This is a genomic window from Yoonia vestfoldensis SKA53 (assembly GCF_000152785.1).
In the GTDB taxonomy this organism is placed as follows: Bacteria; Pseudomonadota; Alphaproteobacteria; order Rhodobacterales; family Rhodobacteraceae; genus Yoonia; species Yoonia vestfoldensis_A.
Window position 1 is genome coordinate 105,432 of the sequence record NZ_CH672414.1, and the last position, 57,065, is coordinate 162,496.

Consider the following 57,065-nt stretch of genomic DNA (forward strand, 5'->3'; position numbering starts at 1 on the left):
TGTATTTGCTGGCAATCCCGCTGGGGCTGTTTATCGCGCTATTCCTGAACCAGAATGTGCGCGGTATGAAGGCTGTATAAATCCCTGTTCTTTTTCCCTTTTGTCATCAGTCAGGTTGTCGTCGGTCTGGTGTTTTCGTGGTTCTATCTGCCCAATAACGGGCTGTTCACGATCGTGACCGGCTGGTTCGGGTTTGAAATCAGCGGCGGCGTGCTGGGCACCAACACGGGCGGGATGCGCATCACAGCGCACCCCTTGGGGGAGGATCAATAGACGTCCTGACGCGTGGCTTCCAGCCGTTCCAGGATGTCATCCAGATTGTCTGGAAACACCATGAATTCCTGGAACCCTTCCATGCCCGCAGCGGCCATTTCGGCAGGTGCATCGCGGTCAAAGAATTGGGCGATCCCGCCGGGCGCGCCGCTTGACAGCATCTGGAACCCTTGCTGCAGAAACTTGTCTTCATCAACCGAGGACAGCGCGTTCACCGGCAGCTGGCCAAGGTTTGCGCCGTTGTTGATCAGCGTCTGGTTTTCAGCCGAGACCACGAAGCGCAGGAATTCACGCGCGGCTTCTTTGTTCTGGGCAGCTGAGGGGATGTGGAACGTGTCGGTCGGTGCGTCTTCACCCTTTGGAATACCGGGGGTGATTTCGACGAATTGATAAAAATCCAGCTGGTTATCGGTCAGACCGGCCTCGCGCAATGGTGCAACGGCGAAGTTGCCCATCAGATAGCTGGCAGCTTCGCCATTGACCATGAAGGGCAGGGCTTCTTGCCAGCTGTAGTTCTGGTGGTCGTCGATAAAGGCACCCATGTCGATCAGCGTGCGCCAGTTTTCAAAGGTCGCGCGCACCTCGTCACTGGTCCAGCTTTCTTCGCCATTGGTCAGGCGCGCGTGAAAGTCATAGCCGTTGGTGCGCATGTTCAGATAATCGAACCAGCCGCCAGCGGTCCACAGGAACTTGGTCCCGATGGTGTAGCATTTGATGCCGTTGTCGATCAGTGTCTGGCAATTGGCCAGCTCTTCTTGCCATGTTGTAGGCTCGGTCAGGCCGAACTGGTCAAAGATGTCTTTGCGGTAATAGACGCCCCATTGGTAATAGGTGTAAGGCACGCCATATTGCGCATCGCCCACGGTCAGCGCACCTTTGGTGGAGCCAAGCTCTTCGCTCATCGATCCGTCCCAGATGTCGGACACGTCTTCGAACAGACCGGCCTCGACATAGGGCAGCATGCGGTTGGCGGCGTACCAGTTGGCAACGTCCGGCGCATTGGCGGTCAGGAAGTTGCGGATCTGGGTTTTATAGGCTTCACGGTCGATCACCGTCAGTTCGATGTTCAGGTCGGGGTGCATCTCGCCGAAACGCGCGACCATGCCTTCCATCACTGCGCGGGGCGCAGGGTTGGACATGTCCGAGAAAATGACCAGATCGCCCGACAGCGATTGTGCATTGGCCGGCATGGCAGATGCCGCGATGCCCGCTGCAACGAACGCCGCGAACGACGTTTTCAGAATGGAACGCATTATATCCTCCCTAGGTGCTTCCATGGTCCACCTTGGTTTCATTATATGAAACTAGGTTTTGCATATTGATACTTAATCGCAAAGCCGCTAGGCTTGTCAACAACCATGACGGGTCTGCAATAATATGTGTGGGCGACAGGCAGGGATCGGGGGGCGAATGACAAGTGACGGGACAGTCGGCAAAGCTTTGGAAGTGCTGGATCAGGTCGCCGCCTATGGTCGGCCCGTGCGGTTCAGCGAATTGCTGGCGGCATCACCTTTTCCCAAACCGACGCTGTATCGTTTCCTGCAAACGCTGACGAACCAGCGGATGCTGGCCTATGATCCCGACCGGCAGACCTATTCGCCGGGCGTGCGTCTGGTGCGGCTGGCCCATGCGGCATGGGAACAATCCACGCTGGCACCGATCGCGCGGCCCCATATTGACGCGCTGTCTGCGGCGGTTGGCGAAACAGTGCATCTGGCGCAGTTGGACCATGCGCAGGTGCTGTATATCGACAAGCGCAACGCCAACAAACCGGTGCAGATGTTCAGCCAGGCGGGCAAGGTCGGGCCTGCTTATTGCACCGGTGTGGGCAAGGTGATGCTGGCCTTTTGCGACCCTGCGGTGATCGCCGCTGTGATCGAACAGCAAAGTTTTCACCGCTTTACCGCCGCCACGCTGACCACGCCTGCCGCATTGCGCACCGAACTGTCCGCGATCCGGGCCAACGGCTATGGTTTCGACCGCGAGGAACATGAACCCGGCATCATCTGCATCGCCATGCCGATCCTGTCGGATGGCGGGCGCGTGCTGGGGGCTTTGTCGGTGACCAGCACGACCAGCCGGACCAATCTGGCCGGTCTGGAATCCTATGTGCCGATCCTGCAGGACACGGCGAGCAAGATTGCAAGGGACGCCCAAAGCTGGAGCTTTCCCGACCACGACGCAAAAGAACCAACGGGGAGATAGGCGATGTCCGGTGTCACGCTGAAGAATGTGGTCAAACGCTACGGCGACGTGCAGGTCATCCACGGCATCGACCTGGCCATCGGTGACGGGGAATTCTGCGTCTTCGTCGGCCCTTCGGGCTGTGGCAAATCCACCTTGCTGCGGATGGTTGCCGGGCTGGAGGAAACGACCGAAGGCAGCATGTCTATTGGCGAGCGTGACGTGACACGGCTTGACCCGTCGCAGCGCGGCGTGGCGATGGTGTTCCAGACCTACGCGCTTTATCCGCATATGACCGTGCGCGAAAACATGGGCTTTGGCCTGAAAATGAACGGCCATCCCAAAAAGGTCATCGCCGAAAAGGTGGCCGAGGCGACGCGGATTCTGAAACTCGAACCCTATCTTGATCGCAAACCCGCTGCCCTGTCCGGCGGTCAGCGCCAGCGCGTGTCCATCGGGCGCGCCATCGTGCGCGGGCCAGAGGTGTTCTTGTTTGACGAACCCCTGTCCAACCTTGACGCTGAATTGCGGGTGGAAATGCGGGTCGAAATCGCGCGGCTTCACCGCGAGATCGGTGCGACGATGATTTATGTCACCCATGATCAGGTCGAGGCGATGACCCTGGCCGACAAGATCGTGGTGCTGCGCGCGGGCCGGATCGAACAGGTCGGCGCCCCGATGGAATTGTACCGCGATCCTGACAACAAATTCGTGGCGGGGTTCATCGGATCGCCCGCAATGAATTTTCTGGGTGGTACCGCCAAGGATGGCACAGTCACCGTTCCGGGGATGAAAGCCGATTTCGCAGGTGTGATCCCCGCCTCCTATAGCGGGGCCGTCACTTTGGGGATGCGCGCCGAACATCTGGCCGTCGATCCCGCAGGCGACACCCATACCGTCGATCTGACCGAAAGCCTTGGCGGGGTGTCCTTTGTCTATCTGACCTCCGACACCGGCGAACGCATCGTGATCGAGGAACGCGGCGATGACCGGTCGGTCGAGGGCGCGCGCGTCGGCGTGACCATCGACAAATCCCGCCTTTACCTGTTTGATGCCCAGACCGAGGTCCGCATCCGCAACGGGTGATCCAAGGGTCTGGCTTGCAGGAGAAGAGATTTGACACTGACCGCTGCCCTGATCGCGCAGACCTATGCGGCCATCGCCCCCGCGACGATCCGCACCCCGCTGATCCGCGCGACGCGGTTGTCGCACCTGCTCGGGATCGATCTTTATCTGAAACTGGAAAACCTGCAGCACACCAATGCGTTCAAAGCGCGCGGCGCGCTGGCAAAATTGCTGACGCTGGATGCGGCCGCGCGCAAGGCAGGCGTGATCGCTTGCAGTGCTGGCAACCATGCGCAAGGCGTGGCCTATCACGCGACACGGTTGGGCATCCCCTCGACCATCGTGATGCCGGAAGGGACGCCCTTCAACAAGGTCCAGCGCACCGCCGATCTGGGGGCCGAGGTGGTGATCCACGGCGCAGGCTTTGACGACAGCGTGCAATTCACGCTGGATCTGGCGGCGCAAAAGGGGATGACCTTTATCCATCCTTTCGATGATCCGGTGGTCGCAGCAGGCCAGGGCACGGTGGCGCTGGAAATGCTTGAACAGATGCCGGATCTGGATTGCATCGTGGTACCGGTGGGCGGCGGCGGGCTGATCGCGGGGATGGCGGTGGCGGCCAAATCGGTGAAATCCGCCATCACGATCATCGGCGCGCAGGCGCATTTGTTCGATGCCGCGAAAGCCCAGATCGAAGGGGTCGCGCCGCATTTTGCCGGTGCCACGCTCGCCGAAGGCATCGCCGTGCGCCAACCTGCCCCCGCCAATATCGCCGTGATCCGCACCCATGTCGCCAGCATCGACAGCGCCAGCGAAAGCGAGATCGAAAGCGCGGTTTTCGACCTTTTGTCGCACGAAAAACTCGTCGCCGAAGGGGCAGCAGGCGCTGGTCTGGCGGTGATCAAAGCCAACCTTGCCCGTTTTGCCGGTCAAAAGGTCGGCCTTGTGATTTGCGGCGGAAACATCGATTCGCGCCTGCTCTCGACGCTGATCCTGCGCGGGCTGATGCGCGACGGGCGGATCACACGACTGGTGTTCGAAATCGACGACCGCCCCGGCCAGCTTGCCATGATCTCGCGCATCATCGGGGATGCGGGCGCGAATGTGATCGAGGTCATCCACCAGCGGATGATGCAAAGCGTGTCATTGAAAAAAGCCGAACTTGAAATCGTGATCGAGGCCCGCGACCAGCGCCATGTCGATGACATCACCGGCCTCTTGCGTGATGCGGGCCTGTCTGTGCGCACGGCCCAAGACCTTTAACCTCATCGTTCGAGCCTAAATATCCCGGGGGGCCCCGGACCCTTGTCCGGGGCGGGGGCAGCGCCCCCTCAGCGCTTGCCGTAATAGAGCCCCACCACATGTTCGGCCTGTGCAAAGAACAGCCAGCGCAGCACCAGCACGCCTGCGATATGGCTGACCAGCGCCAGCGCGCCCCAGATATGGCTGAACGGCACCAGCAGGAATATGATCGGCAGCACGAAGGCCAGCGCCACCGCGATGATCCGTAAACGCTGCGCATGTTTGCGGCCCACCACATGGATGAATTCGCGCATCAGGTAATTGGTGCCGGTATGGGGCGGCTCAAACGCGCGGACGGTACCGATATGGCCAAGGCCCGTGGCGCTGGCCATATCGGTGCCCGAGCGTGCCAGCCGCGTGTCACCCGTGACCCAAGTATAGACCTGCAAAGCGGCGGCAAGGCCCAGCAGAACCAGCGCCTCGGTCACTTGGCCACCGAGCAGCGCCCCGCCGCCAACCGACAGCGCCAAAAACAGCGCAGGCGTGGACCAATGCCGCCAGCGCGGCACGGTTTTCAACTGCGCATAGATCATGGCCGTGGTGAACACGGTCGCCAGCGCGCCAGCCGCCCCGAGCCATCCCAAAGGCGCCAGCACGGTGTCAAAAAACACCAGCCCCGCACCATAGGCGGCCATGATCAGCAGGGTTGCCACCGCGCAAATACCCTCTCGGCTCAACCAGCTGGTCTGCCACTGGCTGAACGCCTTGATCGCGCGTTCCGGCCGCCCAAGGTGAAAGGTCGAGGCAAGCAATCCACCCACGGCCGCCAGATAGGCGATTGCGAACCAGATCAAGGCCATCAGCCCCGTGGGCGTGATCGCTCCGATCCCCAGCCAGAATAACAGCCCAAACCCAAGCCCCGAAAAAGTCGTGAAAATGATGACAGAACTGGCAGGATGCATTATTTCGCCCCTCCGGGCAGAGCCGATAACGCCTTGTCCAGCCAATGAGCAAAGCCTTTGCCATCCGTGGCGACCGGTTCCAGAAACGGGGCCAGCACGTCATATTCGGGCATCACGTCCTTGGGGCGTGGCGGCAGGTATTTGTTGACCGGCTTGGTGCCTTGTTCCGGCATCAGGTCGAACCCGCCACGGGCGGCCACCAGTTGTGATACATCCGAATCCACATCGCCCAGATCGCCGAAATGGCGCGCACCAGACGGACAGGTGCGCACGCAGGCGGGCACGCGGTCTTCTTCGGGGAGGTTTTCGTTATAGATGCGGTCCACGCAAAGCGTGCATTTTTTCATCACGCCTGCCTTGGCATCGAGTTCGCGTGCGCCATAAGGACAGGCCCAGGCGCATAGGCTGCAGCCGATACAATCGGCCTCGTTGACCAGCACGATGCCATCCTCGACGCGCTTATAGCTGGCCCCTGTAGGACAGACGGTAACACAGGGCGCGTCTTCGCAATGCAAGCAGGATTTGGGGAAATGGATCAGTTGGGCAGTGCCGACCTCTGGCTGCACCTCATAGGAATGGACGCGGTTGAGGAAGGTGCCCGACGGGTCGGCGCCATAGGCGTTCTGGTCGGACAAGGGCGCGCCGTAGTTTTCGGTATTCCAGCCTTTGCAGGAAATCACGCAGGCATGGCAGCCGACGCAGGTATCAAGGTCGATCACGAGCCCCAGTTTCTTGGCGGTGCTGGCAGGCAGTTGGGTCATGTCATTGGCCTATGCTGGGGGTCGCGCCTTTCTGGCGAAAGACCTGGCCTCCGGCGGGGATATTTGGGCTTGGAAGATGATCGGGCATGGCAAGCAGGTCAGACGGGGACGCGCATGGCGGGGTCCCATGTGGCGATAAACCAGATGAAACTGCCAAGGGTGATTGTGACGAAAGCGATGATGAGAAGGATGATCTGGCCTTTGGTCATTTGCGCGACATCCATGCAAGGTTTTTGGGTGCGGGCGGCACCGGGGATTTCAGTGCAGGCATGACGGGCTGGGCCTCGTTCGGCAGGCCTGATTTTTCGATCTTCACGCGCAGATCGAACCATGCGGCCTGTCCGGTGACCGGATCGGAATTGGCCCAGCGCAGCCCGTCGCCGCGCGGCGGCAAGAGTTCGTGGATCAGGTGGTTCAGCAAGAAACCCTTGGTCGCCTCGGGCGCTGTTTCGTCCAGCGCCCAAGCGCCTTTGCGTTTGCCGATGGCGTTCCATGTCCAGATCGTGTTTTCGTTCAAGCCTGCCTGATGGGCCACCGGTACGGTGATCGCGCCATGCGCCGAGCTGACGCGCGCCCAATCGCCGTCCTGGAACCCGTGCTGGTCCCAGATTTTTGTCGGCAGATAGAGCGGGTTGTGTCCGTGGATCTGGCGCAGCCAGGCGTTCTGGCTGCCCCAGCTGTGATACATCGCCATTGGCCGTTGGGTCAGCGCGTGGATCGGGTATTCTGCCGGGTCGACATGCCCATCCTCGAACGGCGGATACCAGATCGGCAGCGGGTCCATCGTCGCCTTGATCTGGCCACGCAGATGATCGGGCGGCTGGCGGTGGCCGCGCCCTTCGGCGGCGGCCTGGAATTTGCGCAAAGGTTCGACGTAAAGCTGGAAGATATAAGGCTGGACGACGTCGTAAAAGCCCATCTTGACTGCCCAGTCCTGGTATTCGGTGCTGAAGGGTTTGTAATAGGCGCAGTTTTCGGGGACATGGCTGATCCAGAAACCACCATTGTCGATATAGCTCTGCAGCTGGTCGGGGTTGGCGGTGCCGCGCCCCTCATCCTGGCCATCCGCACCGCGGAAACCGGCGAGCGGACCGATGCCGGGGCGACGGATGTGGGTGGTGATGTAATCGGCGTAGTCTTTGTATTTCGCACTGCCATCGTCATTCACGAACCCCGGCAGCCCCAGCCGCGCGCCCAGATCGCACAGCACCGACTGGAACCCGCGCACATCGCGGTCGGGTTCCACCACGGGCCAGCGGATCGCGTCGGCGACCCCGTCCGCCTCGCAGATCGGGCGGTCGAGCAGGCTGATGCAATCATGCCGTTCCAGATAGGTCGTGTCGGGCAGGATCAGGTCGGCATAGGCCACCATTTCCGAGGAATAGGCATCGGAATAGATGATGCGCGGGATGACGTAATCGCCGTTTTCATCCTTGTCGGTCAGCATCTTGTGGACGCCGCCCACATTCATCGAGGAATTCCACGACATGTTCGCCATATACATGAACAGCGTGTCGATCTTGTAGGGGTCGCCCGCATGGGCGTTGCTGATCACCATATGCATCAGCCCGTGGGCTGACATCGGGTTGTCCCATGAAAAGGCCTTGTCGATGCGGATTGGTGTGCCGTCATCATGCAGCAGCAGGTCTTCGGGGCCTTGCACATAGCCCAGATGCGGGCCGTCCAATGCCGCCCCTGCTGTCACTTTGCCATGTGGTTTGGGATGGGCTGTGGCGGGTTTGGGGTAGGGCGGTTTGAACCGCATCCCGCCCGGCGTTTCCACGGCGCCAAGGATGATCTGCAGCATATGCAATGCGCGACAGGTCTGGAAACCGTTGGAATGCGCCGAAATCCCCCGCATCGCGTGGAAACTGACGGGGCGGCCGACCATCTGGGCGTGTTTCTTGCCGCGAAAATCGGTCCATGCGCGGTCAAGGATCACAGGTTCGTCAAACGCTACCCGGGCCAGATCGGCGGCCAGCGCGCGGATGCGCTGGGCCGAGATGCCGCAGCGGTCGGCCACAGCCTCGGGCGCATAGGCCGGGTCCAGATAACGGTCAGCCATCTGGTGGAACACGGGCCGATGCGTGATGCCGGCCGCACGGTGGGTCGCGGCCAGATCGGGTTCTACGCCCTGGCCGTTCCACGGCGCAAGTTGGCCAGTGCGCCGATCGATGACCTGTGGCTGGCCCGCCGCATCGCGCAGGAACAGGCCGAACTGGTCGGATTTGGGGTCTTCGTTCACAAGGACCGAGGCATTGGTGAACTGCGCCAGATAGTCGAGATCGACCTTGCCCGCGCTCATCAGGCAATGCACCAGTGCAAGGATGAACAGCCCGTCTGTGCCGGGCGTGATGCCGACCCAATCATCGGCCACCGCATTATATCCGGTGCGGATCGGGTTCACGCCGATGATCCGCGCGCCGCGGGCCTTGATCTTGCCAATGCCCATCTTGATCGGGTTGCTGTCGTGGTCCTCTGCCACCCCGAACAGCATGAACAGCTTGGTATGGTCCCAGTCGGGCTGGCCGAATTCCCAAAACGCGCCGCCCATCGTATAGATGCCCGCAGCGGCCATATTGACCGAACAAAACCCGCCATGGGCCGCGTAATTGGGTGTGCCGAACCCTTGCGCCCAAAAGCTGGTGAAGGATTGCGACTGGTCGCGGCCGGTGAAGAACGCCAGTTTCTCGGGGTGGTTTGCGCGGATCGGCGCCAGCCAGTCTGTCGCAGTTTGCAGCGCCTCTTCCCAGCTGATTTCCTCAAACTCGCCCGACCCGCGTTCGCCAACCCGCCGCAGGGGCGCGCGCAGGCGGGACGGCGCATTGTGCTGCATGATGCCCGCGGACCCCTTGGCGCAGAGCACGCCTTTGTTCACCGGATGGTCACGGTTGCCTTCGATATAGGCGACCTTGCCATCCTTCATATGGACGTTGATCCCACAGCGGCACGCGCACATGTAACATGTCGTCTTGCGCAGCTCGTCGGACACATGGGGGGATGTGTCAAGCTGGGGCTGGTCAAGGGACATCGTCGTTTCCTTTCAATGGCTTAGTATTGCGCCAACAGGGTCAGCGCGTCGCGGGCGATCTGCTTTTCCTCGTCGGCGGGGATCACATGCAAAGGCACCTTATCAAGAAACGCCAGATGGTCCATGATCCGGCTGCGGATTTCGCCTGCATTTTCATCGATCCCGCCGGTGGTGGCCATGGCACTGCCGGTTTGCACGGCGCCTTTCATGTGACCATCGCTCGGATCAGGCCGAGCGCGGACAACATCAGCAAGAGCAAAACCGCCGATTGCCGGAAGGCCGCGGGCGAGGCTGCCAGAAACCGCCGTCCGCCCAACCAGACGCCCAAACCCAGTATCGGGAACGCCATGAGCGCGGCAATGACGGTGTCCCATGTCACCAACCCGCCGAGCCACAACAGCGGCAGGGTTATCAGATCTAACGCTGTCAGATAGACGATCATCGTCGCGCGGAACCCTGCCGCCTGCACCGGTTGCGCCGACAAAAACGCCGCGACCGGCAGCCCGCCTATCCCTGCGCTGTTGCACATCCCCGACAAGACCCCGACGCTGCCATGCCCCAGCGCGCCGATCCGCCGCTGCAAGGTCCAACCCGACAGCAGCAAGAGCGCCATCAGCACGATTACACCGGAAATGGCGATGCGCGCCGTATCCTCGCCCACCGACAGCATCACCGATACCGAAAACGGCAGCGCGATGGCCGCCCCGACGATCAGCCATCCGACACGGTGCCAGTCGACATGCGCCCGAATGCCGCGCGCCTGAAAGGCTGTCATCATGATTTCGCAGGCGAAAACGACGGGGATGAACGGCAACGGGTTAGTCAGCAATGCGGCAAAGGCGATAAAGATAGCGGAAAACCCGAACCCCGAATAGCCCCGCACAAAGGCCGCCCCAAGCAGGGCAAAGCCCAGCAAGATGGCGGTGCCGGGGCCAAGGTCGAATGGCATGATCACGCCGCATTCTTTGTCAAGGCCGCGGCGATCAGGCGCACGCCTTCGGTGATCCGGCTGGCAGGGATCGAGGAATAGGCAAGGCGCATGTATTCCGTTGGCGGCGCATCCCCTGCAAAGAACCGCGCGCCCGGTTCGACCAGCACGCCCTTGGCGCGCAACGATTGTGCCAGCGGCGTTGTATCGGTGCCGTCGGGTGTTCTGACCCAGACAGATGACCCGCCCGACTGCCCTTGACCCGCGACCACCAGCCCGCTGTCCTGCAAAGCCGCGTCCAGCACCTGCCTGCGGTCGTGATAGGCGCGGCTCATCCGGCGGATCAGCGCATCGTAATGGCCCAGCGACAGGTAATAGCTGACCGTGCGCTGGATATGCCCCGGCGGATGGCGCAAGACGGTGGCGCGCAGGGCGCGTGCCTCTTTGATGAACGGCGCAGGCCCGACAAGATAGCCAAGGCGCAGCCCTGGAAACAGGGATTTCGAAAACGACCCGACATAGATCACCCGCCCATGCGGGTCGAGCGATTTGAGCGAGGGCGAGGGCGGTTTCAGGAACGACATTTCGAATTCGTAATCATCTTCGACGATAATGAAATCCTGCGCTTCGCCCTTTGCGATCAATGCCTTGCGCCGGTCCAGCGGCATGGTTGCTGCCGTCGGGCATTGGTGGCTGGGGGTAGAGAACAGCACGTCGATATCATCGGACAAAGCATCGGGCGGCAACCCGTCCTGATCGACCGGCACGATGCTGAGCTGGCAGCGCGATTGCATCAGGATATTGCGCATTGCAGGATAGCAGGGATCCTCGATCGCGGCCCGCCTGCGGCTGTTGAGCAGCACCTGCGCCGATAGCCACAAAGCGTTTTGCGCGCCCATGGTGATCAGGATTTCATCGGGATTGGCCAGAATACCCCGTCTTGGCAGGGTTTGGCGGCTGATGAAATCCACCAGTTCTGGGTCGTCGCCGTCGTAATAATCCGCCGTCAGCGCGCCGAAATCCCGCATCCCCAGCGCGCGCAGGGCGCACAGCCGCCAATTGGCGGTATCGAACAAGGTCCGGTCCGCCTGCCCATAGATAAATGGGTAACGGTAATTTGCCCAATCGGTGGGTTTTTCGATGCTCAGCGCCGGGGTGAACCGCTGGCCGATGGCGCGGGTCCAGTCCACTGTGCCGGTCTGGGTCTGCTGCATGGCAAAGGCAGGCGGTTCGGGCGCATTGTCGGACACGTAATACCCTGACCGTCCACGCGCGGTCAGGTAATCATCGGCCACCAGTTCGGTATAGGCCAGTGTCACAGTAATCCGGCTGACACCCAGATGCTGCGCCATCATCCGCGATGACGGCAGGCGTTCACCGGGGCGGAACCGGCCTGCAAGAATGCCCTGCGCCACCATCTGCTGGATGCGCGCCTGCAACGTGCCAACTGCACTTGGGTCGAGGAAAAAGGTTTCAATGGAAATCGACATGCTCTGGCCCTAAGTTTCGTCCAGACTGGACTTATCCTGGGGCCAAGGCAAGCGGGTGGTTTAGCCCAGAACGCGGGTGATGGCCTGATCGACAGCCTCGGTGATCTGGTTCAGATCGTCCTTGGTCGCAATCAGCGACGGCGCGAACAACAGCGTGTTGTTGAACCCCGGCAGCGACCGGTTGGTGGCCCCGATGATCACGCCCTGCGCCATGCAATCGGCGACGATAGCCTGCACCTTCTTTTCGTCCATCGGTTCCTTGGTCGTGCGGTCCGCGACCAGTTCGGCCCCTTGGAACAGGCCCATGCCGCGCACGTCACCGATCCATTTATGCTTGTCCATCAGCGCATGAAGGTTGCCCGACAGATGCGCGCCCATGGCAACGGAATTGCCCAGCAAGTCTTCTTCTTCGATGATGCGCATGTTCTCAATCGCCGCCGCTGGCCCCGCAGTGCAGCCGCCAAAGGTGGAAATATCGCGGAAATAGGACAGTTTGTCGGTGTCGTCCTTGAACATCTCGAACACGGCATTGGTCGTCACACAGCACGAAATCGCAGCATAGCCAGAGGCCACGCCCTTGGCCATCGTCACGATATCGGGCTGCACGCCGAATTGCTGATAACCGAACCAAGCACCGGTGCGGCCCAGACCGCAGACCACCTCGTCGATATGCAGCAGGATGTCGTATTTGCGGCAAAGTTCCTGCACGCGCTGCCAATAGCCTGATGGCGGCACGATGATCCCGCCGCCTGCGGTGATCGGTTCAAGGCACAGCGCACCAATGGTGTCGGCGCCTTCGGCAAGGATGACATCCTCGATCGCCTTTGCGGCATTGGCTGCGTATTCTTCGCCCAAGGTGCCATCTTGGCTGCGATATTCCAGACAATGCGGCACGCGGATGAACCCCGGCACAAAGGGGCCGTATTGCGCGTTGCGTTCATCCTGCCCGCCTGCCGACAGGTTGGCGATGGTGGTGCCGTGGTAATCGCGTTCGCGGTACAAGATCTTGGATTTCTTGCCGCCGTAATGTTTGTGGCTGATCTGGCGGACCATCTTGAACGCCTTTTCATTCGCCTCGGACCCCGAGTTCGCATAGTAAACGCGGTCCAGACCGGGCATTTTCTCGATCAGCATTTCGGCGAATTGCGCGCCGGGAATGGTGCCAAGCGCGCCGCCAAAGAAACACATCTTGGTCACGGCATCGGAAATCGCGCGGCCCATGCGTTCGCGGCCATAGCCGATGTTGACGGTCCAGACGCCGCCCGACACCGCATCGACATGTTCCTTGCCCTTGATGTCCCAGACGCGCAATCCGCGCCCTTCGACGATGATGCGCGGGTCGATGGTTTCATAGGCCTTGTGCTGGCTGATGTGGTGCCAGACATGGGCGCGGTCAGCCTCGATCACATGGCCGGGGTCGTTGGCAAAATTCAGGGTATCCATATCCGGCGGCTCCGTTTTGAAGAATGATTTGGGCGGCCTGCGAATCCGGTCCGCAGGCTTGTGCATTGCGTCCCACTGTGACCCATCTTGCACCATGATCAATAGGGCCAGATGACACGCAAACATAATGCCAGATTTGCGCATATAGACAGGGCTGGTGCGGATGCGAAAATCCGGTTTGCCATTGCAGGTCGCGCTGATCATATGGGCGGATGATGACCGTTTCCGCCCTGTTGATCCTGCTGCCTGCCTTGATCGGCTTTGTCGTGCTGTTGGCGCGGCATCGCAAGCCAACGCGCCCCGCAGCCGTGATCGCGCGCCATGCCATCGTGGTGGACGGGTCCAACGTGATGCATTGGGGTGGCGCGCCATCGGCCAAGGTGCTCGCGCGCGTGCTGGGCGCGTTGCAGACCAAGGGCTATACACCCATCGTGTTCTTTGATGCCAGCGTCGGCTATCGGCTGGCGGACCGGTATCTTGATGCAGGCGATCTGGCGGGCCTGATCGGCCTGCCCGCGGCACAGATCCATGTCGTGGACAAAGGGGTGATTGCCGACAGTGCGATCTTGGAGTTTTCTGCCCTGCACGGGCTGCGGATCGTCAGCAATGACCAATATCGCGACTGGCGCGTGCAATTCCCGCATCTGCACCGCAAGGGTGCGGTGCTGCGCGGCAGGTTTCAGGATGGTGCGGTGGTCTGGCAGCAGCGGCTAAAGCTCGTCCGCGCGTAACCGATAAGCCTTGCCGAAACCGCCGTTCAGGTCGATGCCGGTGGGCGCCAGCCGGAACATCACGAAATCCGTGAAATCGTAATAAAGCTTGGCCTTCGGCACCGCCGCCAGCCAGATGTCCTTGTGCGCGGGTTTGTCCACCTGTGCGGCCTGCGCGCTTAGCGTCAGGCGCGGATGGGTCAGCGGATCGCCCTTGGCACCCGGCTCGCCCACCAGCACAGCGCAGGCGGGATGCGCCAGCAGGGCCTGCGTATGGGTGGACAGGGTGGAGACCAGCGTCAGCGCGGTCGTGCCGTGCCAGATCAGCCCGACACGCGCGACATAGGGCGCGCCGGTGTCAGGATGGATCACGGCAAGCGCCGCATGGCGCATATCGCCCAACAACTGCCGCACCAGCACGCGGGCGGCATCATCGGTGGGATTGACCGGTTCGCGTTTCATGCAAGATTGGCCGCAGGGCAGGCGCGAAACGCCGCCATCGCGGGGCCAATCCCGTCAAGCGACAGGCCCAAAGTGCTGTCACCCGATGTTGCATAGGCGCGCAGGTTGAATTGCAACCCGTCCAGCACATTGCCGAACCCGCTGTCGGTTACCGTCAGGCTGCGGCGATCAGGGCTAACGCGATGCCGGTCTGTCTGGATGAAAATCGGACGGTTGCCCGCGAAATTCATCGCGAATGTCGGGTCATCCGGCCAAGTGCCATCCGGCAGCGTCAGGGTCACGCTGTATTCGGGCAGGGCCGCATCATAGGTCACGGTGATCAGGCCGTCGGCATCCGTCAGGGTGCAGATCGGCGCAGGCGAAAACTCCCACGCGGCGGCGGGGGTGACGAGTACGAAAAGCGCGCATGTCAGGTGTTTCATGATGGTCCGGCCGATCGTAGGGTGGGGGTACGCCACATGCGCACCTTACTTTTTGGCATATCTGCTTTTGCCACCGCGCATTCCGCCTCGGCCACCGGTGCTGCGGCCCGACGCCTTGGCCGCATCATCAACGGCCTTGTCCACCGCCTGTTGCCGCGCCAACGGGTCGTCGGCGATGGCCAGTTCCACCGCTTCGAGCCGTTTGAGTTCGTCGCGCAGGCGCGCGGCCTCTTCGAATTCCAGGTTCTCGGCGGCCTTGCGCATGTCAGTGCGGATACCGTCGATCACGGTCTTGATATTGCCGCCCGCGCGGCCCTTGTCGATCTTGGCGGTGACGCGGTTCATGTCCACATCGCCTTTGTAGAGGCCCGCCAGAATATCCTCGACGTTCTTTTTCACCGTGGTGGGCGTGATGCCGTGCTTTTCGTTATAGGCCAATTGCTTGGTCCGGCGGCGTTCGGTTTCGCCCATCGCGCGTTCCATGCTGCCGGTGATCCGGTCGGCATACATGATCACGCGGCCTTCGGCGTTGCGCGCGGCGCGGCCAATCGTCTGCACCAGCGATGTTTCGGAGCGCAAGAAGCCTTCCTTGTCCGCGTCCAGAATGGCGACAAGCCCGCATTCGGGAATGTCCAAGCCTTCGCGCAAAAGGTTGATCCCGATCAGCACGTCAAACGCCCCAAGGCGCAGGTCGCGCAAAATCTCGATCCGTTCGATCGTGTCGATGTCCGAATGCATGTAGCGCACGCGGATGCCCTGTTCGTGCATATATTCGGTCAGATCTTCGGACATGCGTTTGGTCAGGGTGGTGACCAGCGTGCGGTAGCCGGCGGCGGCGACCTTGCGCACCTCGTCGAGCAAATCATCGACCTGTGTCTCAACCGGGCGGATTTCGATCATCGGATCGATCAGGCCGGTGGGGCGGATGATCTGTTCGGTGAACACGCCGCCCGTCTGCTCCATCTCCCACGCCGCAGGGGTGGCCGAGACGAACACCGATTGCGGGCGCATCGCGTCCCATTCCTCGAATTTCAGCGGGCGGTTATCCATGCAGGACGGCAGGCGGAACCCGTGTTCGGCCAGCGTCATCTTGCGCCGAAAGTCGCCTTTGTACATGCCGCCGATCTGCGGCACCGACACATGGCTTTCATCGGCGAAAACAATCGCATTATCAGGAATGAATTCGAACAATGTCGGTGGTGGCTCGCCGGGGGCGCGCCCTGTCAGATAGCGTGAATAGTTTTCGATCCCGTTGCAGACACCTGTCGCCTCGAGCATTTCCAGATCGAAATTGGTGCGTTGTTCCAGACGCTGCGCTTCGAGCAGTTTGCCTTCGGCGACCAATTGGTCCAGCCGCATCCGCAGTTCTTTTTTGATGCCGATCACGGCCTGCTGCATCGTGGGTTTGGGTGTGACGTAATGCGAATTGGCATAGATGCGCACCTTGTCGAATGTGCCGGTCTTGGTGCCGGTCAGCGGGTCGAATTCGGTGATGCTTTCCAGTTCTTCGCCAAAGAACGACAATTTCCACGCGCGGTCGTCAAGGTGGGCCGGCCACACCTCCAGACTGTCGCCGCGCACGCGAAACGTGCCGCGCTGGAATGCCTGATCGTTGCGGCGATATTGCTGCGCGATCAGATCGGCGATGATCTGGCGCTGGTCATAGGATTGGCCGGCGTGGATATCTTGCGTCATCGCACCGTAAGTTTCGACCGACCCGATGCCATAGATGCACGACACCGAGGCCACGATGATCACGTCGTCGCGTTCCAAGAGCGCACGGGTGGCCGAATGGCGCATCCGGTCGATCTGTTCGTTGATTTGGGATTCTTTTTCGATATAGGTATCGGAGCGCGCGACATAGGCTTCGGGCTGATAGTAATCATAATAGCTTACAAAGTATTCGACCGCATTGTCGGGAAAGAACCCTTTGAATTCGCCGTATAACTGGGCGGCCAAGGTCTTGTTGGGGGCAAGGATGATCGCGGGCCGCTGGGTCTGTTCGATCATCTTGGCCATGGTGAATGTCTTGCCGGTCCCCGTCGCCCCCAGCAGCACCTGATCGCGTTCGCCTGCCAGAATACCGGCGCTGAGTTCGGCAATCGCCGTGGGCTGGTCGCCTGCGGGTTCAAACTCGGTCTTCAGCACGAAACGCCGGCCGCCTTCCATCTTTTCGCGGCTTTTGACGTCTGGCGCGGGGTTCGCCAGATAGACGGGCGGCGATTTGTCGGTCTGGGCATAGGCCATGGCGGGGATTCCTTTGATTGACCTATAGTTGTTGTCTTTGGTCACTGGATCAAGGGCGACCCTTGGCCTAAGGTCCGGCCAAACGAAAGAGGTATGACAATGATTGATCCTGTAAAACTTGACCGTCTGGCCGAAGTTGCCGTGCGCACCGGCGTGAACCTGCAAAAAGGGCAGGATCTGGTGATCACCGCCCCATTGTCCGCGATTGAGCTTGTCCGCGCGATCACGGTGCATGCCTATAAGGCCGGGGCAGGGATCGTGATGCCGTTTTTCACCGACGAAGCGATCACGCTCGCGCGCTATGAGCATGCCGAAGATGCCAGTTTCGACCGCGCACCCGGCTGGTTCTATGAGGGGTTGGCCGCCGCCTACAAAGGCGGCGCCGCGCGCATGGCGATCACCGGCGACGACCCGATGCTGTTGGCCGATCAGGACCCCGCGAAGGTTGCGCGTCTGTCCAAAGCGACATCCATCGCCGCCAAACCTGCCATGGCCCCGATTGTCGGGTTCGAGGTGAACTGGAACATCGTCGCTTTCCCCGGTGCCGGTTGGGCCGCGCGCGTGTTCCCCGATCTGCCCGTAGAACAGGCGCAGGGCAAGTTGATGGATGCGATCTATACCGCGTCGCGGCTGGACGGTGACGATCCTGTGGCGAATTGGGCCGCGCATACGACAGAGCTGCAAAAGCGTGTCAAATGGCTGAACGACCATGATTTCGCCGCGCTGAAATATACCGGCCCCGGCACCGACCTGATGCTGGGTCTGGCGGATGGGCATATCTGGAAAGGCGGCGCATCGCCCGCGCTGAACGGCGTGGTCTGCCAGCCCAATATCCCCACCGAAGAGGTGTTCACCTGCCCGCATGCCTATAAGGTCGATGGCGTGGTGTCTGCCACCAAGCCTTTGGCGCATCAGGGCAATGTGATAGAAAACATCAAGGTCCGGTTCGAGGCGGGCCGCATCGTCGAGGCGACAGCCACCAAAGGCGAGGCCGTGCTGCAGGCGTTGTTGAACACCGATGATGGGGCCTGCCGCATTGGCGAGGTCGCCTTGGTGCCGCATTCCAGCCCGATCAGCCAGTCAGGCACGTTGTTCTATAACACGCTCTTTGATGAAAACGCGTCATGCCACATCGCGCTTGGCCAATGTTACGCAGATACGATCGAGGGTGGCTCGGAGTATTCAGCCGAAGAATTGCAGCAAAAAGGCGGCAACCAAAGCCTGATCCATGTCGATTGGATGATGGGGTCGGATGCCGTCGATATCGACGGGATCACCAAGACGGGCGAGGTGATCCCCGTCATGCGCAAGGGCGAATGGGCCTGATCAGACATCGGCGGGGCTTGCGAAATCCCCGTTTTTTGCGCATATGACATGCAACGATGAAAGGGCCAAAGATGCGCGCACGAATCTACAAGCCAGCCAGAACCGCCATGTCATCCGGCATTGCGAAAACGCGGTCCTGGGTGCTGGAACATGTGGCCGAGGCCGCGCGCAGCATCGACCCTTTGATGGGCTGGACATCGTCCTCTGACACGCAGGCGCAGGTGCGGTTGTATTTCGACAGCAAGGAAGCAGCGCTGGATTACGCCCACGAAAACGGGATCGAGGCGGTCGTGCAGGACCCCAAATTGCGCAAGCCCAATATCCGTGCGGGCGGCTATGGCGAGAATTTCGCGACCAACCGGCGCGGCGCCTGGACCCACTAAGACGGGTTTCCGCTTGCCAAAACGCCCCAAGCCGCGCCATACCGCCATCAATCGGTCTCATAGCTCAACTGGATAGAGCAGCTGACTTCTAATCAGCAGGTTCGGGGTTCGAGTCCTCGTGGGATCACCATAATATCAATAAGTTACGGGCGATGGAGTCAGATGAATCCGTTTTGGGGTTCCAAATGGGTTCCAAAAACCGCTTGCTAGAGGAGGGTCTGCAGGGCCTCAACTATGATGCTTAGGTCCATGCATGCTGATAAGCGGGCACATCATGATGTTCCTTTGGGGGTTACTTTAACCTTTTGTTAGCCAAATCAATCCTCTGACTCAGAAGGGCACCCCCCTAAATTGCCCCCCCCTACGCGTCAGAACGGCCCTATTTTGTTAGGTCCTCAAAAAGTACGTTTGGTAATTTTGTTCGGGCCCAAGGTCCAAGGCGCTCCGGCCGATGTGACGGGCTTAAGGCAGGTGGTTCGCGGTGCACGGTTCGAGGAACGCGGTCCTTGGTTAGTAGTTAAGCGAAAACGATTTTACGTTCCGCTTTAAATGCGGGTTGCGCTCTCGAAGCGCATTTGCCCCGCCACTTAAACTTTCTGAAAATGATGAAGAGGCCTACTGGTATATGTGTCATCTTGGTTTTGATGAGTTTAAAACTGGAAACCACACTTCAAACACTGATAACTCGCGAATATCGGTCGCTGAACACCATGTATAACGTGAAGTACCCGACCTGAAGCTTGGCTCGATGATCACTGTGTCCGCCGTAACCACCGAAACCCCAGCATCAATATCACCATACAAGCCAGCAACCCGCCAAGGTCACCGATAAAATACGCTGATGCTGATTGGATTTCGAAGCCATAGAAGTATGAAGTGCCTGATACATTGATGATGGATGCAAAGCTGCCCGTCATCAGAATTTCGCGCCACGATGTCAACTTTGCCTGCTCTTGACGAAAATCCATGCCCAGTTTGGCAAACAGCCAGAAACTTGATGTTGCGCAGAAGATACCAAAAAGTGCGCCAAAGAAATAACCGCCAGAAAAACCTGTAGTACCGAACAGATAGGCATGAGTGAGTAAGGCACTGGGAGCTAACAGAAACAATGCACGCCACCCGTAGAGCCAAGCTGTGAGCACGCGAACGCCGTGTGGGAGGAACAGAATGCTTGCGTAATGGACAAACTCAGGAAGCACGAGTGTTTGAACTGGCATCAGAACACCAAACGTGAACGCAAATGCCCCCAGATATACAAAGGAAACGACCGCGAGCGGCAGAAGCCAATCTGATGAAAACGTTGACTGCACTGCGCGGCTTTACCGTTTCACAAAGTAGCGGCCGTCTTGGTGCGGCCCTGCATGTACCAAAAGGTTTTTTTCCACCAGACTCTTCAGCGCGCGATAGAAGGTGGGCCTGGACATCAGTGCCAGTATTGGTTGGTGTTTGACAACGTCGCTGTGTACCAACTGCTTGTCGTCCGCCACAAGGCAAGCTGCGTAGTAAACATCCTTCTGTGGCTGAGGTAGCGTTTCAAGCCCTACCTCAACTTCCATCTGCCAGAGCATATTTCTGAGTGCTGCGATCTTGTGTTCCAACGCAGGGTGACCTTTTGATGTGACCTTTGATGCAGAATACTTAAACTGTCCGCGATTTTAAGTCAAAGGGCGCAAAGTGAGCGTCAACCAAGGCTACCGACAATCTTTTCGAGTACAGCTCTACACCTACCTGCTTCCATCGCCAGGGTCAGGACTCATAACCAAAATATGATCGTTCCCCCAAGGTCTTCCTGCCGGCAATCGCCCTCGCCGCAACCATCATATTTTAGTTATGACTCCAGACCCTGGGCAGCGCAGCATTCAGTGCCAACATCAATCGGACAAAGTACATTTTGCCACGGATACCGCAACGTCAACATCTTCGCGGTGGACTGAGATTAATGAGAAAAAATAAAGATTCGTTATCATACCTCAAGTCGCCATTTTGCCACAACTGCACGTTCCCTTCTTCTTGTTTTTGAAGGTCAGTTCACGTTAAGCCGTCACGAACGTCACTCTCTTATCTTTGAGAATGAGCCTGCTGGAATGATTTTCCAGCAGGCTTATCCACAAAATATCGAAGAAATCAGAGTCTTTAAGAGAATTTTTAAAAATATTCCTAATTCAAGAAAGAAGTGAGGCTATAACACCTCTGCATTGAGGTGTGTAATTAATCTCACTTCATCAAAGCCACCATAAACAACGTTTGCCAAAAGATCGCTCACCCCATCTCCATTAAAATCACCAACCCGAACCTGATTTAGAGAGTTTGGTTCATTTTGATAAAGCATCAAATTGTTCACATCAATATCTTGGCGGTTCACTGGTCGATAAACACCACCTTCATTTATGTATATTGTGTGAGACTTTGTTCCACCTAACTGCCAGTACTGCTCAGGTGTTTGATTTTGTATAATGAGATCGCCTCTGCCATCGCCATTAATGTCTTCTTTGAAAATTCGCCAAATCGCCGAAGTAACTTCGGAGGTTGATCGGTTGCCAGATTGGTCCGGAGTATACACACTTGTTCTATCAACATAGCTACCCCCTTCATTAATGTATATCCCAAAGCCAGACCAGACCCACCCAGAGTTGTTCTGGACATAGTTTCCCACAACTACATCCAGCTCACCATCCTCGTTTATATCAATAAGCTCTATGTTGCTAACGCCAGCCATTGTATTGGTCGCATCGTATGCACCAGTCACTTCATTGGCAGTAAAGGTGCTACGAAATGAATTCCATTCTGCCATTGTCATCTGGTGTGTACCGTAAGTGATCCATGTATAAGATGAGGGATCAAGTGATCCATTAGATAACCCAACGCGAAAAGCGCCCAGGGCACTAGCAGTCTCTGGCGTAGCGCCATTGTTATAAAGTGGAGAAGTGGCGATCACTAGATCAGCAAAACCGTCACCATTCAGATCTGCAATACGTATATCAGAAGTAACGACACCGTCAAAAGATGAAGGGAGGATATTTGCAGTTCGCTCATATTCGCCGGACGAATTCCTCACAAGCACACCGCGATAGCTTGTATCTTGGCTGAAGGCCGTAATACCTGATGCTTCGGAAAGGCTGAAAATCTCAACTATACCGTCTCCATTCAGGTCACCAACAGCACCACCATGATTATATGTCTCACCGCCAATCGCTACGCCGAGAAACCCTGTTCCACCTTGATTGTAATAGATAACATCGCTTTCAGTTCCATCCCAGTTGCCGCCAAGCGCGTCAACATGCCACCCATGTGGTGCTGTAAATGCAACGATATCAAGAAAACCGTCTCCATTAAGGTCGATGATCTCTGTGTTACGGATGGTTCTAACACTCTGATAGCCAGAAACGAGTAGAGTTTCAGAGAAAGTTCCATCACCATTTGATGTCAGAAACTTGGGTGTTGATATCGTATCAGCAAAATCAATTAGAACATCGTCTTTACCATCATTATTAAAATCGGCGACTGCATTGACAAAAAGTAGAGAGTAGTTTTCTGATTGGATCGCGGGTGTCATAGATCCTGATGTGAATACCCGAACACCATCAGTTCTAAAACCGTCCACGGCGTCGAATTGGGTGTTGATGTTGAAACCTGCAGCCGTGTCAGAGAACACTATCGGATTTATCGGTTGATTTCCGCCGGTTTGTCCCTGCGAATAGTTGCTATTAGTATCGTCTGATGATGGGCCGCAGGCTGATACTGAGGCCAGTAATAGACCGGTAGTCGTAGACGAACTTTTAACGCGATTACCGGTCGCAGAAGCCTTCTGAGTTAGCGATACTGCTGTTCCGAGTACCTTGCATTTCTGTTCGATCATCTGCGTTGTTTCCTTCCACCAGTCCGTGTAATCGCTGAGTCTGAGCATGAATGGAGTATCTTTATGATACCGAGTCAAGTCTTTTTTAGGCGAAAGAAGCGCTGATCAAATGCTCTCAGTCGTAGACTAATTTTACGTCACCCGCGCGAGACAGGCCAAACGGTGCCGACAGCTGAGATGGTGCTTCGCAGGACCACCGTGTGGATCTGTTCCCTACGTGGTAGCAAACTCATGGGGCTTAATGCGCCATCACATTTGACGATGGTGCCCAGTTTCAAGGACCTTGGACCACGACCCTCGAACCTTGGCCCGGGGGGCCGTCGGATCATGGACCGAGGACTTCGATATCTGCTTGAGATGGGGGGGTGAGTGCTGCGGCCCCACATTATTGATATAATATAACAAAAGCGCAGATCAGGCAAGCGCTGGGGGGCAAGATGCGGGGTTCGAGGTTGGATTACCGTGACCGCTAGGGAGATGCTGGCGGTGGGGGACGGCGCAGCACTCGGACAGTGGTTTTCGCTCCGTCTAGGAAATCGCGCCCGGCACCCGCGAACACAGCCTAGATTTGCCACCACCCCACCAACGCAACGGGGGTAACTGGAGCCTTTCCATCCCCGCGAAAACGCCGCCAGACGGACCCCCACCCCCCCTTTTTTTTGGGGCCTTGCTGTAGGCAAGCGCCTATACTTGTTTGGTCGCCAAATTCTGTCGGCTGCTTTTTCGTTCGGGTTTGTTGTTGGCGTACAAGTCGTCTCCGTCTGCTCCGGACCGCCCCGTGTATCGGTACAGCGCAGCAGGACCAAGGACCGAGGACCGAGGTGCGGGCTGCGCGTGCCGAGCACTGCGATGCCTTGGCCCACATTCCCTGTCCGAGTAACGTGGACTGGCGAACTTGGCCCTGAGGCAGTCGGATCATGGACCGAGGACCTTGCGCCTCGGACCGCGGTTCTTGGAACTCGGCCCTCGACTGCCATCGCAAATAATGTTACATTATAGCAGTCTTGTTGGGGGTCCTCATGCGGTTTGAAAAAGGTCACAAAATCGGCTCAGCGACGCGCTTCGGACCAGATTGGTCGGGCGAGCGCTGTGGTGCACGAACCAAGGCTGGGACGCCTTGCCAGCGCCCTGCCGTGAAGCAAACGGGGCGCTGCACGCGGCATGGGGGGAAGTCGACCGGACCGCGGACCGAGGAGGGACGTGCTCGGATCGCGGCCGCGCAGACCACGCATGGACGGTTGACGAAAGAGGCCCGCGCAGAGGCCACGCGGTGGGCGCAGGTCGGGCGCGAGATCCGTGCGGAGCTGAGGGATATCGAGCGGGAGGCGATAGCAGGGGGGCTCTTGGCCAAGGATTGGCGGGAAATGTTCGAACCAAAACCGGACAAGTAGTCAGACGATACCAGCCTGTCCCGGTTGCCACAGTCCGCCACAGTTAATCATTTCACGGATATACGTGTAATAACAATACCTTACGGGGTAGTGCCACGGTTGCCACAGTAATGTACATAACCTTCCTAGAAATCTAACTATCTGGATAAACAGTTTTTAGGGGGTGGTATGACATTACTGCGGCGACTGTGGCAACTGGGGCAGTTCGAGGTCAGAATGGTATATCGGCGTCGCCGTGACCGATGGGGCTGGCCGAAGCGCTATCCAAATCAAAGATATCTGCCATACGAAACACGTATACCGACCGCCTAGCACCAAGCACACTGACCTTAGTTGTGTTGCGTGATTTATCGCATCGGCTTAGCAGCCCAGCCTCGCGCAAGCTCTTGGCGATCGCACGCTCGGAAGACCCAAGATGGTTGTCGAGGCCAGATGCAAGCGCCTTGATCACACTGAGGGACGCAGTCGGATCAAGGTATAGCTCTTCGCCATCAACCCATCCAATCCTGGTTCCCATCGCCTCCGTGCGGGTGCCGGACTGGCCCAGGTCCACGTCTCGCCAGCCCAAAGCCCTCGCATTGTCAGGTTTGCCACCACTGCTGCGCTCGATGTGTGCTTTGCCGCTGGAGACGGCCGCACGCATGAGATCCACGAAGCGTTGTGCGTCTGAAGCCTCATGATCAATCGCTGACTGGAGGTCTGCGAGAGCGCATGCTGCGTCTTTGGCGATATCCATAAACCCTTGGGTTACTTGGGAACTGATCTCACCAGCATCGTCTGCAAAGTCAAGGAACACGCGCAGCCCCATCAGAAGATTGGCCAAGTTGTCCTGTGTCCTTGCGTGTCCACTGGCGCCTATATTCTCGCGATCGATTTCCAGCGCCATGCCTATGAATTCATGAAGCGCATTCCGCTTTGACTCCATTGCCAGCCATTGGACAAAGCTTGCCATGACTTTGGCGAGGACGCCGTCTCGAGCGAGCTTTTGCAGCCCACTCAATACGGTGGTGTCTATCGCCCCCCTCGCCACATTGACGATCACAAGCCGGGCCTGCAACGAATGCCCATTCGGGATGTCTTCACCGGTCGCAAGAATGATGCCTCTCGGATGAAAGGCATTTCTGAGTTCGGCCTTTGACGTCATGCGGCTGCGGCCTGCTTGATTGCCTTGCGCGCGCAGAAGCCTCTCTGCGTTGGCATGAGTTTTAGCAACCTCGTGCCGTGTACCGCGGGCGACAAAATCGTCGACGATGAGTAGCGCATCCTTTGCCAAGAAGGCCGTCTTCTCGAGCGCGTTGCCAGTAGACGACCAGTTTGCAGGGAGATTTGCACCATCGAACTTTATGCCCCAAAACCCTTGCAGCACGCCGGCGAAGGCCGACTTGAATGTGCCAGTCGTGCCCTGCAAATAGATAGACAAAGTTGCGGGCATAAAATGGCACAGCGTGGCGCGCATGACACCGCCAAGCAGTACAAGCCCCACGCCGTCCTTCTGTACATCGCGGAATGCGCCCAACAGATCCGCAAGACCCAAGGTGCGAGGATCAGCAGGCGCTGGCAGGCTGAAATCGGCTAGCGACCCTTGCAGCTCGCACCTTGCTTCTTCGTTCAGCCCTTCGGTCCCGATACCACCCGAGGCCGTCAAGTACAGCAACTCATCGTCAAACTTAGCCCACCCTGTGTGCTGGCATAGCTGTACCAGCTCGGGATCAGACCGTTCTTTGATGGCGGCTGCAACATGGTCTCGGTATCGGCTGCCCACGAAAATCTGGGGACTGGCCCCCCACTCTGTGGCGAGCCATTCGAGACGGTCGAATTCGGAGGCAGGGACATCGATGGTGGGCAAAGGATTCCCTGTTTCCATTCTGCCCGACACCGTAAAGTGTCGGGCGGTCGTGAGGCCGTCAGCTTTGACGACCTCGCGCTCGATTTCCGCGGTAAAGTTGCATAAGCGGACAGGTATGGGCTGCTTGTCTTTAACCACCTTAAACATGTGTAAGGCCCCTCCGAAATCTGCGTATTGGCGCTGCGCTTCAACCGCAGCCTCAGCCACTTCCGCCGTCTGGCGAGCGGCCTCGCTGTCAGCTAAAAGCTGCGCGACGAGTGATGTCCGGTCATCCATGGCGCTGGTGCCTCTTTGCAATGGAGCGGACGACACTTTGAACATCGCAGATGTCGAGCGGTGGCTGACAGCACCGCTGGTTGATGTCCAGCAACGCCTTTAGGGTCTGCTCCTCTGTCAGCTTACGAACACCGAGAAGAAAGCCAGCCCGTCGGGCCAGCGCATTGTTGCGCCCTCCCTCTGCGACGGGCGCGTAAAGTTCTGGCAAAACGCCACGGCGCGAATTCGGCTTGCGCTTGTCGGCAAGGGTCTGCCGCTCAGCCGCACGGATCATTTTGCGCAGACCGTCAGGCAGGTACGGTATACCAACCGGTGCAAGTGTTTCGGGGCCTTCGTAGGTCGCTTTTGTCGAAACACCTAGGGCGAGGCCATAATCGCAAATACCTGGAGGAATTGTGATTACTTCGCCCGATCCTTCCACAACAACACCATCCAGTTCCGACAGCGCAGTTCTCAGAAAAGTCTCCTTACCCACGTAGTACAGCATCGTGTGAAACCCACCTTCGAATTTGCCATCCATGATTGCATCGTAGCGGATAGGGCTATCGCATTGAGGACAATAAAAACCTGCGTTTCGAAGCGCGTTAAGGCCACTGTTTTCATCGGAGGTGCTTGCCGTGATCGCCAATAGGCCGGTTTTTGGACCTGTCTTGACCGCTAGGCCAAGGCCCGAGATCTCACATAGAATGAAGTATGTTGCGACGGGATCCTTGCGCTGCTCGGGACTGCGAGGGTCAACGGTAGGCAATCCATTTCTTCTCACTTCGACCGGGAAACCCATCTTTACCCAGTTGGCTGCCGCAAGTGCGACCTCTTCTTGAGGTGCAAGAGTTGATGACATGTGCGGCTGAGGCGAATTGTTTTTGAAGTCCATTAGCGCACCTCCTCTTCAGCTACGCCCAGCAGCCAAGCCTCGATTTTCGCGAGGTCATAGATCGGCACTTGCCCGCTGCGGGGCAAAGGCTGCGGGAAGCCGCGTTCAGCAGTCCAGCGTAAAATGGTGGTCTTTGAGACGCCAAGCTCGTTCAATAGCTCGCGGCGCCCGATAAACCGGGTAATGGTCGACATGTGTCGGCCTCCTTTTTAAGAGAACATGAATTGCCGCTTTCGCGAGGGTAGGGCGGCTGACCATCTGCATGCTGTTAGTTGTGGGTGCATGTCCCCGATTTGAGGCAAAACTCGCTCGCCACGATCTAAACATAGCGCAACACAGCGCACTATGCAATGAATAATTTTTCTAAGTACTTGATTGTGCTCTACTTATTTGAATTCACCAAGTTTTCAACAAGCTGCCCCCAAGCAGCTAAAGCGGCTTCTCGATCCGCCAAATGCTCACCTCTTAAATATACCGCTGTTACACCGCGCACTGTTCCTGAGACGTGGTTCAGGATGCGATCGACTACTACCGGCGTGATCCTCAGTTCCTCGGCCATAAATGTTGCCGCGCTGCGCCGTAAATCGTGAAAACGCCAATCTGAGACATGACTGCGGGCGTCGAGCGCCGCTTTCGCCTTTGAAAAGCCACTGACCGCTGACCGCCCAGTTGTGGTGAATATTAAATCCACGCCGTTCTGTCTGGGGATTGTGGAAAGGAGGGCGAGGGCCTGCGGACTCAGATGCACGATATGAGCCTTACCGTTTTTTGCTCGCTCCTTGCTGATTATCCACCTTGCGCGGTCGAGGTCGAGCTCAGACCATCGCATTCCCGCAACCTCATCACGCCGTTGGGCTGTTAGAATTAAGAGCTGTGTGATGCGTCCAAACGGAAAGCCCATCTGCTCCGCAGTTTCCCAAACAGCACACAGTTCGTCTCTCGATAAGACGCGATCTCGCGATATCTCCACGGCGGGTCTTGGCAGCGCAGCTGCCGGCGATGACATGAGCAAATCGCGCTCGATCGCAAAATTGAAAAATCGGGTGATGAATGCGCGGACACGGTTGGCTTGTGTCAGCTTGCCTCTCTCCGCCACCCGATCAATCACCCGCATGAGATCTGCCTTTTTGATCTGATCGAGTTGGTGCCGCCCTAGAAAAGGAAGGACGTGAAGCCGCATGGCTTGTTCGACTTGCCGGAAGCTTTTCTTGGCGCGCTGCTCACGCGCGTACCACTCCTCTACCGCAGTCTCAAATGTCGCTGGCGCGTTCTTACGGCCAAACGTGCCCTCTTGGATTTCGGATAGCGCAAGACGAGCCGCTTCGCGCGCTTTGCTTAAGCTTATGGCGGGATATCCGCCGAGGGTGATCCGCTTGCGCCGACCATTTTCACGGGTGAGCAACACCCACGACAAAGCACCGCTCGTTGCTACGCGTACACCAAAGCCAGGTTGGGAGGCGTCAAAGACATCGTACCGCTGGTCCTTTGGCCTGAGCGATCGGATGAACGTATCGGTAAGGCGGACCGTTGATAGCTTGGGCATATAGGGGTTCCATACGGGTGCCAAAAATGATGGGCTAGTCTGCATCAGTATGGTACGTAATGGCACATGTTTTCAAGATAAACCGCTTAAAAATAGTATATTATGTATCAATATGGTGCAGCATGAAACAATATAGCAGATAACTTCTAATCAGCAGGTTCGGGGTTCGAGTCCTCGTGGGATCACCATTAAAATCAATGTTGCGGCGTTATCGTAGCAATTCTCTTTCCCACTCATTGAGCCCCGGAAGCCATGTTCGCGCAGGATCTTCTGATAGTCGTCTGAACAATATTGGGCGGATTCAACCGGTCGATCGCGAAGGCACCGCGCTGTTCTTCAACGAACCTGAACCTCACGGCTTTTGGCTCGCGAAGAACTGGGTGGATTTTTGAATATATCCCTGTGCTTCTTGAGGATGCGGTTCTCGCGCCGAAGTCGTTCATTCTCCCGCGCAAGCTCGCGATCCGCGGGCGATACCACATCCGTGTCGCGGTGCGCGGTCACCCATTTGTTCAGGGCCAAAAGCCAATACCAAGATCGTTGGCAACCTGACGCCTTGTTAGCCTGCGTGTCAGTGCAATTCGCACCGCATCCTGCGATGACACATATTTATGGTGATTTGGCGGAAAACGCGCGCTTTGTGGCTGCCTTCAAGACCGCATTACGCAGGATTTGGGCCGATGGCATGTCTGCTGCGATCCAAAACTATTTGAGCCGGTAAATCTGTACCGCAGCGAAAGTCTGGGCCTTGTGCTTGGACATTGGATGGATTGCCGCGCGCCTAGATGCTGACCTCAAAAAGGGCGCCAACGCATGCGGTGATTGCCATCGCCGCCGCGCCCCAGAATAGGACCCGTGCGGTCGCGCGCGGTTTCGGGGCGCCACCAATGTGCGCACCAAGCGCGCCAAGACCAGCAAGGCAGATCAGTGTTGCGATGACGACTGTCGGAAGAATTTTGTCGCTTGGCGCCAAGATCGCGGCGGCCAGCGGCAATGCTGCGGCAACGGTAAAGGTGAACCCCGAGGCGATCGCGGCCTGCAGCGGATTGGCTGTATGCACTTCCGACAGGCCAAGTTCGTCACGCACATGGGCACCAAGCGCATCTTTTTCACTAAGCTCTCGCGCGACCAAAGCTGCTGTTTTCTTTGTCAGTCCACGGGATTCGTAGATTGATGCAAGTTCCGCCTCTTCGGCCGCTGGTGTGTCGATCAAAGCCTGTTGTTCGCGGGCAATATCTGCGCGTTCAACATCGGACTGCGAGCTGACAGATACATATTCGCCCGCTGCCATCGACATTGCACCAGCAGCAAGCCCAGCAGCGCCTGCGACGAAAATGGCTGTGGGCTCTGGGGTCGCCGCCGCGACACCGACGATCAAGGATGATATCGAAACGATGCCATCATTTGCGCCGAGAACGGCAGCACGGAGCCAACCAGCCCGATTGATATAATGCACTTCTTCATGGGCGGGCTCATAAGGCATGTTCATGGAAATCTCTCATTTCTGATCGGCGTCAGGCGTTGCGCCGGCGTTGAATAGATGCACAAAAGCGGCGACTTTTGCCTGCGATAAGTGAAACGAGGCTGAATGTCGTCGCTGTTAGCTCAGCAATTTTTTGCACAATAGCAAGGCCAAGTCATTGCCGTTCCCATTATCGCCGCGCGCAGTCCGTCCTTGGTCCGCCAGCGGGGGGCGGCTCGCCGGTGGTGTAAAGGTCATCGGCTGGCGGTGTACAATGGTATACTTGCATTTTGCACGCATTTGGCGCATTGGATGGCAAAGGCCTGAACAGCCCAGATTCCCATTTGAAAGATCGGAACAGTCCCATGACGAACAATGCAACGCCAGATATCATTTACACCAAAGTTGACGAAGCACCCCAGCTTGCCTCGGTATCGCTTTTGCCGGTTATTCAGTCTTTTGCCAAAGCTGCTGGTGTCAGTGTCGGGGTCAAGGATATTTCGCTTGCTGGCCGGATTATTGCGGCATTTCCTGAAAATCTGCGCCCCGATCAACGCCAGCCCGATGATCTGGCCGAACTGGGGCAATTGGTGAAATCACCCAATGCCAATGTCATCAAGCTGCCGAATATTTCCGCCTCTGTGCCGCAGCTTGTTGCGGCTGTGAAAGAATTGCAGGCCAAAGGCTATGCCATTCCCGATTATCCGCAAGACCCTGCGAATGACGCAGAAAAAGCCATTCGCGCGCGGTTTGATGCGATCAAAGGGTCGGCTGTGAACCCGATCCTGCGCGAAGGCAATTCGGATCGTCGCGCGGCTGTTGCGGTCAAGAATTACGCGATGTCCAATCCCCATTCGATGGGTGCATGGGCGCCTGACAGCAAGACAATCGTGTCGACGATGGCGGGCAATGATTTCTTTTCGAATGAAAAATCCGTCACGCTGACCGCTGAACAAGCCGGTGACGCACGGATCGAATTGGTCGGCGCTGATGGCAGCATCACGGTGCTCAAAGACAAAGTGTCTTATACGGCCGGCACAGTGGTTGATGCGACGTTCATGTCGGCCAAGGCGCTGGATGCGTTTTTGGCGGAACAGATCACGCTGACGAAAGACGCGGGGATTTTGTTTTCGATCCACCTGAAGGCCACGATGATGAAGGTGTCCGACCCGATCATCTTTGGTCACGCGGTCAAAGTGTTTTTGCAGCCGATGTTCGATACCTATGGCGCGACATTGGCCGCGGCGGGGATCAGCCCCAATTCGGGCCTTGGTGCTTTGCTGGACCAAGTCGCCGCCTTGCCGCAAGGGGCCGAAATTCTGGCCGCGATTGATGCGGTCATGGCCGAGCGCCCCGCGCTTTACATGGTGAATTCCGATAAGGGTATCACCAACCTGCATGTCCCGTCTGATGTGATTATTGATGCCTCAATTCCTGCCTTGATCCGCGCAGGCGGCAAAGGCTGGGGCCCCGATGGCAAAGCGGCTGACACCAATTGCATCATCCCCGACAGTTCTTATGCGCCGATCTATGACGAATCCGTGGCCTATTTCAAAGAAACCGGCGCGCTTGATCCGCGTACGGCAGGCACGGTGCAGAACGTCGGGTTGATGGCGCAAAAGGCCGAAGAATACGGGTCCCACCCGACAACGTTTGAAATTCCCCATGCAGGCACGGCGCGCATTGTCTTTGCCAATGGTGACATCGTGCTGGAACATGCGGTGGAAGCGGGCGACATCTGGCGGTCAGCATCGACCAAGCAGGCCCCGATCGAAGATTGGGTAAAGCTGGCGATCAGCCGTCAAAAGGCCGAAGGCTGTCAGGCGATCTTTTGGCTAGACGCCGCGCGCGCGCATGATGCGGAGCTGATCAAATATGTGGAACCGATCCTTGCTGCCGCTGGTGTGGCTGACAAATTCCAGATCATGACGCCGCGTGCGGCAACGCGTGTGTCATTGGAAACGATCCGCAAGGGCAAAAATTCCATTGCCATCAGTGGCAATGTCTTGCGCGATTATCTGACCGATCTATTCCCGATCCTGGAGCTTGGCACATCGGCCAAGATGCTGTCGATCGTCAAGCTGATGAACGGTGGCGGTATGTTCGAAACCGGCGCAGGCGGGTCTGCCCCCAAACATGTGCAGCAATTGGCCGAGGAAAACCACCTGCGCTGGGATTCGCTGGGTGAATTCTGCGCGCTGGGCGAGAGCCTGAAATTCCTTGCTGAAACCAAAGACAACGACAAGGCGCGCATTCTGGGCAATGCCGTTGATCGGGCAACGCAGGGTGTGTTGGACAACAACAAATCACCCCAAGCCAAAGTCGGCCAGACCGATAACCGCGCCAGCCATTATTTCTTTGCCCTGTATTGGGCGCAGGCGCTGGCAACCCAGAACGAGGATTCAAGCCTGCTTGCGACCTTTGCGCCGATTGCCCGCGCCTTGGAAGAAAACGAGGCTGCGATCCTTGCAGAACTCAGCACTGCCGAGGGCAAACCGGCTGATCTGGGCGGGTATTACCTGACCGATGCCGACAAAACCGAAAGCGTGATGCGGGCATCGCCGACCTTGGTCAAGATCCTGAGCGTTCTGTAAGCGGATCAATCGCGCCTAAAATAAAGGCTGGCCTTGCGAAAGCAGGCCAGCTTTTTTCGTTGGCGGTTACTTTGACACCGTGTCGCGGTGCCAGAACACGATCCTGCGCTGCGCGAATGTGACAAGGGCATAAAGCCCAAGGCCAAGGATGCTCAAATACAAGATCAACGAAAACACCCGTGGTGTATTCAGTTGTGACGCCGCAACGCGGATCAATTCACCAAAGCCTTTGCCGCCGCCAAGGAATTCTGCGGTGATCGCACCGGCCATGACGCCGACTGCGCCGATTTTCAGGCCGGTAAAGATTTGTGGCAGCCCCATTGGCAGTTTCATCTTGAACAGGGTTTGCAGGCGGCTGGCACCCATCGTCTTGAACAACATCCGCGAATTTTCATCCGTCGCATGCAGGCCCGCGGCTGTGCCGACCACAATCGGGAAGGTCGCAATAAAGGCGGCAAGCGCCACTTTGGATTCGATGCCAAACCCGAGCCACGCAATGAACAAGGGCGCAAAAGCCACTTTGGGCATTGTATCAAGGGCGACCAGATAAGGCATGATCGCGCGTTCGCCAAAGGCGGTTTCGCCCACCAAAATCCCCAGCGAAAAGCCGATCGCCATGGCCAGCGCAAAGCCGTAGATTACCTCTTTTGTGGTGATCCATAGCGCAGACAGCATGTAATCACCCGTGAGCAGGTTTTTACCGACAAAGATCATGTCGTTGAATGTCTCGACCGGTGTTGGCAGCACGATGCTGGACACAAGGTTAAAGCTGGTGGCGATCTGCCACAGGCCGACAAAGACGGCAAAGACGAACAGCATCAGAATGCTGCGCGGTATCTGATCGACAAAAGATGTGTGTTCCACCCATACCGTGTCGGGGGTGACGTTTTCGTCTGTGTTGAGGTTTGCATCGCTCACATCGCTTCTCCCTTGTCCAAAAGTCCGCGAATGTAATTTACGGTCTCGCCAAATTTCGGTGTCGTCATCATATCAAGCGTGCGCGGACGCGGCAGATCAACGGTTACGACCTCGGCCAGACGACCGGGGCGTGGTTTCATGACATAGATATCATCCGACAAAATAACCGCCTCTTGGATCGAATGGGTCACAAGAAAGGCGGTGGCGTTTTGTTCGGTGCAAATCCGCTGCAATTCCATATTCATCATATCGCGCGATAATTCATCCAGCGCACTGAACGGTTCATCCAGCAACAAGACCGCAGGTTCGGTAATCAGCATCCGGCAGATCGAGGCGCGTTGCGCCATGCCACCGGATAATTCATTTGGAAAGACGTCTTCAAAGCCATTCAGCCCGACGATATCCAACAGGGCGCGTGCCTTTTCCTTGGCCTTTTCGGCAGCAGCGCGACCGTCACGAATTTCGATTGGCAGCACGATATTTTCAATCGTGGTCCGCCATGGGAACAGCGTTGCTTGCTGGAACATCATGCCGATGTCACGGCGGGTGCCGGTGACGGGTTTGCCCTGCAAGACAACGCGGCCCTTGGTCGGCGGGATCAACCCCGCCATAATTTTCAGAAGTGTTGATTTTCCGCAGCCACTCGAGCCGATCACAGATGAAAAACTGCCTTTGCGTAAGGTCAGGCTGACGTCATCAAGGGCAATCACGCGGTTGCGTGCATAGGTCTTGCTGACATGGGTCAACTCGTAGACGGGCGCGCCCAAGGCGGGTTGCACGTCAGACGTGGCTGCGGAAATTGTCGTCATTACTTCATCGCCTCATGCGCCATAGCGGTGAATTCGTTGGTATAGGCTGCGGTCAGATCGGGCAGGGGTGCCGCCAGATCGCCACCTGACACAAGGCTGTCTTGCCATTCTTCCCAAACCTCTGGGGGCTGGTAGCCAAGACCGTTGGTCATATCGACGGGGATCGTTTTTGAACGCACCGCGTCAAACAAGGCCGACTGGAATTGTACATCTTCGCCTTCTTGCGGGTTGGCGTCTTTCAGATGCGCCAGCACGGTGTCGCGGTTGGCATCGTCCAGCGCAAAGGCGTGACCACGCGCAAAGGCGCGCACAAAGCCTGCGACCAATTCAGGGTCGGTTTCGATCACATTGCCCATTGTGGCAATGCCATTGCCAAAAAAGCGGGCGAATTCGCCTGGTGTGATGTCACGCACAGCCATGCCGCGCTGGTTAAGGATCGCCGCATCCGCCGTCGAGGCCGAATAGGCATCCATCGCGCCGGTGGTAAAGCCGACGGTCGCAGGGCCGCCATCACCCACGGTCAGGAATTCGTAATCGGTGCCTTCGGTCAGGCCGGAACCGGCCATGACATTGCGGGCGAAACCAACTTCGGCACCATCGGCGGTGCCGGTGCCGATCACTTTGCCACGCAGACCTTCGGGGCCTTGAATATCGGAATCGGCACGCACGACGACGCCAAAGTTACTGCGCGCCGCGACGTTATAGATGAAGACCGCATCTTCGCCACGCGCCCGCGCCGCAAGAACAGGGCCGGGGCCGGGGCGGCCAAATTCGGCCTGACCGGCGGCCAGTGCTTGCAGCACTGCGCTTGAACCGTTGATCGATTCAACGGTGACGTTCAGGCCTTCTTCGGCAAAATAGCCTTCGCCGATTGCGACGAAGACGGGAAACGAGTTGATCGCCGATGGGCTGGGCTGAACGAATGTGACATCGCGCAAATCCTGTGCCATCGCGACAGTACTGAGTAAGCCGAAGACAGGAACGGTCGCCAGCAACTTTGTAAAGGTTCTTCTGGTAGTCATTTGGGTCTCCTCCCGTTGTGTTTGGTCGTTGCCGCCCGGTTGACCGGATGGCGCCATGCGTCATGCGTTGCGCACGGTATTTGCCAGTTGTCCGATCTGGGACACGTCACAGACAACTTGATCCCCCGCTTTCAAAAACTGCGGCGGGTCCATCGCATAGCCAACGCCCGACGGTGTGCCGGTTGCGATGATATCGCCCGGTTCCAAGGTCAGACCCTCGGACAGGGATGCGATCAGCGTTGGAATGTCGAAAATCATATCAGCCGTTTTGCCGTTTTGGCGTTGTTGGCCGTTCACGCTGAGCCGGATTGACAGATCATGCGGGTTCTTGATCGCGTCTTTTGTGACGATCCAAGGCCCGATGGGGCAGGACCCATCAAACCCTTTTCCTTTGAAATACTGTCCGCCATGGCGGCGCTGGACGTCGCGGGCGGTGATATCATTCAAAATCGTATAGCCGAAAACGTGATCAAAAGCATCGGCTTTGGCGATGTTGCGTCCGGGCTTGCCGATGATGACGGCCAGCTCCACCTCGTAGTCGATGTCTTGGGATATCGTGGGGAAGATCAGCACATCACCACCAGGTGCCACGACAGATGTCGGTGGTTTGGTAAAGAACACCGGATGTTCGGTGACGCCGACTTTGATGTTTTGGGCCTTTTCGCCTTCGGCGATATGTTCGGCGTAATTGCGCCCGACGCAAAAGATGTTTTTGCGCGGATCAGGGATTGGCGCCATCAGCACAGCGTCAGACACGACGGCATGTGCATGCTGGCCGCTGTCGGCTTGGGCCACAAGGGCGGCCACACCAGCCATTGCCGCATCACCGCCTTGGATCAGCGATTGCAGGCTGTCTGCCTCCACCTTTGTTTGTGGATCGGCGGCGGCTGCTTGGGCGATGTTCAACCATGCGCCGCTTGCCAGTTGCGCCGCAGCGGCGGGTTTTCCGCCGATTAAAAGTGTCGCCAGTCTCATCAAGATTCCCCCGTGAAAATTCATGCGGGCTGATCCCTGACGCGATACCGAACCATCATACATGCAGCATGATGGCCTCACGACCGCCGGCGGGAACCCACTTGCTAATATCAAGATGGTTTTGTATTCCCGAAATCAATCAACCAATATGCGGATTGGTCGGAACGCGATGTCAAAGACCGAAATACTTGTCCAGCGCGTCAAACAGATGATCGACAGCCACGGCTATGCCCATAGCGACAGGTTGCCGTGCGAACGCGAGATGTGCCAAACCTTGGGGGTGACGCGCAACCAGCTGCGCCGCGCTTTGGCCGAACTGGAAGGGCAGGGGCTGATCTGGCGGCATGTCGGGCGCGGCACATTCCTTGGCGCGCGACCGGTGCTGAACCTAGAGGATGTCACCTATCTGCGCGATCGGGTAAAACCTGCGCAAGTGGTGTCGGTGCGTTTCACGATCGAGCCCGAGCTGGCGCGGCTGGCCGCGATTTACGGCAAAAAAGCCGATCACGAGGAAATCCAGCATTGCGCGGATCGCTGCCGTAATGCACCAGATTGGCGCGGCTATGAGGCGTGGGATAATAAACTGCATCACGCCATTGCGCGGGCATCACAAAACCAGTTGCATCTGTATTACTTCGAGACATTGAACGTCGTGCGCAGGTCGGTGGTTTGGGGCCAGCCGCGCAAGACCATCAAACCTGCCGATGGTTATTCAAGTTTCCATGAACATGACGTGATCGTGCAAGCGATCCTGACCCATGACGCAGATCTTGCAGCGCACTCGATGATGGATCATTTGCGATCGGTTTATAGCCGGATCTTGCCGTCGATGAATTTGGATATCCCCAAGGAATATGCCTGATAAATCGGGGCTTATCGGCACCCACGCCCGCATCAAACAGGCCGTGGGTGCGTTTGGCGCCGTTTTAGGTCACGGTGACGGTCAAGCTGCCCAATCCGGCAATTTCCATTTCCATCACATCGCCTTTGACCACTGGGCCGACGCCTGATGGTGTGCCGGTCATGATCACATCGCCTGCAGCCAGTTCGAAATATTCCGACAGATAGGAAATCATCTCGGAGGTCTTCCAGATCAGCTGGTTCAGATCGCCTTGCTGGCGCAATTCGCCGTTAACTTTCAGGGTGATCGCGCCGCTGTCCAGATGCCCGACTTCGCTGACAATGTGGATCGGGCCAATCGGGGCAGAGCGTTCAAACGCCTTGCCGATTTCCCAAGGCCGCCCTGCTTTTTTCATCTCGCCCTGAAGATCGCGGCGCGTCATATCCAGCGACAGCGCGTAGCCATACACCAGATCAAGCGCATTCTCGACCGCGATATTCGTGCCGCCCGCCTTGAGAACGACGGTCAATTCAGCCTCGTGATGGACATCGGATGTATGGGGGGGATAGGGGAATGTGCCGGTGCTATCCAGATTATTGGGGTTTTTTTGGAAAAAGAACGGTGCTTCGCGGTCAGGATCATGACCCATTTCAATGGCATGGGCGGCATAATTGCGCCCGATGCAATAGACACGCCGCACAGGAAATGACCCGCCCGAGGCCACAGGTATTGTTGTGACAGCAGGCAATGGGATGACAAAATCGGACATTCTACCGCTCCAGTTTTTGTGATTTCACGCACACTAGTAGATAGCGCGCAGCGAGAGATCAATCTGACCAATGCTGTAATTGGTTGTTGACGAAGCCGATCAATGGCCGCGACTGCCAAGTGGTATCAAGCGGACGGGGGCGTTCACGGTGTGCGGTTGGGCGATGTGGCGAAGCCGCGGGCAGGCGGCGCGCTTTGTCAGGTTTGGAAGACCGGCTGTGGTGCAATTGGTCTCAGGGCGGGTCTTCGTGTCACACCAGATTTCCGACCTGTCAGATGGCAGCAAATCTCACGATTTCAGAGCAATTGTCTTGGATCAAGAATTCCAGCGCACCTTGCCCAATTCTGTCACATCATATCCGGAAAGATGCGCTGCCCGGGCGGCAAATGCGTCGGTGCGCGCGAATGCCAGCAGCGCCTGAACCTGAGGCTCGAAGTAGTCACGCCGACGCATGATCAGATCAAAGCTCTCGTTGCCAACCAGCGGAACGAAACCAAGCTGTCCCGACACCGCCTGCAGACCGATCCCGCAATCGGCTTCGCCAATCTCGATCATTGTCGCCAGATCCGCATGTGTTTCGGCCTGCCGTGGCGCGAATTGCAAATCATCCGCCGTCAGGCCCGCACGGCCGAGCAGGACATCAAGCAGCTGTTGCGATCCAGCCCCCTCTGTGCGCGCGGCGAAACGCAGGCGTTGTGACACGACATCCTCTAGCCTTTTGATTGCCCGCGGGTTGCCGGGGCCGGTCAACAGACCCATCGTCCTGCGCGCCCAATGGACCATGACAAAACCGCCGCCAGGCAGAAAGCTTTGCACGGCTGGCAAATTGTATTCCCCGCTGGCAGCATCCAGAAGGTGACTGCCCACGAGCATCGCGCGCCCGTCAGCCAATTCGCGCAGACCATGCGTCGAGCCATGTGTCAGCACCGCAAGTCCAGCCCCAGACTGCCTTAACGCCCATTCGAGAAGCGGGTCGTTCGACCCCGCATAGATTGGTGCTGCCCGAAATGCCCCTGTAACGGGCGCTTCGGTCTGCGCCTCAAGCCAGACATCAATCAAGCGGCGTGGAAACAGCAGCTTGCCTGTCGCACGGGTGAAGGGAATCGTCTGGCGCGTGACCATTTCATAGATCGTGCGCTGCTTGACCCGAAGATATTCAGCCACCTCGGTTGTCGTCATCAGGCTTGGCACGCCGGAACGGGTGCTCTCATCATCCGGGTAATTTTGCATAATAGTGCAAATCCATGCATTATTTAGGTGTTTGTGTAGGATACTGCATTCTGTTTAATTGTCCAAGATATTCGGGAGAATTTTGCGGCAATGGATGGTCCATTTCTCATCGCGCTTGGTCTCATTGCCTCTGGCGACCCTGCTTTGACAGACATCATTGCGCTGTCGCTTAAGGTGACGCTGACGGCCGTGAGCATCGGTTGTCTGATCGGCCTGCCCTTGGGTGCGGGACTTGCGCTTGCGCAGTTCCCCTGTCGGGGCGCGATTGTCGTTGCTTTCAACGCTTTGATGGGGCTACCGCCTGTTGTCGCTGGGCTTTTGGTTTACCTGATGTTGTCACGCTCCGGCCCGCTGGGCGACCTCGCTCTTCTTTTTACGCCGACGGCAATGGTCATTGCGCAGGCGATATTGATCCTGCCAATCGTGATTTCGCTGACGCGTTCGGTCGTCGAAGACCTCTGGGCCGAGTACCGTGAACAGCTGCGTTCGCTCGGGGCGGGCCGTTTGCGTGCGGTGCCGACTTTGCTTTGGGATGGGCGGGTCAGCCTTGTGACGGGCATCCTTGCAGGTTTTGGCAGGGCGAGCGCCGAAGTCGGTGCTGTGCTGATCGTGGGCGGCAATATCGCGGGCCATACGCGCACCATGACCACTGCGATCACCTTGGAAACCAGCCGTGGCAGCCTGGGTCTTGCTGTGGCTTTGGGCATCATTTTGCTGCTGATCACCTTGTCACTGAACGCGGCGGCATGGGGGCTGGCGCAATCGGCACGGGGACGGTTGGGATGAAAGTGGATAAGGTCATTGCGCCAGCACAATCAATCCTTCCGTTGCAGCTGAGGGCTGTGGGCTATTCCGTCGGCAAGACGCGGTTGCTGGACGGGATTGACCTGACGGTCAGGGCGGGAAAACGACTGGTTGTGATGGGTCCGAACGGGGCAGGCAAAAGCCTGTTGCTGCGGCTCTGCCACGGGCTGATTGCGCCCACCTCGGGCAGTGTTTCCTGGCAGACACAAGACCCGCGACCGGCGGCACAGGCGATGGTATTGCAACGTCCGGTGGTGTTGCGCCGGTCCGTGCGCGCCAATCTGGATTATCCGTTGGCTTTGGCTGGTTATGCGCGTGCTGCGCGTGACGAAATGGTCCAGAAAACCCTGGCGCGTTTCGGGCTTATCGCGCTGGCAGAGCGGCCAGCACGTCTGCTGTCTGGTGGTGAACAACAGCGCCTCGCACTCGCACGCGCATGGGCATTGCGACCGCAAGTCCTGTTTCTGGACGAACCATCGGCCGCACTCGACCCTTCGGCGACCCGCGCTATCGAAGACCTGATCGGCCAGTTCAGCGCCGAGGGCATCACCATCGTGATGACGAGCCACGATCTGTTTCAGGCGCGCCGGCTCGCGCAGGATATTGCTTTTCTGCACCGCGGACGGCTGATCGAACACGGCCCCGCTGCCCAGTTCTTCGACGCGCCCCAGACACCCCAAGCGCGGGATTTTCTGGGTGGCGCACTCATCTGGTAATTTTCAAATGATCAACAAGGAGAAGATCAACATGTTTTCAAACACGCGGGCAATTTTGCTCTGTGCCGTATCCAGCTTGGGATCGATTGTGGCAGTTCCGGCCTTTGCGCAGGATTTCATCACAGTCGCCTCTACGACATCGACCGAAAACTCAGGTCTGTTCGGACATATCTTGCCCCTGTTCTCGGAAGAAACGGGCATTGAAGTCCGCGTTGTCGCACAGGGCACAGGGCAAGCTTTGGAAACCGGACGCCGCGGTGATGTCGATGTGGTCTTTGTCCATGCCCGTTCGGCAGAAGAACAATTTGTCGCCGAAGGTTACGGGGTTGCGCGTTTCGACGTGATGTATAACGACTTTGTTATTGTGGGGCCGGACAGCGACCCCGCCGATACGCGCGCCGCACAGAATGCAATGGAGGCGATGACGGCTATCGCGCAGGCCGGTGCAGCTTTTGCATCACGCGGCGACGATAGTGGCACGCATAAGGCGGAGCAGGCATTATGGTCAGCCGCAGGTATCGTGCCCGAGGGCGCATGGTATCTTGAAACCGGGTCCGGCATGGGGGCCACGCTGAACACTGCGGTCCAAGTTCCGGCCTATGCACTGACCGACCGCGGCACATGGTTGTCATTTGCGAACCGCGGCGACCTGACCATCACCTACGAAGGCGATCCGGTCCTTTTCAACCCTTACGGCGTGATCCTCGTCAATCCTGAGCGTCATGCGCATGTCAAGGCGCAGGAGGGGCAGGCATTCATCGACTGGCTCGTCTCCGACGCTGGCCAGCAGGCCATTGCGGCATATCAGGTTGGTGGCAATCAGTTATTCTTTCCCAACGCGCAATAATAGAAAGGGCGGTCGCCATACAGGCGCCGCCCAACCTTTGCGTCCTGTCGGGCGATCTGCGATCATCCAACCCGCGCTGTCGCTATTTGCCTCCCTTCAATTTGCGCCCGCCGCGAACGGCCAGTTCGCAAAGCGGCTGCAAATTCAGGATGCCTCATCCCTCGTGATCGTTTTTTGGCTTTGGCGAGGTTTTCAAAAGGTTCGTGTCAATTTCGACACCTATGTTCTTGCCAAGTTTTTTCAGGGCGGGCAGCGAAACGGCCATATCCATAATCGCATCGACCGTCTGGTTGATCGGTGATGTCGGCCCATCTCCACCTTTGCGGTCCAGGCCGCTGATCTGGTTGATCGAAATGCCGGTAATCTTTTCTGCCGGCTTTACCATTTCGGCCAATATCTTGGGCAGGGCTTGAAGGCGCGCCAGTTCTACTTCCATGGCGACCTGCGCTTCGGAGCGCGCATTCTCGGCTTGAATCTGCGCCAGCCTTGCTTCGGTTTCGGCCAGTTTCATTGCTTTGAGCGCTTCGGCCTCTTCACGTTTTGCAGCCGTCTTGTCCGCGGCGGTCGCCTTGTCGCTTGCTGCGGTGATTTTGGCGCGGACGGCTGCCGCTTCTGCCTGTTCTTGCGCGGCAAGCAAAGTCAACGCCTTGCGCCGCTCGGCTTCGGCCATTTGGCGGGCGGTTTGAACGGCCACTGATGCCTTGACCGCATCAATGCGCGCGGTGTCAGCGTCGGCATGGGCGCGGCTTTCTTCCTGCGATTTGGCGGCAAACGAGATTGCGCGGTCCTGTTCTGCAACTTCCAAAGCAAGGGCTTGCGCGATTTCGGCCCTCCGCAGGGTCAATTCCTTGGCGATATCCGCAGATGCAATATCTTGCTCCATCTGGATACGGGCCTGCGCGGCTGTCCGTTCGCTATTTGCTCTGCGCACGGCAATCTCGGAAATTTGCGCGGCCATCAGCGTTTCGACCTCTTGGGTCTGCGCGATTTCCGCACGCCGTTGTTCGAGGTCGATTTCGAGTTTGCGGCGTTCGGATTCCATTGCGGCGCGCGCAACGCTGACTTGACTGTCGCCTTCGATCTCGGCGCGTTCTTTCTTGGATTTGGCGATGACTTCGGCCAGTTTGCGCATGCCGACCGCGTTAAAGGCGTTGTTTTCGTCCAATGCTGCGAAAGGTGTCTGGTCAAGCGCAGTCAGCGACACTGAGTCAAGCTGCAAACCATAGTTGGCCAATGTGTCGGTCAGAGCGTCACGGACCTGCTTTACAAAGCTTGCGCGATTCTCATGAAGCTCATCCATCGTCATCTGTGCCGCGACAGAGCGTAGAGCATCAATCATCATCCCGTCGATCAGGCTTTTGAGTTGGTCGGGCTGAAATACACGTTTGCCCAAGGTCTGCGCCGCACGCGTCACGGCATTATCGTTCGGGGTGACGCTTGCATAGAATTCGGCGCCGACATCCACCCGCAAACGATCCTTGGTGATCAGCGACGCTTCGCCAGAGCGCGCAACATCCATGCGCAATGTTTGCATGTTCACGCGGTTGATCTCGTGAAAGAAGGGGATCGCCAGCGCGCCGCCGTCGATGACAACGCGCCTGCCACCAAGCCCCGTCCGGACAAGTGCCACTTCGTTTGTCGCGCGTTGATAGAAGGACGCAGCCAAAGCGATGAAAATTGCCGCAACGATGACAATGACGATAATCCAACCCAGTGCAGACATGAGTTGCCCTCCCTTATGATGACAGCCCGTGCATCTCGCACAGGATGTTTGATGACATACCGCCGTCGGCGGGAATATTTGTGCCGCGTATCCATGTCGTCATGTCTGACAGCAGGAACGCAACGATGGGCGCAAGGTCTTGTGGTGTGCCGGGACGGTCCATGATCCGTGCGTCTTCCTCGGCGCGCGCGCCCAGTGTTTCGAGGAAATCCCCTAGGATGGGTGTATCAACGGGACCGGGGCTGACCGCATTCATCCGGATGCCACGATCACGCCAGGTCCATCGGTTCTGCATCGTCCAGGCGATCAGAGCCTCTTTGGAGAAAAAATAACTCCGACCGCCTTCATTCGTGATTTGATGATCCACGGCAAAGCGCGCGGCATCGTCAACATGAACGTCCTCGCTGGCGCGAATGGCGTGAACGGCGTCGGGCCAGCCAAAGCCTGCGAGCGACGCCAGATTGACGATGCTGGCCCCGTCGTTCAGTTTCGGTATCAATCCCAGTGTCAGATGTTTCAATCCAAAGAGATTGACCGCCACCACCTTATCGGCAGGGGCGGTGGGCGGCAGGCCTGCAATATTGGCGATGCCGTCGATCCCTTTGGGAAGGACGTCAATCAGCGCATCGATTGTCGCGCCATCGGACAGATCGGCGCGATAGAATTCTTCGACATGATCAAAACGTTTGGTCACATCAATGCCAAGCACTCTTGCACCCATTGCGCTACAGACCCGCGCCGTCTCTTGTCCGATACCAGAGGCGGATCCTGTCACAACAATCGTCTTGCCCTTCAACAAAGGCGCACGTTCCCAGCTCATGTCAAAACACGGCAGGGAAGGGGCGCCCACCACGGTCGAGCGTGATCCAGCGCGTTTCGGTAAAGGTTTCCATCGACCACTTTCCTCCGTGCTTGCCGACCCCCGAAGCTTTGCTGCCACCGAAAGGGACGTGCGGTTCGTCATTTACCGACGAGCAATTCACATGGCACATGCCGGTTTCAAGCTTGCGCGACATTTCAAGCGCGCGGTTTTCATCGGCGGTGATGATGCCAGCGCTGAGCCCGTATTCGGTGTCGTTGTTCAGTGCTATCGCCTCGGCGTCCGTGCGGAACGGGACGACCACGGCGACCGGGCCAAAGGTTTCATCCTGCCAGACGGCCATATCAGGTGTGACATTGATCAAGATTGTCGGTTCGACGAACCGGTCCCAGACCCTGCCTCCCAAGACCGCTTTGGCACCTTTGGCCAATGCGTCTTCGATCTGAAACTTGACGCGCTCGACTTGGCGATCGTTGATCAGCGGTCCGATCACATTCGACTTGTCTGCGGTATCTCCGGTTTTCAGCTTGGCCGCGCGGGCAACGAACTGGCGCAGAAAATCGGCATATATGTTTTCGTGAACCAGCACCTTTTCCACTGACATGCAGATTTGGCCCTGATGCATGAAACTGCCAAAGCTTGCAGCAGAGGTCGCCCTGTCCATATCCGCGTCTTCGAGCACGATTAAACTGTCCTTGCCGCCCAGTTCGACGCAAGCCTTCTTGAGATGGGCACCGGCCTTGGCGGCGATCTGGCGTCCAACGGGGGTAGATCCGGTGAAAGAGACACCCTTCACCATCGGATTTTCAACCAGTTCGTCGCCCATCTCGGCCACGCGATCGCGCGAGCAGGTGACAACGTTGAAAACACCTTTCGGGATGCCTGCCTCTTCCATTATTTCCGCAAAAAACAGGCCTCCAGCGTAAGGTGTGTCTTCTGATGGTTTGAGCACGATCGTGTTGCCCGCAGCCAGTGGAAAGGCAAATCCGCGTGACGTCAAAATGCCGGGCATGTTCCATGGGCTAATCACGGTCACAACGCCCATCGGGACGCGCTGTACCATCGAAATCTTGCCGTGCTGCGAGGGCAGCATTTCGCCAACCGCGTTATAGCACATGGCCGCCGCAGCCCTGAAAACCTCGGGGACATAACCGGCCTCAAACATGCCCTTGCCGAACCATCCTCCGCCTTCGGCTTGGGCGGCCGCGACGAAATCCATCTTGCGGGCTTCCCAGATGTCGGCGGCCTTTAGCAATATTCTGGCACGATCCTGAAAGTGCAGCGCTGCCCAAGCCGGAAAGGCCGCTTGGGCGGCGCTGATCGCATCGCGCGCCTCGGTGCGTCCGCCATCGGGTACTTGCGCCCAGACAGCACCGGTTGACGGGTTGATATCGTCAAACATCTGCCCTGATGAAACCCAGTTTCCACCAATATACATGCCTTTGACCAAAGAGTGTGAATCGAGCATCCTATTTCCTTTCAAAACCGTTGCCATCAGGCTGTCTGCGATAAACCTCGACACGTGGCGCGCGGTAAACTTCAATGACCGGACAAGGCTTTGCCTCTGGCGACCGGTCGAGGCTGGGTGGGATCGACTGGCGGTGCGTCAAAAGCTGTGGCTTGGGGCGTTTGCGGGCGTTGATCGCGCCGCTTTCGATCTGTGCAAGGGCTGCGGCAAGTCGATCACTTGGCACCACGACCTTGGTTTGGTGGCTGGTCGAGGGGCGCTTTTGGGCGTTCGCGCTGACACTTTGACTGCTGGCGGCCGCAACCAGATCAGCCACTGATCGACCCAAGATCGCATCCGCAGATTGTGTTTTCTGACTGCGCGGCCTGATCGTGAACGACTCTGACCCGGTATCGGGTATCGTCGTCGTTGCAGATACTTTTGCAGCGGGTTCGCTGCTGCCCACACCCAGATAGGCCGCCTGGACAGCAGGGTCACGCATCAGGTTTGCAGCGCTGTCTTCATGCACCACACGCGCGTTTTCAATCAGATAGCCCCTGTCCGCAATTGCAAGAGATTGTTTGGCGTTCTGTTCGACCATCAACACCCCGATACCAAGGTCTTTGACCCTTGCAAGATTTTGGAACAGCTCTTTGGAGAGCAACGGCGATAGCCCGAGCGAGGGTTCGTCCAGTGTCAGGATCGTCGGGTTCGACATCATCGCGCGACCGATCGCAACCATTTGCTGTTCGCCACCTGACATTGTTCCAACAATCTGTTTGGTGCGCTCGCTTAGCTTGGGGAAAAGGGTAAAGACCCGTTCGAGCGTCACTCTTTCGTCCTCACGCGCCCTTGCCGAATACGCCCCAAGTGTCAGGTTTTCGCGCACCGACAGATCAGGGAAAACACCACGGCCTTCTGGCACCAGAGCAAGGCCGACATCGACGATTTTGTTTGCGGGCAGGCCCAGAAGATCGGTTCCTTCCAAGCGGATTTCGCCTGCAACAACGCCCTCGCAAATGCCACTGGCCGCTTTGAGCAACGTAGATTTGCCTGCCCCGTTTGCGCCCAAAATAACGACGATTTCGCCTTTCGAGACCTTGACCGACGCATTTTCCAGTGCGCGGTGTTGTCCATAGCTAACGGTGACGTTGTTAAGCTCAAGCATCGTCGTCTCCCAAATAGGCGGTGATGACTTTCTTGTCGGACAGAACCTGTGTTGGTGTGCCTTCCGCGATCTTGGTGCCGGCAGCCATCACGACGCAGCGGTCACACAGTGACCTGATCGCATCCATCACATGTTCCACCAGAATGATTGTGCGGCCTTCATCCCTCAGCGATTTGATCAGGTTTATCCCGATCTGAAGTTCCGTCGGGTTCAAACCCGCCAGCCATTCATCCAGCAAAAGCACTTTTGGATCGCTTGCCAGCGTGCGGGCCAGCTCAACGCGTTTGGTGTCGATATAGGTCAGTTGGCCCAAAGACATATCGCCTTTGCCGCCAAGCCCCACTCTTTCCAGCAATTTTTCCGCATGTTCGTTGGCGTCATGTCCCCAGCGGCGACGGTGGCCAAAGACTGCGCCAACAACAACGTTGTCACGCACGTTCATTGATGGCAGCAGCCGAACAAGCTGGAACGTCCTGCTGACACCCTTGCGGTTGATTGTTTGTGCCGGCAGGCCGGAAATACGGCTGCCCCAGAGCGACACATTTCCCGCCGTAAGGGGCAGCGCACCCGAAATCAGGTTCAAGGTTGTTGATTTGCCCGAACCATTTGGCCCCAGAAGCCCAACAACTTCATGTTCGGCCACGTCGAAATTCATGGCGTTGACCGCAACCAGACCGCCAAAACGTTTTGTCACGCCGCGAAGCGAAAGGACATGATTGGTCATATTACGTCACCTCATTCGCTTTGGTACGGTGCAAGACTTTGTCCAGCAGACCCACAAAACCGTTTGGAAGAAGATAGACGATCACAAGAAATGCAACGCCGATGACCAAGGTCGTCTGATTGGGGAAGTTGGACGACACAGTTTCCAGCAAGAACGTGAACGGGATCACCCCGACCACTGGCCCCCAAAGCCGTGACGCCCCCCCCAGCAGGGCCATGATCACGACCTGAAATGACAGGATTGGCGCAAAAGCAAGCGACGGTTCGATATAGACATAGCGTGGCGCAAGGATGGCGCCGGTCATCGCCGCCACAGCGCCCGGCACCATGAACAAGAGAATTTTTGCACGGGCTGTATTGATGCCAGAATGCGCTGCAACAATTTCGTCATCCCCGATAATGCGAAGTGCAAAGCCAAGGCGGGACCGCCCGATCAGCCAACCTGTCAAAAAGACAGCCGCACAAAGACCCAAAAGCCACCAATAGATTCCGGCTTCATCAAGATCCGTTAGGACGTAAAGGCCTTTCTGGCCGGTGTTATTTTGCACCCATGTGATGACCTGGCGCACAAGCTCTGCCAGGCCAAGCGTAAAGATCACGAAATAGACGCCTGACAGCCGCAAAGTCGCAAGCCCGACAAGAGCGGCAAGTCCTGCGCCGATCAGGCCCGCAAGGCCGACCAGCGCCCAGAAAGGAAGCGTCTCAATCCCCAATCCGGTCACATAAGTCCCGACGCCGAAAAAGGCAGCGGTCGCCAAGCTGATGTAATGCGTCGGTCCCGAAAACAGCGCCCAGGAGGTTGCAAGCGCGGTAAACATCGCAATCGTGACACCAAGCCCAAGCCAATACCCGGTATCCGCGAAAGGCAGCAAGGCGCAGACGCCAAAGCCGAGCGTTGCGAGAAGCACGTTTCGTGTATCTGTTCCCGTCAGGCTCATGTCACTTTCTTTCCGAACAGGCCCTGCGGGCGGAACAACAAAATCCCCAAAAACATCACATAGGCAGCGGCAAGCGTCAGCCCCGGGTCAAGCAGACTGGCGACAACCGTTTCAAGAACGCCAAGCAGCAAGGCGGCGACAATTGTCCCGCGAACATCGCCAACACCACCCATAATGACGATAATCAACGCCTTGAGCGTGAAGACGACACCTGTTGACGCATCAAGCGTCAGGTAGGTCGAGATGAGCGCACCACCCACGGCCGTCACAGCCCCGCCAAGCGCAAAGGCCAAAGCCGAGAGGTTTTTTACATCAATTCCGACCAATCGGGCAGATGCGGGCGCAGTGGCGATCGCGCGGATCGCCAGCCCTGCACGCGAGCGGTTCAGCCATAAATAGAGCGCCCCGCATATCACAACGGCCATGACAAACGATAGCACGCGGTTTGCACCATATGTATTGCCCAGCAACTCCACCGGAACCGCCAGGAAACTGTAGGAAAAGTAATCACCGCCAAAAAAGCTCAGCATCAGGCCGACGCCGATAAAGGACAGACCGAAAGTGGCAAGAATGCTGTCCCGTTCCAACTGGCCACGGTTCTTGGCGCGACTAACCAAGGGTTGCAGCATCAAGACATAAATCAGCCAATTCAAACCAAAGGCGATCGGGGCGACCACGAAAATCGTCAGGACCGGGCTTAACTGCGTGGATGTATATGCGATGAAAGCAAAATAGCCCCCAGCGACCAAGACCTCGCCATTGGCAAGATTCATGATCCGTGCGACGCCGTATTGCAGGTTAAGTCCCATCGCAATCAACGCATATGTGCCGCCCAACAAGATGCCAGTGATCAGAATGTCCAAAGCGCAGTTCCCTTTGTTCGTCGGTGCGGGGTGGCGCGAACGCCACCCCTTTGGAATTATTCCCAGCCGTCTTTCAAGATCACAGGCGATGTGCCATCGCGGCCCCGCGATGCAACACCCTTGAACACGCCGCCTTGCCACTGTCCGACTGTCCAGAAATCAGCATTCGAGTTGTTCTCATCAAAGCTGATTGGCCCGAGGATTGTATCAAATGACGATTGCTTGAGATGCGCGGTTACCGCAGCGCGATCAAGGCCAACGGCTTCGATAGATTGCGCCAGGATTTCAAGCGATGCATATGTCGTCGCAGAGGCCCAATAGTCAGGCTTGGCGCCAGTCACGGCTTCATGCGCGGCAGCATATTCCATGAATGCGGGACTGTCGGGGTTCACGCCACCGGCACCCAACACACCCTCTGCAGCTGCACCGAAACGTGCTCCGTAGCTTGGGAAGGGGGTCGCAACAGCCGTGTAAAAGGCCTTCACGTCAAGGTTTTCGATCATCGCCTGTTCGGTCAGACCAAACGTATCGGGCGGATAGGACCATGCGACAAAGGCGTCAGGTGCGGCTGCTGCGGCCCCCTTGATCACAGGCGACAAATCCTGCGTCCCAAGCGGGTAGGATGTTTCATAGACAATTTCAAAACCGGCCGCTTCGAACAGAGGTCTGGCTGCTGTTGCCAACTCGATCCCGAAAGCATCGGCAACATTGACCATCGCCACTTTGTCACCCATCTGGCCCGCATCACGCATATCGCTCAGAACTGCGACAACATCTGCGGCAAGCGCTGTGGTCGTACCCAATGTAAAGAACATGTTCGGGAATTGCGCGGCCAATTCAGGCTGCTGGTCGGTGATGGCCGACACAGCAATCTGAGGATAGCCGTAGCGATCAAACAGCGGTGCCGCGGCAAGGTTCAGGCCGGTGCCATAGGGGGCAATAATGAAATGTGCGTCGTCTTGTGTGGCCAAGCGCTGGACCGCTTTAATTGTCTCGCCTGGGTTGGTCTGATCATCATACTCGATCAGTTCAATCAACATTTTCTCGCCATCGACCGTCAGGCCACCAGCGGCGTTCACCTGCTCTACCCAAAGATAGATTGATGGCCACTGGGTGACTGTTGCCCCGCCGGCCAATGGGCCGGTTTTGGGTGCAACGGCACCGATGCGAATTGTGTCAGCATTTGCGGCATTGGCCGCCAAGGCGCTTGCGATTGTCAGAGCACTGACGAGTTTCAGGAATGGTCTGCGGTTCATTGCGTATCCTCCGTTTGCAATTTGTGGCTTGGGCATTTGCCCGTCGTGGTTCAAAGCGTTGGTGAGCGTCCGTCTTGGTGCGTGGCAATCCACCTTAATTCGGTGAATTCATTGATCGCCTGCTCCCCTCCAAAGCGCCCGAACCCGCTTTGCTTCATGCCTCCGAATGGCATTGAGGGGTCATCGTGGACCGTCGGGCCGTTGATCTGGACGACCCCGTATTCCAGCCGGTCGGCAATCGCCTGCGCACGATCAAGGTCGCGGCTAAACACTGCGGCATTCAAGCCAAATTGTGAATCATTTGCGATTGAAACGGCTTCATCAGCGTCATGAACGCGCATGATGCTGGCCAGCGGTCCAAAGGTTTCTTCGCGGTACGCACGCATGTTGGCCGCGATACCGTCAAGCAATGCAGGCTGCATCACGCAGCCATCAATCTGGCCACCAACCAGCAGCCGCGCGCCTTTGGAGACCGCATCTTCGATCAATCCATTCACGCGATCGGCGGCTTCGGCAGAAATCATGCGACCAAGCGTGGCCGCTTCATAAACAGGATCTGCCGCCACGATTTGCCGTGTCCGCGCTTCGAGTTTCGCAACAAAGGTATCGGCAACCGCTTTCACCACAATGATCCAATCGGTGGACATGCAGATCTGTCCTTGATTGAAGAAAGCGCCAAAACAGGCGGCCTCTACTGCGGCATCCAGATCGGCATCTTCGAGCACGATCAAAGGGGCCTTGCCAGACAATTCAAGCAAAACAGGCTTGAGGTGGCGGGCCGCTTCCATCGCGACATCGCGCCCGACGCGGGTCGAGCCGGTAAAGTTGATCCGGCGAATGCACGGGTGGGCGATCAGCTGCACCATGGTGTCATGGGCGTCCTCGGCGCTGCTGATCACGCAATTCAGCACACCTTTGGGAAGCCCTGACGCGTTGAGGACATCAACCAGATATTGGTGCGTTTTGGGGCAACGCTCTGAGCCTTTCATCACAACCGTATTCCCGCACATGAGCGCACCGGCAATCGCGCGCACCCCCAGCGTGATCGGCGCATTCCAAGGCACCATTCCCAGCGCGACACCCGCCGGCTGTCGGCGAATGACAGAGCGTTTTCCGCTCTGTGGGTCAATGATCAAGCGATCTTCCAGCGCAGGACCAAGGCTTGCCACATGCGCCAGCATTCCGATCGCCAGATCGATGTTGAATTCCGTCCACGAACGCGAAGCGCCCACCTCTTCTGCGGCGAGCGCGGAAAATTCCCGCCGATGCGCATCGAGTGCTGGCATAAGGTTGCGCATGATCTTTGCACGCTCTGCGGTTGTCCAGCGTGACCATTCAGGAAATGCCGATGCGGCTGCGTTCACGGCAGCATCGACCGCGAATGCGGCCGCATTCGCACCAGAGATCAGATCTAGCCTAACAGCCGGACGATGCACTTCAATTCCCCCCTGTTCCCGCGCGGACGAACCTCCATAAGTCCACGCAGCAGGCCCGAAACCTTGGCCCGAGGATTAACTTAGGCGAAGGCACCTTGTAATAAATATTGATATCTGGCTTTTTATTGTCAGTATCCGGTTATGAAGAAGGTGATCACCGGTCTCGCAACGCATCAAACGACAATCCATGCCGATGTTTTTCATGGCGGCTTGGGTGACCGGTTTCTGGGTGGCTTGGTGGATTTCCCTGGCCGGACCACCCGGTGCCTGTTGGTTTTGTCGGGTAGCGCTGTTCGCCTGACACCAGACAGTGAAGAGACAATTGTCGGTCCTGCGATCAATTGGGGCCCCAAAGATCTCGATACGCGGATCAAGGCAAAGGCGGGCAGTAACGGCGTGATTATGACGCTTGGGGATACCACGCTGAGCGATGCCATCGGTCACAAACCCGAAGTCGCCGCACTTCGCCTGATGTCTGGCCGTGAGTTCACGCTGAACCTGCGCGAGAAACCTGATATCGTCCAGACGCTTTCAACCTGCTTTGCCGCGATCTTCAAAGAGCTGGACGCCGCACAGACCGGCATGGAAACCGTGATCGAGGCGCAAATACGGATCATGCTTGTTTCTCTTTGGCGGGCTGGCGTGAATGAAATGATTGAAGATCAAAGCTATAAGACGGCAAACCTGACGCTTGAAAGGTTCCGGCATTTGGTTGAGGCGCATTTGCGTGATCGGTGGCCTGTCAAACGGTTTGCTGCCGAACTTGGGGTTTCACCCGACCGGTTGCATGACATCTGCACACGCACCTTGGGCAAGCCGCCACAGCGCCTTATTCGGGATCGCCTGACTTTTGAAGCGCAAGCATTGCTGCAACGATCACATCAAACACTTGACCAAATTGCCGATCATCTTGGTTTTAGCAGCACATCTCAATTCAGCGCGTTCTTCTCGACAGAGTTAGGCATGCCCCCCGGCGCATTCAGAAAGGCAAACGCAGAGCATGCAGGCAGCTTGCAGAAAATGCCGGTCGCCAGCTATGCAGATTGGCCCTAAGGCTGTGCCGTCAGCCTATTCGCGTGATCCGTGCACATAAGTCCTGGGCAGCAGACAGGCTGCGTGCGGTGACCGCTGCCATTTGCGGCAGGATCATCCATTCAAGAACCCAAGCCGCACCCGAGCGTTCGTGTTCATGGATCAGGGCGTGGTGTATGCCCGCAAGCTGCGTCGCGTTGAACCGCGCATTGCTGACAAGCAGTTCGGCAAGTATCGGATTGTGTTTGTGAGGCATGGCAGAGGATCCACCGCCGCCTTGCAGACTGATTTCTTCGATGCCTTGTTGCGCCATAAGGCAAATGTCTTGCCCCATTTTGCCCAAGCTGCCGGTCACGAGAGAGAGCAGGTTTGCATAATCCGCGATGTGATCGCGCATGGCATGTTGCGCTTTGGGCGGATTATAGAGGCCAAGACCGGCCGCCATCTCGGCGGCGATGGCATTTGCGTCATCCGCCAGCGCAGCGCGATCCCCAACTGCGCCGCCAAGGCTCAGCACTTCAATCTCGGGGCGCAACCGGTCCAACCGCAACGCGTGGCGCGCAACGGGTTGGGACCATGTCGCAAGCCTCTCGGCAAAGCGCATGGGCATCGCCGCCTGCATCCGGGTGCGCCCCATGATGATCTGATCGCCAAAACGGTTTGCGAGGTTTTCAAAACTTGCGTCAAGTGCGCTCAAGCGATCAGCCAATAGGGCGTTGGATGCTTTGATGGTCAGCGCCAGCGCCGTATCGATCACATCCTGCGATGTTGCGCCCGCATGGATCGCCGCGGCATCTGCGCCCGCGGCCCGTTTCAGTTGCGCCACCAGTTCGGGCACAACGACACCGTCGCGCATCGTGGCGGTCTTGAGGGCGTCAAGATCGGGTTGAAACTCAACGATCAGGCGGGCGACCTGTTGTGCCTTATCCGCGCTGATCCGACCAACCGCCCCCAAGGCAGCGGTAAAGGCCGCTTCAAACGCCAACATGTGCCGCATCTGTTGTGCCGGCCCCCAGATGGCAGTTGTTTCACTGTCCCCGAGCAGCCCGCCAAGCCATGGATGGTCTGTGAACCCTGTCATCGGATCGACTTATGCATCAGATTGATCGCTTCGGCGACAAGATGAGGGGCCTCGATGCAGGGCAGGTGGCCACAACCCGCGATCAGCTGAAATGTCGCCCCAGGGATCAATGCGCAAAGCCCGCGCACCAGATCAGGCGGGGTGGACAGATCTTCGGACCCGGCAATGCAATGTGTCGGGACGCGTATGGTCCGGGTGGCGGCGGTAAAGTCGGTGTCGCGCAATGCGGCGCAGGTACCGGCATAGCCGTCGACAGGCGTGCGGGACAGCATGTTGCGATAACCGGACAGTTCGACTTGGCGTTCGGCGATGAAACGCGCGCTGAACCACCGCTCAAGGATCGCCGTTGCCAAGGCGGCGAGCCCGCCTGTCCTGACTGCATCAATCCGTGTGTTCCACATTGCCGCATCACCGATTTTGGCCGCAGTGCAGCATAGCACAAGCCCAGACACAAGGTCAGGACGCGTTGTTGTGACACCTTGGGCTATCAGCCCACCGACAGAAACGCCGCAGATCAGCGCCGAGGCAAGGCCAAGGTCATCCATTAATGCCGCAACATCACCCACCAAATGGTGCATGGTGATCTCTGTACCGTCGCTCAGACCGTGGCCGCGTTTGTCGATGCACAAGACAGGCGTTTGTGCAGGCAGCGCGGCAATCACCGCATCCCAAATCCTGAAATCGGTACCAAGAGAGTTCAGAAACACGACGGGCCTGCCCGAACCTGCCCGGAACCTGTAATGTAGCGTGGCACCGTTGAGTGAAACAAATGTCATCGGGCGAAAACGGGGCAGGCGCGGTTCATGCGGCGCTCTTTTGTAGACCAAGGATGTTGCGGGCATGCTGCCAAGTGGCGACAGGACGGTCGTACTTTGCGCATAGTTCAACCGCACGTCTGACAAGTGCGGCATTCGACGGGGCAAGGGTGTCGCGATCAAGACGCACGTTGTCCTCGAGTCCGGTGCGTGTATGCCCGCCCTTTGAGATGGCCCATTCATTCACCGTCAATTGCGCAGGCCCGATGCCGGCGGCACACCATTGCGCGTCAGGCGCAAGCCGCTTGAGCGTTTCTATGTAAAAGTCAAAGATCGGCTCATCAGCGGGCATGGCGTTTTTGACACCCATCACGAATTGCACATAAAGCGGGCCTTTGAGGCGCCCGTCTGCCGCCATCCGCGTCGCCTGCACGATATGGCTCAGGTCAAAGGCTTCGATTTCGGGTTTGACGTTATGGGTCATCATTTCCGCGGCAAGCCAATCAACAAGATCGGGGCTGTTTTCATAGATCCGCGTCGGGAAATTGTTTGATCCAACAGACAAAGAGGCCATGTCGGGGGCCAACGACAACATACCCCCGCGTTCTTTGCCAGCACCTGACCGCCCGCCGGTGGAAAGCTGGACAATCATGCCGGGGCAGTGCTTTTCAATGCCCTCTTTCAATCGCGCCAAGCGTGCCGGGTCGGATGTGGGCTTGCCTGCGTCATCACGCACATGGCAATGCGCGATGCTTGCGCCTGCCTCGAATGCTTCCTGGGTGCTTTCGATCTGTTCGGTAATCGTGATCGGAACAGCAGGGTTGTTGGCTTTCGTTGGCAATGATCCGGTGATCGCAACGCAGATGATACAAGGGGTTGTCATGGTAGGTTACACATCCAGAAAGACAGTTTCATTTTCGCCTTGCAGGCAGATGTCGAACCGATAGGTTTCGCCATCGCCCTTTGCAATCAGCGTATCGCGCCGATGCGCCTGTTCGATCAGGGTCAGGACAGGGTCTTTGTCGTTGGCGGCGGCCGCGTCATCGAAATACATCCGCGTGTTTAAACCGACATTGATGCCACGCGCGACCAGCCACAGGTTCAGGTGGGGGGCGGTTTTGCGCCCGTCACGCCCAACGACTTCACCAGGCTTGATGGTTTCAAGGGTAAATTCACCGCTTTCAAAATCAGGGATCACACGCCCCCAGCCGCGAAATCCGTCTTCGACATCGCCTTGCCCGGGATAAATGCCGGCAGCATTTGCCTGCCAGATCTCGATCAGGACATCCTTGACCGGCGCTCCGGTCCCGTCGGTGACGATGCCGGTCACCTTGATCCGCTGGCCTTTGGCATTTGGTCCGGCAATGTCGTGTCCGAGTTCATGAGCGTATATATCAAAACCTGCATCACCTGGCGCGAGACCGATATGCACATAAGGTCCCGCAGTCTGCGAGGCTGTCTCTTTGCGGTAGTCGAGTGATTGCGTCATCGTCAATTCCCCTCGGGGCGGTTTTCAAAGAAGGTAGAGCGGCTGCCGCGCAAAATGATGTCAAACTTATAGGCGATGCTATCAAGCGGAATCGTCGCATTCAGATCCAACGCAGCGACAAGCTGATCTATAGCGCGCTGGTCAGGGATCGTTTGAACAATCGGACATTTGGCGATGAGCGGATCACCTTCGAAATACATCTGGGTGATCAGGCGTTGCGCAAAAGCCGTGCCGAAAACAGAGATGTGGATATGTGCCGGACGCCAGCTGTTGATCCAGTTGCGCCAGGGGTATGCGCCTGGCTTGACCGTCCTGAACCGATAGAAACCGTTCTCGTCGGTCAGGGTCCGACCGCAGCCACCAAAATTTGGGTCAATCGCTGCAAGATAGGAGTCTTTTTTGTGCCGGTAGCGACCGCCTGCATTTGCTTGCCAAATTTCTACCAGCGTATGCGGCACGGGCCGCCTGTTTTCATCCAAGACCCTGCCATGCACGATGATCCGTTCGCCTATCGGGTCGCCGGTTTTGGCATAATTGCGCAGCAGATCGTTATCTATGGCGTCAATCTCGTCATGCCCAAAGGTCGGGCCGGTCAGCTCGCTCGCAGACCCTTGGATCGACAACAGCGCGTT

The 57,065-nt window shown here is 57.6% G+C and carries 52 protein-coding genes, 1 tRNA gene and 2 pseudogenes (1 of these 55 only partly in view); 15 read left to right on the plus strand and 40 right to left on the minus strand.

Annotated features, from left to right (window positions below; translation table 11 throughout):
* Positions 1 to 192 (plus strand): annotated as a pseudogene (locus SKA53_RS15090) (sugar ABC transporter permease); the annotation flags it as partial.
* 74 nt (positions 193 to 266) lie between these two features.
* Here SKA53_RS15090 and SKA53_RS00545 read toward each other — a convergent pair.
* Positions 267 to 1,526, minus strand: a complete 1,260-nt coding sequence (locus tag SKA53_RS00545; protein ID WP_007204071.1) for an ABC transporter substrate-binding protein — start codon at positions 1,524 to 1,526, stop codon at positions 267 to 269.
* A gap of 157 nt (positions 1,527 to 1,683) precedes the next feature.
* Here SKA53_RS00545 and SKA53_RS00550 point away from each other — a divergent pair, with 157 nt between their 5' ends.
* From SKA53_RS00550 to SKA53_RS00560, 3 genes are read left to right on the plus strand one after another with little or no spacing between them, the layout of a single operon-like run.
* The gene (locus SKA53_RS00550; RefSeq protein WP_007204072.1) at positions 1,684 to 2,478 is read left to right on the plus strand and encodes an IclR family transcriptional regulator; all 795 of its coding nucleotides are present in this window, start codon (positions 1,684 to 1,686) and stop codon (positions 2,476 to 2,478) included.
* A 3-nt stretch (positions 2,479 to 2,481) separates the two neighbouring features.
* Positions 2,482 to 3,543: an ABC transporter ATP-binding protein gene (locus SKA53_RS00555; protein WP_007204073.1), complete on the plus strand. Its 1,062-nt coding sequence runs from the start codon at positions 2,482 to 2,484 to the stop codon at positions 3,541 to 3,543.
* Between the two features lie 30 nt (positions 3,544 to 3,573).
* A complete protein-coding gene (locus SKA53_RS00560) occupies positions 3,574 to 4,785 on the plus strand; it encodes a threonine ammonia-lyase (RefSeq protein ID WP_007204074.1) in 1,212 nt (403 codons plus the stop codon).
* Positions 4,786 to 4,853: 68 nt separating this feature from the next.
* On the opposite strand, the gene SKA53_RS00565 is transcribed toward SKA53_RS00560, so the two are convergent.
* The 7 genes from SKA53_RS00565 to SKA53_RS00595 all read right to left on the minus strand — a co-directional run bounded on the left by SKA53_RS00565 (position 4,854) and on the right by SKA53_RS00595 (position 13,379).
* Positions 4,854 to 5,726 (minus strand): dimethyl sulfoxide reductase anchor subunit family protein, encoded by an 873-nt coding sequence (locus SKA53_RS00565; protein ID WP_007204075.1) that lies wholly within the window; start codon positions 5,724 to 5,726, stop codon positions 4,854 to 4,856.
* Entirely contained in the window at positions 5,726 to 6,487 is a 762-nt protein-coding gene (locus SKA53_RS00570; RefSeq protein WP_007204076.1) for a 4Fe-4S dicluster domain-containing protein, read from the minus strand. Before SKA53_RS00570 ends, SKA53_RS00565 begins: the two co-directional genes overlap by 1 nt.
* Positions 6,488 to 6,692: 205 nt before the next feature.
* Entirely contained in the window at positions 6,693 to 9,518 is a 2,826-nt protein-coding gene (locus SKA53_RS00575; RefSeq protein WP_007204078.1) for a molybdopterin oxidoreductase family protein, read from the minus strand.
* A gap of 20 nt (positions 9,519 to 9,538) precedes the next feature.
* A complete protein-coding gene (locus tag SKA53_RS00580; RefSeq protein WP_007204079.1) occupies positions 9,539 to 9,727 on the minus strand; it encodes a hypothetical protein in 189 nt (62 codons plus the stop codon).
* Positions 9,724 to 10,473: a TSUP family transporter gene (locus SKA53_RS00585; RefSeq protein ID WP_007204080.1), complete on the minus strand. Its 750-nt coding sequence runs from the start codon at positions 10,471 to 10,473 to the stop codon at positions 9,724 to 9,726. Before SKA53_RS00585 ends, SKA53_RS00580 begins: the two co-directional genes overlap by 4 nt.
* On the minus strand, positions 10,470 to 11,936 hold the full coding sequence (locus SKA53_RS00590; RefSeq protein ID WP_007204081.1) for a PLP-dependent aminotransferase family protein: 1,467 nt from the start codon (positions 11,934 to 11,936) through the stop codon (positions 10,470 to 10,472). The genes SKA53_RS00585 and SKA53_RS00590 overlap by 4 nt, the downstream gene beginning before the upstream one ends.
* 60 nt (positions 11,937 to 11,996) lie before the next feature.
* Positions 11,997 to 13,379 (minus strand): aspartate aminotransferase family protein, encoded by a 1,383-nt coding sequence (locus tag SKA53_RS00595; protein WP_040483034.1) that lies wholly within the window; start codon positions 13,377 to 13,379, stop codon positions 11,997 to 11,999.
* 212 nt (positions 13,380 to 13,591) lie between these two features.
* Between SKA53_RS00595 and SKA53_RS00600 the strand changes: the two genes are divergently transcribed.
* Positions 13,592 to 14,110, plus strand: a complete 519-nt coding sequence (locus tag SKA53_RS00600; RefSeq protein ID WP_007204083.1) for an NYN domain-containing protein — start codon at positions 13,592 to 13,594, stop codon at positions 14,108 to 14,110.
* On the opposite strand, the gene SKA53_RS00605 is transcribed toward SKA53_RS00600, so the two are convergent.
* The 3 genes from SKA53_RS00605 to uvrB are packed head-to-tail and all read right to left on the minus strand — an operon-like array spanning position 14,090 to position 17,220.
* Positions 14,090 to 14,551, minus strand: a complete 462-nt coding sequence (locus tag SKA53_RS00605) for a pyridoxamine 5'-phosphate oxidase family protein (RefSeq protein WP_007204084.1) — start codon at positions 14,549 to 14,551, stop codon at positions 14,090 to 14,092. The two genes, SKA53_RS00600 and SKA53_RS00605, sit on opposite strands and share 21 nt — an antisense overlap.
* Positions 14,548 to 14,973: a hypothetical protein gene (locus SKA53_RS00610; RefSeq protein ID WP_007204085.1), complete on the minus strand. Its 426-nt coding sequence runs from the start codon at positions 14,971 to 14,973 to the stop codon at positions 14,548 to 14,550. The genes SKA53_RS00605 and SKA53_RS00610 overlap by 4 nt, the downstream gene beginning before the upstream one ends.
* A gap of 45 nt (positions 14,974 to 15,018) precedes the next feature.
* Positions 15,019 to 17,220 (minus strand): excinuclease ABC subunit UvrB, encoded by a 2,202-nt coding sequence (gene uvrB / locus SKA53_RS00615; RefSeq protein WP_040482716.1) that lies wholly within the window; start codon positions 17,218 to 17,220, stop codon positions 15,019 to 15,021.
* Positions 17,221 to 17,313: 93 nt separating this feature from the next.
* Here uvrB and SKA53_RS00620 point away from each other — a divergent pair, with 93 nt between their 5' ends.
* The 3 genes from SKA53_RS00620 (at position 17,314) to SKA53_RS00630 (ending at position 19,059) form a co-directional block, all read left to right on the plus strand.
* Complete coding sequence (locus SKA53_RS00620; protein ID WP_007204087.1) at positions 17,314 to 18,546, plus strand: aminopeptidase; 1,233 nt, start codon at positions 17,314 to 17,316, stop codon at positions 18,544 to 18,546.
* A gap of 71 nt (positions 18,547 to 18,617) precedes the next feature.
* A complete protein-coding gene (locus SKA53_RS00625) occupies positions 18,618 to 18,929 on the plus strand; it encodes an ETC complex I subunit (protein WP_040482717.1) in 312 nt (103 codons plus the stop codon).
* Positions 18,930 to 18,982: 53 nt separating this feature from the next.
* Positions 18,983 to 19,059, plus strand: a tRNA-Arg gene (locus tag SKA53_RS00630).
* Between the two features lie 622 nt (positions 19,060 to 19,681).
* Here the strand turns inward: SKA53_RS00630 and SKA53_RS15370 are convergent.
* The 3 genes from SKA53_RS15370 to SKA53_RS15095 form a co-directional block, all read right to left on the minus strand.
* Positions 19,682 to 20,146, minus strand: a complete 465-nt coding sequence (locus SKA53_RS15370; RefSeq protein ID WP_207327901.1) for a hypothetical protein — start codon at positions 20,144 to 20,146, stop codon at positions 19,682 to 19,684.
* A 102-nt stretch (positions 20,147 to 20,248) separates the two neighbouring features.
* The gene (locus SKA53_RS00640; protein WP_040482718.1) at positions 20,249 to 20,527 is read right to left on the minus strand and encodes a hypothetical protein; all 279 of its coding nucleotides are present in this window, start codon (positions 20,525 to 20,527) and stop codon (positions 20,249 to 20,251) included.
* A gap of 581 nt (positions 20,528 to 21,108) precedes the next feature.
* Entirely contained in the window at positions 21,109 to 22,785 is a 1,677-nt protein-coding gene (locus SKA53_RS15095) for an FG-GAP repeat domain-containing protein (RefSeq protein ID WP_165474476.1), read from the minus strand.
* A 1,019-nt stretch (positions 22,786 to 23,804) separates the two neighbouring features.
* Between SKA53_RS15095 and SKA53_RS15765 the strand changes: the two genes are divergently transcribed.
* Entirely contained in the window at positions 23,805 to 24,176 is a 372-nt protein-coding gene (locus SKA53_RS15765) for an HGGxSTG domain-containing protein (RefSeq protein ID WP_040482719.1), read from the plus strand.
* 211 nt (positions 24,177 to 24,387) lie between these two features.
* On the opposite strand, the gene SKA53_RS00655 is transcribed toward SKA53_RS15765, so the two are convergent.
* From SKA53_RS00655 to SKA53_RS00680, 6 genes and pseudogenes are all read right to left on the minus strand, one after another.
* Positions 24,388 to 26,298, minus strand: coding sequence for a DUF927 domain-containing protein (locus SKA53_RS00655; RefSeq protein WP_007204093.1), 1,911 nt, complete (start codon positions 26,296 to 26,298; stop codon positions 24,388 to 24,390).
* Positions 26,291 to 27,172, minus strand: a complete 882-nt coding sequence (locus SKA53_RS00660; RefSeq protein WP_007204094.1) for a primase alpha helix C-terminal domain-containing protein — start codon at positions 27,170 to 27,172, stop codon at positions 26,291 to 26,293. Before SKA53_RS00660 ends, SKA53_RS00655 begins: the two co-directional genes overlap by 8 nt.
* Positions 27,172 to 27,366 carry a helix-turn-helix transcriptional regulator gene (locus tag SKA53_RS00665; RefSeq protein ID WP_007204095.1) on the minus strand — a complete coding sequence of 65 codons (195 nt, stop codon included), beginning with the start codon at positions 27,364 to 27,366 and terminating at the stop codon, positions 27,172 to 27,174. The genes SKA53_RS00660 and SKA53_RS00665 overlap by 1 nt, the downstream gene beginning before the upstream one ends.
* Positions 27,367 to 27,554: 188 nt before the next feature.
* A complete protein-coding gene (locus SKA53_RS00670) occupies positions 27,555 to 28,760 on the minus strand; it encodes a tyrosine-type recombinase/integrase (RefSeq protein ID WP_131494562.1) in 1,206 nt (401 codons plus the stop codon).
* Between the two features lie 257 nt (positions 28,761 to 29,017).
* Positions 29,018 to 29,320 (minus strand): annotated as a pseudogene (locus SKA53_RS15100) (IS3 family transposase); the annotation flags it as partial.
* A gap of 176 nt (positions 29,321 to 29,496) precedes the next feature.
* On the minus strand, positions 29,497 to 30,204 hold the full coding sequence (locus SKA53_RS00680) for a VIT1/CCC1 transporter family protein (RefSeq protein ID WP_007204098.1): 708 nt from the start codon (positions 30,202 to 30,204) through the stop codon (positions 29,497 to 29,499).
* Positions 30,205 to 30,542: 338 nt separating this feature from the next.
* On the opposite strand from SKA53_RS00680, the gene SKA53_RS00685 reads away from it, so the two are divergent.
* Positions 30,543 to 32,771 carry an NADP-dependent isocitrate dehydrogenase gene (locus tag SKA53_RS00685; RefSeq protein ID WP_040482721.1) on the plus strand — a complete coding sequence of 743 codons (2,229 nt, stop codon included), beginning with the start codon at positions 30,543 to 30,545 and terminating at the stop codon, positions 32,769 to 32,771.
* Between the two features lie 66 nt (positions 32,772 to 32,837).
* Here SKA53_RS00685 and SKA53_RS00690 read toward each other — a convergent pair whose 3' ends face one another.
* Genes SKA53_RS00690 through SKA53_RS00705 form a run of 4 tightly spaced genes read right to left on the minus strand, consistent with a single transcriptional unit; the run spans position 32,838 to position 36,495 of the window.
* The gene (locus SKA53_RS00690; protein ID WP_007204100.1) at positions 32,838 to 33,689 is read right to left on the minus strand and encodes an ABC transporter permease; all 852 of its coding nucleotides are present in this window, start codon (positions 33,687 to 33,689) and stop codon (positions 32,838 to 32,840) included.
* The gene (locus SKA53_RS00695; RefSeq protein WP_007204101.1) at positions 33,686 to 34,498 is read right to left on the minus strand and encodes an ABC transporter ATP-binding protein; all 813 of its coding nucleotides are present in this window, start codon (positions 34,496 to 34,498) and stop codon (positions 33,686 to 33,688) included. Before SKA53_RS00695 ends, SKA53_RS00690 begins: the two co-directional genes overlap by 4 nt.
* Complete coding sequence (locus tag SKA53_RS00700) at positions 34,498 to 35,520, minus strand: ABC transporter substrate-binding protein (protein ID WP_040483037.1); 1,023 nt, start codon at positions 35,518 to 35,520, stop codon at positions 34,498 to 34,500. The genes SKA53_RS00695 and SKA53_RS00700 overlap by 1 nt, the downstream gene beginning before the upstream one ends.
* A 60-nt stretch (positions 35,521 to 35,580) precedes the next feature.
* Entirely contained in the window at positions 35,581 to 36,495 is a 915-nt protein-coding gene (locus SKA53_RS00705; protein WP_007204103.1) for a fumarylacetoacetate hydrolase family protein, read from the minus strand.
* Positions 36,496 to 36,664: 169 nt separating this feature from the next.
* Between SKA53_RS00705 and SKA53_RS00710 the strand changes: the two genes are divergently transcribed.
* Entirely contained in the window at positions 36,665 to 37,357 is a 693-nt protein-coding gene (locus SKA53_RS00710) for a FadR/GntR family transcriptional regulator (RefSeq protein ID WP_007204104.1), read from the plus strand.
* 64 nt (positions 37,358 to 37,421) lie between these two features.
* Here SKA53_RS00710 and SKA53_RS00715 read toward each other — a convergent pair whose 3' ends face one another.
* Complete coding sequence (locus SKA53_RS00715; protein WP_007204105.1) at positions 37,422 to 38,105, minus strand: fumarylacetoacetate hydrolase family protein; 684 nt, start codon at positions 38,103 to 38,105, stop codon at positions 37,422 to 37,424.
* Between the two features lie 315 nt (positions 38,106 to 38,420).
* The gene (locus SKA53_RS00720) at positions 38,421 to 39,335 is read right to left on the minus strand and encodes a helix-turn-helix transcriptional regulator (protein WP_007204106.1); all 915 of its coding nucleotides are present in this window, start codon (positions 39,333 to 39,335) and stop codon (positions 38,421 to 38,423) included.
* Positions 39,336 to 39,425: 90 nt separating this feature from the next.
* On the opposite strand from SKA53_RS00720, the gene SKA53_RS00725 reads away from it, so the two are divergent.
* The 3 genes from SKA53_RS00725 to SKA53_RS00735 are packed head-to-tail and all read left to right on the plus strand — an operon-like array spanning position 39,426 to position 41,702.
* Positions 39,426 to 40,121: an ABC transporter permease gene (locus SKA53_RS00725; protein ID WP_007204107.1), complete on the plus strand. Its 696-nt coding sequence runs from the start codon at positions 39,426 to 39,428 to the stop codon at positions 40,119 to 40,121.
* On the plus strand, positions 40,082 to 40,855 hold the full coding sequence (locus SKA53_RS00730; RefSeq protein WP_007204108.1) for an ABC transporter ATP-binding protein: 774 nt from the start codon (positions 40,082 to 40,084) through the stop codon (positions 40,853 to 40,855). The genes SKA53_RS00725 and SKA53_RS00730 overlap by 40 nt, the downstream gene beginning before the upstream one ends.
* Positions 40,856 to 40,862: 7 nt before the next feature.
* Positions 40,863 to 41,702 carry a substrate-binding domain-containing protein gene (locus SKA53_RS00735; RefSeq protein ID WP_007204109.1) on the plus strand — a complete coding sequence of 280 codons (840 nt, stop codon included), beginning with the start codon at positions 40,863 to 40,865 and terminating at the stop codon, positions 41,700 to 41,702.
* 154 nt (positions 41,703 to 41,856) lie between these two features.
* On the opposite strand, the gene SKA53_RS00740 is transcribed toward SKA53_RS00735, so the two are convergent.
* From SKA53_RS00740 to SKA53_RS00780, 9 genes are read right to left on the minus strand one after another with little or no spacing between them, the layout of a single operon-like run.
* Positions 41,857 to 43,425, minus strand: coding sequence for a flotillin family protein (locus SKA53_RS00740; RefSeq protein WP_007204110.1), 1,569 nt, complete (start codon positions 43,423 to 43,425; stop codon positions 41,857 to 41,859).
* Between the two features lie 13 nt (positions 43,426 to 43,438).
* On the minus strand, positions 43,439 to 44,245 hold the full coding sequence (locus tag SKA53_RS00745; protein WP_007204111.1) for a coniferyl-alcohol dehydrogenase: 807 nt from the start codon (positions 44,243 to 44,245) through the stop codon (positions 43,439 to 43,441).
* Position 44,246: 1 nt separating this feature from the next.
* Complete coding sequence (locus SKA53_RS00750; protein ID WP_347360058.1) at positions 44,247 to 45,740, minus strand: aldehyde dehydrogenase family protein; 1,494 nt, start codon at positions 45,738 to 45,740, stop codon at positions 44,247 to 44,249.
* Positions 45,715 to 46,860, minus strand: a complete 1,146-nt coding sequence (locus SKA53_RS00755; protein ID WP_007204113.1) for an ABC transporter ATP-binding protein — start codon at positions 46,858 to 46,860, stop codon at positions 45,715 to 45,717. The genes SKA53_RS00750 and SKA53_RS00755 overlap by 26 nt, the downstream gene beginning before the upstream one ends.
* A complete protein-coding gene (locus SKA53_RS00760; protein WP_007204114.1) occupies positions 46,853 to 47,584 on the minus strand; it encodes an ABC transporter ATP-binding protein in 732 nt (243 codons plus the stop codon). Before SKA53_RS00760 ends, SKA53_RS00755 begins: the two co-directional genes overlap by 8 nt.
* A gap of 1 nt (position 47,585) precedes the next feature.
* Positions 47,586 to 48,521 (minus strand): branched-chain amino acid ABC transporter permease, encoded by a 936-nt coding sequence (locus SKA53_RS00765; protein WP_007204115.1) that lies wholly within the window; start codon positions 48,519 to 48,521, stop codon positions 47,586 to 47,588.
* Positions 48,518 to 49,384, minus strand: a complete 867-nt coding sequence (locus SKA53_RS00770) for a branched-chain amino acid ABC transporter permease (RefSeq protein WP_007204116.1) — start codon at positions 49,382 to 49,384, stop codon at positions 48,518 to 48,520. Before SKA53_RS00770 ends, SKA53_RS00765 begins: the two co-directional genes overlap by 4 nt.
* Before the next feature lie 56 nt (positions 49,385 to 49,440).
* The gene (locus SKA53_RS00775) at positions 49,441 to 50,640 is read right to left on the minus strand and encodes an amino acid ABC transporter substrate-binding protein (RefSeq protein WP_007204117.1); all 1,200 of its coding nucleotides are present in this window, start codon (positions 50,638 to 50,640) and stop codon (positions 49,441 to 49,443) included.
* 50 nt (positions 50,641 to 50,690) lie between these two features.
* A complete protein-coding gene (locus SKA53_RS00780; protein WP_007204118.1) occupies positions 50,691 to 52,076 on the minus strand; it encodes an aldehyde dehydrogenase in 1,386 nt (461 codons plus the stop codon).
* A gap of 141 nt (positions 52,077 to 52,217) precedes the next feature.
* Here SKA53_RS00780 and SKA53_RS00785 point away from each other — a divergent pair, with 141 nt between their 5' ends.
* Positions 52,218 to 53,129 (plus strand): helix-turn-helix domain-containing protein, encoded by a 912-nt coding sequence (locus tag SKA53_RS00785; RefSeq protein WP_007204119.1) that lies wholly within the window; start codon positions 52,218 to 52,220, stop codon positions 53,127 to 53,129.
* Positions 53,130 to 53,139: 10 nt separating this feature from the next.
* Here the strand turns inward: SKA53_RS00785 and SKA53_RS00790 are convergent, their stop codons facing one another.
* The 5 genes in view from SKA53_RS00790 to pcaH are tightly spaced (at most 25 nt apart) and all read right to left on the minus strand, a layout consistent with a single transcriptional unit that may run on beyond the window.
* On the minus strand, positions 53,140 to 54,189 hold the full coding sequence (locus tag SKA53_RS00790) for a 3-carboxy-cis,cis-muconate cycloisomerase (protein WP_007204120.1): 1,050 nt from the start codon (positions 54,187 to 54,189) through the stop codon (positions 53,140 to 53,142).
* Positions 54,186 to 54,965, minus strand: a complete 780-nt coding sequence (pcaD, locus tag SKA53_RS00795; protein WP_007204121.1) for a 3-oxoadipate enol-lactonase — start codon at positions 54,963 to 54,965, stop codon at positions 54,186 to 54,188. Before pcaD ends, SKA53_RS00790 begins: the two co-directional genes overlap by 4 nt.
* 25 nt (positions 54,966 to 54,990) lie before the next feature.
* On the minus strand, positions 54,991 to 55,827 hold the full coding sequence (locus tag SKA53_RS00800) for a 3-keto-5-aminohexanoate cleavage protein (RefSeq protein WP_007204122.1): 837 nt from the start codon (positions 55,825 to 55,827) through the stop codon (positions 54,991 to 54,993).
* Positions 55,828 to 55,833: 6 nt separating this feature from the next.
* Positions 55,834 to 56,433: a protocatechuate 3,4-dioxygenase subunit alpha gene (pcaG, locus tag SKA53_RS00805; RefSeq protein ID WP_040482724.1), complete on the minus strand. Its 600-nt coding sequence runs from the start codon at positions 56,431 to 56,433 to the stop codon at positions 55,834 to 55,836.
* Positions 56,434 to 56,435: 2 nt separating this feature from the next.
* Positions 56,436 to 57,065 carry the 3' portion of a protocatechuate 3,4-dioxygenase subunit beta gene (gene pcaH / locus SKA53_RS00810; protein ID WP_007204124.1) on the minus strand. 90 nt of this gene lie beyond the right edge of the window, so 630 of the gene's 720 nt are visible here — the last part of the coding sequence; its start codon lies off the right edge, out of view; it ends in the stop codon at positions 56,436 to 56,438.

Coding starts and splice junctions, on each gene's coding strand:
- SKA53_RS00790 (WP_007204120.1), bottom strand. CDS start 54,189: ATGACAGGGTTCACAGACCATCCATGGCTTGGCGGGCTGCTCGGGGAC.
- SKA53_RS00580 (WP_007204079.1), bottom strand. CDS start 9,727: ATGAAAGGCGCCGTGCAAACCGGCAGTGCCATGGCCACCACCGGCGGG.
- SKA53_RS00670 (WP_131494562.1), bottom strand. CDS start 28,760: ATGCAGACTAGCCCATCATTTTTGGCACCCGTATGGAACCCCTATATG.
- SKA53_RS00730 (WP_007204108.1), top strand. CDS start 40,082: ATGGGGGCTGGCGCAATCGGCACGGGGACGGTTGGGATGAAAGTGGAT.
- SKA53_RS00550 (WP_007204072.1), top strand. CDS start 1,684: ATGACAAGTGACGGGACAGTCGGCAAAGCTTTGGAAGTGCTGGATCAG.
- SKA53_RS00620 (WP_007204087.1), top strand. CDS start 17,314: ATGACAATGATTGATCCTGTAAAACTTGACCGTCTGGCCGAAGTTGCC.
- SKA53_RS00725 (WP_007204107.1), top strand. CDS start 39,426: ATGGATGGTCCATTTCTCATCGCGCTTGGTCTCATTGCCTCTGGCGAC.
- SKA53_RS00660 (WP_007204094.1), bottom strand. CDS start 27,172: ATGGACTTCAAAAACAATTCGCCTCAGCCGCACATGTCATCAACTCTT.
- pcaG (WP_040482724.1), bottom strand. CDS start 56,433: ATGACGCAATCACTCGACTACCGCAAAGAGACAGCCTCGCAGACTGCG.
- SKA53_RS00685 (WP_040482721.1), top strand. CDS start 30,543: ATGACGAACAATGCAACGCCAGATATCATTTACACCAAAGTTGACGAA.
- SKA53_RS00705 (WP_007204103.1), bottom strand. CDS start 36,495: ATGAGACTGGCGACACTTTTAATCGGCGGAAAACCCGCCGCTGCGGCG.
- SKA53_RS15765 (WP_040482719.1), top strand. CDS start 23,805: ATGCGGTTTGAAAAAGGTCACAAAATCGGCTCAGCGACGCGCTTCGGA.
- SKA53_RS00600 (WP_007204083.1), top strand. CDS start 13,592: ATGATGACCGTTTCCGCCCTGTTGATCCTGCTGCCTGCCTTGATCGGC.
- SKA53_RS00595 (WP_040483034.1), bottom strand. CDS start 13,379: ATGGATACCCTGAATTTTGCCAACGACCCCGGCCATGTGATCGAGGCT.
- SKA53_RS15095 (WP_165474476.1), bottom strand. CDS start 22,785: ATGATCGAACAGAAATGCAAGGTACTCGGAACAGCAGTATCGCTAACT.
- pcaD (WP_007204121.1), bottom strand. CDS start 54,965: ATGACATTTGTTTCACTCAACGGTGCCACGCTACATTACAGGTTCCGG.
- SKA53_RS00655 (WP_007204093.1), bottom strand. CDS start 26,298: ATGGATGACCGGACATCACTCGTCGCGCAGCTTTTAGCTGACAGCGAG.
- SKA53_RS00745 (WP_007204111.1), bottom strand. CDS start 44,245: ATGAGCTGGGAACGTGCGCCTTTGTTGAAGGGCAAGACGATTGTTGTG.
- SKA53_RS00665 (WP_007204095.1), bottom strand. CDS start 27,366: ATGTCGACCATTACCCGGTTTATCGGGCGCCGCGAGCTATTGAACGAG.
- SKA53_RS00625 (WP_040482717.1), top strand. CDS start 18,618: ATGCGCGCACGAATCTACAAGCCAGCCAGAACCGCCATGTCATCCGGC.
- SKA53_RS00740 (WP_007204110.1), bottom strand. CDS start 43,425: ATGTCTGCACTGGGTTGGATTATCGTCATTGTCATCGTTGCGGCAATT.
- SKA53_RS00605 (WP_007204084.1), bottom strand. CDS start 14,551: ATGAAACGCGAACCGGTCAATCCCACCGATGATGCCGCCCGCGTGCTG.
- SKA53_RS00565 (WP_007204075.1), bottom strand. CDS start 5,726: ATGCATCCTGCCAGTTCTGTCATCATTTTCACGACTTTTTCGGGGCTT.
- SKA53_RS00800 (WP_007204122.1), bottom strand. CDS start 55,827: ATGACAACCCCTTGTATCATCTGCGTTGCGATCACCGGATCATTGCCA.
- SKA53_RS00755 (WP_007204113.1), bottom strand. CDS start 46,860: ATGCTTGAGCTTAACAACGTCACCGTTAGCTATGGACAACACCGCGCA.
- SKA53_RS15370 (WP_207327901.1), bottom strand. CDS start 20,146: ATGCCAGTTCAAACACTCGTGCTTCCTGAGTTTGTCCATTACGCAAGC.
- SKA53_RS00695 (WP_007204101.1), bottom strand. CDS start 34,498: ATGACGACAATTTCCGCAGCCACGTCTGACGTGCAACCCGCCTTGGGC.
- SKA53_RS00775 (WP_007204117.1), bottom strand. CDS start 50,640: ATGAACCGCAGACCATTCCTGAAACTCGTCAGTGCTCTGACAATCGCA.
- SKA53_RS00575 (WP_007204078.1), bottom strand. CDS start 9,518: ATGTCCCTTGACCAGCCCCAGCTTGACACATCCCCCCATGTGTCCGAC.
- SKA53_RS00610 (WP_007204085.1), bottom strand. CDS start 14,973: ATGAAACACCTGACATGCGCGCTTTTCGTACTCGTCACCCCCGCCGCC.
- SKA53_RS00555 (WP_007204073.1), top strand. CDS start 2,482: ATGTCCGGTGTCACGCTGAAGAATGTGGTCAAACGCTACGGCGACGTG.
- SKA53_RS00680 (WP_007204098.1), bottom strand. CDS start 30,204: ATGAACATGCCTTATGAGCCCGCCCATGAAGAAGTGCATTATATCAAT.
- SKA53_RS00570 (WP_007204076.1), bottom strand. CDS start 6,487: ATGACCCAACTGCCTGCCAGCACCGCCAAGAAACTGGGGCTCGTGATC.
- SKA53_RS00710 (WP_007204104.1), top strand. CDS start 36,665: ATGTCAAAGACCGAAATACTTGTCCAGCGCGTCAAACAGATGATCGAC.
- SKA53_RS00760 (WP_007204114.1), bottom strand. CDS start 47,584: ATGACCAATCATGTCCTTTCGCTTCGCGGCGTGACAAAACGTTTTGGC.
- uvrB (WP_040482716.1), bottom strand. CDS start 17,220: ATGGCCTATGCCCAGACCGACAAATCGCCGCCCGTCTATCTGGCGAAC.
- SKA53_RS00545 (WP_007204071.1), bottom strand. CDS start 1,526: ATGCGTTCCATTCTGAAAACGTCGTTCGCGGCGTTCGTTGCAGCGGGC.
- SKA53_RS00715 (WP_007204105.1), bottom strand. CDS start 38,105: ATGTCCGATTTTGTCATCCCATTGCCTGCTGTCACAACAATACCTGTG.
- SKA53_RS00700 (WP_040483037.1), bottom strand. CDS start 35,520: ATGACTACCAGAAGAACCTTTACAAAGTTGCTGGCGACCGTTCCTGTC.
- SKA53_RS00765 (WP_007204115.1), bottom strand. CDS start 48,521: ATGAGCCTGACGGGAACAGATACACGAAACGTGCTTCTCGCAACGCTC.
- SKA53_RS00735 (WP_007204109.1), top strand. CDS start 40,863: ATGATCAACAAGGAGAAGATCAACATGTTTTCAAACACGCGGGCAATT.
- SKA53_RS00750 (WP_347360058.1), bottom strand. CDS start 45,740: ATGGCAACGGTTTTGAAAGGAAATAGGATGCTCGATTCACACTCTTTG.
- SKA53_RS00590 (WP_007204081.1), bottom strand. CDS start 11,936: ATGTCGATTTCCATTGAAACCTTTTTCCTCGACCCAAGTGCAGTTGGC.
- SKA53_RS00785 (WP_007204119.1), top strand. CDS start 52,218: ATGAAGAAGGTGATCACCGGTCTCGCAACGCATCAAACGACAATCCAT.
- SKA53_RS00720 (WP_007204106.1), bottom strand. CDS start 39,335: ATGCAAAATTACCCGGATGATGAGAGCACCCGTTCCGGCGTGCCAAGC.